This is a genomic window from Nocardioides pyridinolyticus (genome assembly GCF_054653575.1).
In genome coordinates this window covers 1-57,203 of record NZ_BAAIFY010000005.1, presented here as the reverse complement: position 1 = coordinate 57,203, position 57,203 = coordinate 1, and the positions used below count along the sequence as shown (strand labels likewise).

At 71.9% G+C, this 57,203-nt stretch carries 51 protein-coding genes and 1 tRNA gene (1 of these 52 running past the window's edge); 38 read left to right on the top strand and 14 right to left on the bottom strand.

From position 1 onward, the window contains the following. The 7 genes from hisF to ACYQ0U_RS06125 form a co-directional block, all read left to right on the top strand. On the top strand, positions 1-12 hold the end of the coding sequence (gene hisF / locus ACYQ0U_RS06155; RefSeq protein ID WP_459970572.1) for an imidazole glycerol phosphate synthase subunit HisF. 750 nt of this gene lie to the left of the window's left edge; 12 of the gene's 762 nt are visible here — the last part of the coding sequence; the start codon falls outside the window, past its left edge; its stop codon occupies positions 10-12. A 181-nt stretch (positions 13-193) separates the two neighbouring features. Continuing rightward, on the top strand, positions 194-1,996 hold the full coding sequence (locus ACYQ0U_RS06150) for an ABC transporter ATP-binding protein (RefSeq protein ID WP_459970570.1): 1,803 nt from the start codon (positions 194-196) through the stop codon (positions 1,994-1,996). A 70-nt stretch (positions 1,997-2,066) separates the two neighbouring features. Next, positions 2,067-3,851, top strand: a complete 1,785-nt coding sequence (locus tag ACYQ0U_RS06145) for an ABC transporter ATP-binding protein (protein WP_459970568.1) — start codon at positions 2,067-2,069, stop codon at positions 3,849-3,851. A gap of 4 nt (positions 3,852-3,855) precedes the next feature. Then, on the top strand, positions 3,856-4,203 hold the full coding sequence (hisI, locus tag ACYQ0U_RS06140; protein WP_459970566.1) for a phosphoribosyl-AMP cyclohydrolase: 348 nt from the start codon (positions 3,856-3,858) through the stop codon (positions 4,201-4,203). Next, positions 4,196-4,777: a Trp biosynthesis-associated membrane protein gene (locus ACYQ0U_RS06135; protein ID WP_459970564.1), complete on the top strand. Its 582-nt coding sequence runs from the start codon at positions 4,196-4,198 to the stop codon at positions 4,775-4,777. Before hisI ends, ACYQ0U_RS06135 begins: the two co-directional genes overlap by 8 nt. A gap of 53 nt (positions 4,778-4,830) precedes the next feature. Continuing rightward, positions 4,831-5,031: an HGxxPAAW family protein gene (locus tag ACYQ0U_RS06130; protein WP_459970562.1), complete on the top strand. Its 201-nt coding sequence runs from the start codon at positions 4,831-4,833 to the stop codon at positions 5,029-5,031. Between the two features lie 4 nt (positions 5,032-5,035). Continuing rightward, complete coding sequence (locus tag ACYQ0U_RS06125) at positions 5,036-5,476, top strand: DUF2752 domain-containing protein (protein ID WP_459970560.1); 441 nt, start codon at positions 5,036-5,038, stop codon at positions 5,474-5,476. 86 nt (positions 5,477-5,562) lie between these two features. Here the strand turns inward: ACYQ0U_RS06125 and ACYQ0U_RS06120 are convergent, their stop codons facing one another. Then, a complete protein-coding gene (locus ACYQ0U_RS06120; RefSeq protein WP_459970558.1) occupies positions 5,563-5,913 on the bottom strand; it encodes a DUF4190 domain-containing protein in 351 nt (116 codons plus the stop codon). Between the two features lie 96 nt (positions 5,914-6,009). On the opposite strand from ACYQ0U_RS06120, the gene trpC reads away from it, so the two are divergent. The 8 genes from trpC to pyk all read left to right on the top strand — a co-directional run bounded on the left by trpC (position 6,010) and on the right by pyk (position 18,049). Then, the gene (trpC, locus tag ACYQ0U_RS06115) at positions 6,010-6,792 is read left to right on the top strand and encodes an indole-3-glycerol phosphate synthase TrpC (RefSeq protein WP_459970556.1); all 783 of its coding nucleotides are present in this window, start codon (positions 6,010-6,012) and stop codon (positions 6,790-6,792) included. Continuing rightward, positions 6,789-8,027 carry a tryptophan synthase subunit beta gene (gene trpB / locus ACYQ0U_RS06110; RefSeq protein WP_459970553.1) on the top strand — a complete coding sequence of 413 codons (1,239 nt, stop codon included), beginning with the start codon at positions 6,789-6,791 and terminating at the stop codon, positions 8,025-8,027. Before trpC ends, trpB begins: the two co-directional genes overlap by 4 nt. Beyond that, a complete protein-coding gene (gene trpA, locus ACYQ0U_RS06105; RefSeq protein WP_459970551.1) occupies positions 8,024-8,821 on the top strand; it encodes a tryptophan synthase subunit alpha in 798 nt (265 codons plus the stop codon). Before trpB ends, trpA begins: the two co-directional genes overlap by 4 nt. Further along, entirely contained in the window at positions 8,814-9,413 is a 600-nt protein-coding gene (locus tag ACYQ0U_RS06100) for an SCO family protein (protein WP_459970549.1), read from the top strand. Before trpA ends, ACYQ0U_RS06100 begins: the two co-directional genes overlap by 8 nt. Before the next feature lie 9 nt (positions 9,414-9,422). Further along, positions 9,423-10,343 carry a prolipoprotein diacylglyceryl transferase gene (gene lgt, locus ACYQ0U_RS06095; RefSeq protein WP_459970546.1) on the top strand — a complete coding sequence of 307 codons (921 nt, stop codon included), beginning with the start codon at positions 9,423-9,425 and terminating at the stop codon, positions 10,341-10,343. Positions 10,344-10,481: 138 nt separating this feature from the next. After that, positions 10,482-15,053 carry a glutamate synthase large subunit gene (gene gltB, locus ACYQ0U_RS06090; protein ID WP_459970544.1) on the top strand — a complete coding sequence of 1,524 codons (4,572 nt, stop codon included), beginning with the start codon at positions 10,482-10,484 and terminating at the stop codon, positions 15,051-15,053. Further along, on the top strand, positions 15,046-16,524 hold the full coding sequence (locus tag ACYQ0U_RS06085) for a glutamate synthase subunit beta (RefSeq protein WP_459970541.1): 1,479 nt from the start codon (positions 15,046-15,048) through the stop codon (positions 16,522-16,524). Before gltB ends, ACYQ0U_RS06085 begins: the two co-directional genes overlap by 8 nt. Before the next feature lie 64 nt (positions 16,525-16,588). Then, a complete protein-coding gene (pyk, locus tag ACYQ0U_RS06080; protein WP_459970538.1) occupies positions 16,589-18,049 on the top strand; it encodes a pyruvate kinase in 1,461 nt (486 codons plus the stop codon). 11 nt (positions 18,050-18,060) lie between these two features. Here pyk and ACYQ0U_RS06075 read toward each other — a convergent pair. After that, positions 18,061-18,133, bottom strand: a tRNA-Leu gene (locus ACYQ0U_RS06075). 100 nt (positions 18,134-18,233) lie between these two features. On the opposite strand from ACYQ0U_RS06075, the gene ACYQ0U_RS06070 reads away from it, so the two are divergent. The 6 genes from ACYQ0U_RS06070 to ACYQ0U_RS06045 all read left to right on the top strand — a co-directional run bounded on the left by ACYQ0U_RS06070 (position 18,234) and on the right by ACYQ0U_RS06045 (position 23,531). Then, the gene (locus ACYQ0U_RS06070; protein ID WP_459970536.1) at positions 18,234-18,398 is read left to right on the top strand and encodes a hypothetical protein; all 165 of its coding nucleotides are present in this window, start codon (positions 18,234-18,236) and stop codon (positions 18,396-18,398) included. Between the two features lie 10 nt (positions 18,399-18,408). Beyond that, positions 18,409-19,029: an ANTAR domain-containing response regulator gene (locus tag ACYQ0U_RS06065; protein ID WP_459970533.1), complete on the top strand. Its 621-nt coding sequence runs from the start codon at positions 18,409-18,411 to the stop codon at positions 19,027-19,029. A 160-nt stretch (positions 19,030-19,189) separates the two neighbouring features. Continuing rightward, positions 19,190-20,560: a branched-chain amino acid ABC transporter permease gene (locus tag ACYQ0U_RS06060; protein WP_459970531.1), complete on the top strand. Its 1,371-nt coding sequence runs from the start codon at positions 19,190-19,192 to the stop codon at positions 20,558-20,560. 13 nt (positions 20,561-20,573) lie between these two features. Further along, positions 20,574-21,782 carry a branched-chain amino acid ABC transporter permease gene (locus tag ACYQ0U_RS06055; RefSeq protein ID WP_459970529.1) on the top strand — a complete coding sequence of 403 codons (1,209 nt, stop codon included), beginning with the start codon at positions 20,574-20,576 and terminating at the stop codon, positions 21,780-21,782. Between the two features lie 52 nt (positions 21,783-21,834). After that, on the top strand, positions 21,835-22,761 hold the full coding sequence (locus ACYQ0U_RS06050; RefSeq protein WP_459970527.1) for an ABC transporter ATP-binding protein: 927 nt from the start codon (positions 21,835-21,837) through the stop codon (positions 22,759-22,761). Next, positions 22,758-23,531 (top strand): ABC transporter ATP-binding protein, encoded by a 774-nt coding sequence (locus ACYQ0U_RS06045; RefSeq protein WP_459970525.1) that lies wholly within the window; start codon positions 22,758-22,760, stop codon positions 23,529-23,531. The genes ACYQ0U_RS06050 and ACYQ0U_RS06045 overlap by 4 nt, the downstream gene beginning before the upstream one ends. A gap of 95 nt (positions 23,532-23,626) precedes the next feature. Here ACYQ0U_RS06045 and ACYQ0U_RS06040 read toward each other — a convergent pair whose 3' ends face one another. Beyond that, positions 23,627-24,970 (bottom strand): ABC transporter substrate-binding protein, encoded by a 1,344-nt coding sequence (locus ACYQ0U_RS06040; protein ID WP_459970522.1) that lies wholly within the window; start codon positions 24,968-24,970, stop codon positions 23,627-23,629. Positions 24,971-25,132: 162 nt separating this feature from the next. Next, complete coding sequence (locus tag ACYQ0U_RS06035) at positions 25,133-25,876, bottom strand: DUF554 domain-containing protein (RefSeq protein ID WP_459970520.1); 744 nt, start codon at positions 25,874-25,876, stop codon at positions 25,133-25,135. A 111-nt stretch (positions 25,877-25,987) separates the two neighbouring features. Between ACYQ0U_RS06035 and ACYQ0U_RS06030 the strand changes: the two genes are divergently transcribed. Then, positions 25,988-26,563 (top strand): GNAT family N-acetyltransferase, encoded by a 576-nt coding sequence (locus tag ACYQ0U_RS06030; RefSeq protein ID WP_459970518.1) that lies wholly within the window; start codon positions 25,988-25,990, stop codon positions 26,561-26,563. Here ACYQ0U_RS06030 and ACYQ0U_RS06025 read toward each other — a convergent pair. Beyond that, positions 26,560-27,003, bottom strand: coding sequence for a PaaI family thioesterase (locus tag ACYQ0U_RS06025; protein ID WP_459970516.1), 444 nt, complete (start codon positions 27,001-27,003; stop codon positions 26,560-26,562). The genes ACYQ0U_RS06030 and ACYQ0U_RS06025 overlap by 4 nt on opposite strands. A 42-nt stretch (positions 27,004-27,045) precedes the next feature. Here ACYQ0U_RS06025 and polA point away from each other — a divergent pair, with 42 nt between their 5' ends. Then, the gene (gene polA, locus ACYQ0U_RS06020) at positions 27,046-29,730 is read left to right on the top strand and encodes a DNA polymerase I (RefSeq protein WP_459970513.1); all 2,685 of its coding nucleotides are present in this window, start codon (positions 27,046-27,048) and stop codon (positions 29,728-29,730) included. Between the two features lie 16 nt (positions 29,731-29,746). Here polA and ACYQ0U_RS06015 read toward each other — a convergent pair whose 3' ends face one another. Beyond that, positions 29,747-30,985 (bottom strand): lipopolysaccharide biosynthesis protein, encoded by a 1,239-nt coding sequence (locus ACYQ0U_RS06015; RefSeq protein WP_459970510.1) that lies wholly within the window; start codon positions 30,983-30,985, stop codon positions 29,747-29,749. A 231-nt stretch (positions 30,986-31,216) separates the two neighbouring features. Here ACYQ0U_RS06015 and ACYQ0U_RS06010 point away from each other — a divergent pair, with 231 nt between their 5' ends. After that, on the top strand, positions 31,217-31,768 hold the full coding sequence (locus ACYQ0U_RS06010; RefSeq protein WP_459970508.1) for a hypothetical protein: 552 nt from the start codon (positions 31,217-31,219) through the stop codon (positions 31,766-31,768). Further along, entirely contained in the window at positions 31,765-34,281 is a 2,517-nt protein-coding gene (locus ACYQ0U_RS06005) for a hypothetical protein (protein ID WP_459970507.1), read from the top strand. The genes ACYQ0U_RS06010 and ACYQ0U_RS06005 overlap by 4 nt, the downstream gene beginning before the upstream one ends. 63 nt (positions 34,282-34,344) lie before the next feature. On the opposite strand, the gene ACYQ0U_RS06000 is transcribed toward ACYQ0U_RS06005, so the two are convergent. Together ACYQ0U_RS06000 and ACYQ0U_RS05995 are read right to left on the bottom strand one after the other, a co-directional pair. Next, complete coding sequence (locus ACYQ0U_RS06000; protein ID WP_459970505.1) at positions 34,345-35,154, bottom strand: class I SAM-dependent methyltransferase; 810 nt, start codon at positions 35,152-35,154, stop codon at positions 34,345-34,347. Between the two features lie 103 nt (positions 35,155-35,257). Beyond that, positions 35,258-37,423, bottom strand: coding sequence for a hypothetical protein (locus ACYQ0U_RS05995; protein WP_459970503.1), 2,166 nt, complete (start codon positions 37,421-37,423; stop codon positions 35,258-35,260). A 355-nt stretch (positions 37,424-37,778) separates the two neighbouring features. Here ACYQ0U_RS05995 and rpsA point away from each other — a divergent pair, with 355 nt between their 5' ends. Next, a complete protein-coding gene (rpsA, locus tag ACYQ0U_RS05990; protein WP_459970501.1) occupies positions 37,779-39,251 on the top strand; it encodes a 30S ribosomal protein S1 in 1,473 nt (490 codons plus the stop codon). Positions 39,252-39,351: 100 nt separating this feature from the next. Here the strand turns inward: rpsA and ACYQ0U_RS05985 are convergent, their stop codons facing one another. Next, positions 39,352-39,504 (bottom strand): hypothetical protein, encoded by a 153-nt coding sequence (locus ACYQ0U_RS05985; RefSeq protein WP_459970499.1) that lies wholly within the window; start codon positions 39,502-39,504, stop codon positions 39,352-39,354. Between the two features lie 93 nt (positions 39,505-39,597). Between ACYQ0U_RS05985 and ACYQ0U_RS05980 the strand changes: the two genes are divergently transcribed. Both ACYQ0U_RS05980 and ACYQ0U_RS05975 read left to right on the top strand, forming a co-directional pair. After that, complete coding sequence (locus ACYQ0U_RS05980) at positions 39,598-40,542, top strand: GlxA family transcriptional regulator (protein WP_459970496.1); 945 nt, start codon at positions 39,598-39,600, stop codon at positions 40,540-40,542. A 19-nt stretch (positions 40,543-40,561) separates the two neighbouring features. Then, positions 40,562-40,684, top strand: a complete 123-nt coding sequence (locus ACYQ0U_RS05975) for a hypothetical protein (RefSeq protein ID WP_459970494.1) — start codon at positions 40,562-40,564, stop codon at positions 40,682-40,684. On the opposite strand, the gene ACYQ0U_RS05970 is transcribed toward ACYQ0U_RS05975, so the two are convergent. Continuing rightward, complete coding sequence (locus tag ACYQ0U_RS05970; protein WP_459970492.1) at positions 40,668-41,903, bottom strand: class I adenylate-forming enzyme family protein; 1,236 nt, start codon at positions 41,901-41,903, stop codon at positions 40,668-40,670. The two genes, ACYQ0U_RS05975 and ACYQ0U_RS05970, sit on opposite strands and share 17 nt — an antisense overlap. Before the next feature lie 43 nt (positions 41,904-41,946). Between ACYQ0U_RS05970 and coaE the strand changes: the two genes are divergently transcribed. Further along, entirely contained in the window at positions 41,947-42,534 is a 588-nt protein-coding gene (gene coaE, locus ACYQ0U_RS05965; RefSeq protein WP_459970490.1) for a dephospho-CoA kinase, read from the top strand. A gap of 73 nt (positions 42,535-42,607) precedes the next feature. On the opposite strand, the gene ACYQ0U_RS05960 is transcribed toward coaE, so the two are convergent. Then, positions 42,608-43,564, bottom strand: coding sequence for a sigma-70 family RNA polymerase sigma factor (locus tag ACYQ0U_RS05960; RefSeq protein ID WP_459970488.1), 957 nt, complete (start codon positions 43,562-43,564; stop codon positions 42,608-42,610). A gap of 431 nt (positions 43,565-43,995) precedes the next feature. Here ACYQ0U_RS05960 and ACYQ0U_RS05955 point away from each other — a divergent pair, with 431 nt between their 5' ends. Next, a complete protein-coding gene (locus tag ACYQ0U_RS05955) occupies positions 43,996-46,047 on the top strand; it encodes a trypsin-like serine peptidase (RefSeq protein WP_459970486.1) in 2,052 nt (683 codons plus the stop codon). Between the two features lie 3 nt (positions 46,048-46,050). Here the strand turns inward: ACYQ0U_RS05955 and ACYQ0U_RS05950 are convergent, their stop codons facing one another. After that, on the bottom strand, positions 46,051-48,183 hold the full coding sequence (locus ACYQ0U_RS05950; RefSeq protein WP_459970483.1) for a S9 family peptidase: 2,133 nt from the start codon (positions 48,181-48,183) through the stop codon (positions 46,051-46,053). A 24-nt stretch (positions 48,184-48,207) separates the two neighbouring features. Here ACYQ0U_RS05950 and ACYQ0U_RS05945 point away from each other — a divergent pair, with 24 nt between their 5' ends. From ACYQ0U_RS05945 to ACYQ0U_RS05935, 3 genes are all read left to right on the top strand, one after another. Next, the gene (locus ACYQ0U_RS05945) at positions 48,208-48,888 is read left to right on the top strand and encodes a LamB/YcsF family protein (protein WP_459970481.1); all 681 of its coding nucleotides are present in this window, start codon (positions 48,208-48,210) and stop codon (positions 48,886-48,888) included. 364 nt (positions 48,889-49,252) lie between these two features. Then, a complete protein-coding gene (locus ACYQ0U_RS05940; protein ID WP_459970478.1) occupies positions 49,253-49,831 on the top strand; it encodes a 5-oxoprolinase subunit B family protein in 579 nt (192 codons plus the stop codon). Beyond that, positions 49,828-50,667 (top strand): 5-oxoprolinase subunit C family protein, encoded by an 840-nt coding sequence (locus tag ACYQ0U_RS05935; protein ID WP_459970476.1) that lies wholly within the window; start codon positions 49,828-49,830, stop codon positions 50,665-50,667. Before ACYQ0U_RS05940 ends, ACYQ0U_RS05935 begins: the two co-directional genes overlap by 4 nt. Here the strand turns inward: ACYQ0U_RS05935 and ACYQ0U_RS05930 are convergent. Beyond that, entirely contained in the window at positions 50,636-51,949 is a 1,314-nt protein-coding gene (locus ACYQ0U_RS05930; RefSeq protein ID WP_459970474.1) for a DNA polymerase IV, read from the bottom strand. The genes ACYQ0U_RS05935 and ACYQ0U_RS05930 overlap by 32 nt on opposite strands. Before the next feature lie 127 nt (positions 51,950-52,076). Between ACYQ0U_RS05930 and ACYQ0U_RS05925 the strand changes: the two genes are divergently transcribed. Genes ACYQ0U_RS05925 through ACYQ0U_RS05915 form a run of 3 tightly spaced genes read left to right on the top strand, consistent with a single transcriptional unit; the run spans position 52,077 to position 55,649 of the window. Further along, on the top strand, positions 52,077-52,988 hold the full coding sequence (locus ACYQ0U_RS05925) for a DUF4192 domain-containing protein (RefSeq protein ID WP_459970472.1): 912 nt from the start codon (positions 52,077-52,079) through the stop codon (positions 52,986-52,988). Next, the gene (locus ACYQ0U_RS05920; protein ID WP_459970469.1) at positions 52,989-54,173 is read left to right on the top strand and encodes a carboxylate-amine ligase; all 1,185 of its coding nucleotides are present in this window, start codon (positions 52,989-52,991) and stop codon (positions 54,171-54,173) included. Positions 54,174-54,182: 9 nt separating this feature from the next. Continuing rightward, positions 54,183-55,649: a glutamate-cysteine ligase family protein gene (locus tag ACYQ0U_RS05915; RefSeq protein WP_459970467.1), complete on the top strand. Its 1,467-nt coding sequence runs from the start codon at positions 54,183-54,185 to the stop codon at positions 55,647-55,649. On the opposite strand, the gene ACYQ0U_RS05910 is transcribed toward ACYQ0U_RS05915, so the two are convergent. Then, a complete protein-coding gene (locus tag ACYQ0U_RS05910) occupies positions 55,634-56,086 on the bottom strand; it encodes a hypothetical protein (RefSeq protein ID WP_459970465.1) in 453 nt (150 codons plus the stop codon). The two genes, ACYQ0U_RS05915 and ACYQ0U_RS05910, sit on opposite strands and share 16 nt — an antisense overlap. A gap of 154 nt (positions 56,087-56,240) precedes the next feature. On the opposite strand from ACYQ0U_RS05910, the gene ACYQ0U_RS05905 reads away from it, so the two are divergent. Further along, complete coding sequence (locus tag ACYQ0U_RS05905; RefSeq protein WP_459970462.1) at positions 56,241-56,642, top strand: universal stress protein; 402 nt, start codon at positions 56,241-56,243, stop codon at positions 56,640-56,642. Further along, positions 56,643-57,203 (top strand): HhH-GPD-type base excision DNA repair protein (locus ACYQ0U_RS05900; RefSeq protein ID WP_459970460.1); only part of this gene is annotated, 561 nt, incomplete at its 3' end.

Sequence of the window (57,203 nt, the reverse complement as noted above, 5' to 3'; positions counted from 1 at the left end):
CCCGTTCGCTGACGGCGCCGGTTGTGCCGATGCGCCACCACCTCGCGACCGCGGCCGGACGCTTCGAGACCTGGCTCGCGGCTCGGCAGGTTCGCGGCCAGGGGTGAAGCCGGCTCAGGCGCCGCGATCGGCTCTCACCCGCTCGGAATAGGGTGGCCGTCTCGCGGGTTCCTGCGGGGCGAGAGGGGTGCAGGTGACGGACGAGCGGGAGCGCCGCGGCACGACGGGTGCCGGGTTCCGCGTACTCGGGGTCGCCATCCGGCGCGAGCCGATGATCTTCGCGCTCTCGACCGTCGGCAGCCTCATCTTCGGCGCGCTGACCGTCGCCGACGCCTGGGTGCTCGGCTGGGCCACCGACCACGTCGTGCTGCCCGCCTTCGAGGAGGGCGAGATCGACGCGAGCCTGCTGATCGCCGTGGTCGCGCTGTTCCTCGGCGTCGCGCTGCTGCGTGCGGTCGGCATCGTCGCCCGCCGCCTCGGCGCCGGCATCATGCAGTACCGCATGCAGGCCCACACCCGCCGCGCCGTCACCCGCCAGTACCTCCGCCTGCCGATGGAGTGGCACCAGCGCCACCCGACCGGCCAGCTGCTCTCCAACGCCAACTCCGACGTCGAGGCGGCGTGGGGACCGATCGCGCCGCTGCCGATGGCCGTCGGGGTGCTCGCGATGATGGCGATCGCCATCGTCCAGATGTTCCTCGCCGACGTGGTGATGGCCGTCGTCGGCCTGCTGGTGTTCCCGGCGGTCGTGCTCGCGAACCTCGCCTACCAGCGCCGCGCGTCGCCGCTGATGACCAAGGCGCAGCAGCTGCGGGCCGAGCTCAGCGAGGTCGCGCACGAGTCCTTCGACGGCGCCATGGTCGTCAAGACGCTCGGCCGTGAGGGCGAGGAGACCGAACGGTTCGCCGACATGGCCCACCGGCTGCGCGACGTGAACATCCGCGCCGGCCGGGTCCGCGCGGCCTTCGACCCGACGCTCGCCGCGCTCCCCAACATCGGCGTGCTCGTCGTCCTCGCGGTCGGCGTCAGCCGCGTGGTCAGCGGAGCCACCGCCCCCGGCGACGTGGTCACGATCGCCTACCTCCTCACGGTCGTCTCGTTCCCGATCCGGGCGATCGGCTGGCTGCTGGGCGAGTTCCCCCGCAGCGTCGTCGGCTACCACCGGGTCCGCACCGTGCTCCGGGCGACCGGCGAGATGCCGTACGGCGACCGCACGGTCGCCGACGCGGACCAGGGCGCCCGGCTCGAGGTCGAGCACCTCGGCTACCGCTACGACCCCGAGCAGCGGCTCCTCGACGACGTCTCGTTCACGGTCGAGCCGGGCCGTACCGTCGCGCTCGTCGGCGCGACCGCCTCCGGGAAGAGCACGCTCACCCACTTGATGACCCGGCTGGTGGACCCCGACGAAGGGCTGATCCGGCTCGACGGCACCGACCTGCGCGACCTGGCCAGGGGCGAGCTCGCCCGGGCGGTCGCCGTCGTCCCGCAGACCGCGTTCCTCTTCGACGACACCGTCCGCGGCAACGTCACGCTCGGCGCCGACGTCTCCGACGAGGAGGTCTGGGCGGCCCTGCGAGTGGCCCAGGCCGACGGGTTCGTGGCGGCGCTGCCCGACGGCCTCGACACCCGGCTGGGCGAGCGCGGCGCCTCCCTGTCCGGTGGGCAGCGGCAGCGGATCTCGCTCGCCCGGGCCCTCGTCCGCGAGCCTCGCCTGCTGGTGCTCGACGACGCCACCTCGGCCGTCGACCCCGAGGTCGAGGGCCGGATCCTCGAGGCGCTGCGCTCCGGGAGCAAGGAAGCCACGCTGGTCGTCGTCGCCTACCGCAAGGCCACGATCGCGCTCGCCGACGAGGTCGTGCACCTCCAGGACGGCCGGATCGCCGACCGCGGCACCCACGCCGAGCTGCTCGAGCGGAGCCCCGCCTACGCCCGGCTGGTGAACGCCTACGAGCACCAGCCGGAGCTCGGGGCCGAGCTCGTGGGGGAGGCCGAATGAATACCCCACGAAATCGCGGCCTTCCCCCGCTCCGCTCCTCCAGACCACGATTCCGCGGGGACCCCAACAGATGAGCACCGTCATGGACAGCGGCGAGGACATCGGCGCGATCGAGACCCTCCGGCGCGGCGTGCACTTCTCACCCGAGCTCAAGGAAGGCCTCGGTCTCACGCTCCTGCTCGCGCTGATCGCGTCCGTCGGCCAGGTGGTCGTGCCGGTCGCGGTCCAGCGCACGATCGACCACGGACTCAACGGGCCGCAGGGTCCGGACGTCTCGTACGCCGTCTGGATGGGTCTGGCCGCGGCGGCCGCGATCGTGGTCGCGGGCTGGGCGTCGTACCTCATGACCGCCCGGCTGTTCACCGCCTCCGAGCGCGGCCTGGCGACGCTGCGGATCAAGGCGTTCCGCCACGTCCACGACCTGCCGCTGCTCACCCAGAACACCGAGCGCCGCGGCGCCCTGGTCTCCCGGGTCACCAGCGACGTCGACCAGATCAGCCTGTTCCTGGTCTTCGGCGGCCTGCTGTTCATCGTCAGCGTCGGGCAGGTGCTGGTCGCCACCGTCGTGATGCTCGTCTACAGCTGGCAGCTCGCGATCGTCGTCTGGGTCTGCTTCCTGCCGCTGTTCCTGTCGCTGCGCTACTTCCAGCGCAAGCTGTCGGACGCCTACGGAACGGTCCGCCAGCAGGTCGGGGTGATGCTCTCGGCGATCTCCGAGCCCGTCGTCGGCGCGGCGGTCGTCCGGTCGTACGCCGTCGAGGACCGCACCCAGGAGCGCATCGACCACGCGATCGACTCCTACAAGGCGGCCAGCACCCGCGCCCAGGGCTTCACCGCCGTCTCGTTCTCGCTCGGCGGCGTCTCGGCCGGCCTCGCGAACGCCGGCGTGATCGTCGCGGGCGTGTGGCTCGGCTTCGCCGACGAGATCACCGCGGGCGAGGTGCTCGCGTTCGCGTTCCTCGTCTCGCTGTTCGTCGGCCCGGTGCAGATGGGCACCCAGATCCTCACCGACGCCCAGAACGCCGTCGCCAGCTGGCGCCGCGTCATCGGCATCCTCGACACCCCGGCCGACCTGGTCGACCCCGGTCCGGACGGGCAGGCGCTGCCCCGCGGGCCGGTGGACGTGCGCTTCGAGGACGTCACCTTCGCCTATCCGGGCGGGCCGCCGGTGCTCCGCGACATCCGCCTCGACCTGGCCGCCGGCACGCGCGTGGCCGTCGTCGGCGAGACCGGCTCCGGCAAGTCGACGATCGCCAAGCTGCTCACCCGGCTGATGGACCCCAGCGAGGGCGCGGTGCTGCTCGACGGCATCGACGTCCGCCGGATCCCCGCCGCCTCGATGCGGCGCAGCGTCGTGCTCGTGCCGCAGGAGGGCTTCCTCTTCGACGACACCATCGCCGCCAACGTCCGCTACGGCCGCCTCGACGCGACCGACGAGGAGATCCTCGCCGCGGCCGAGGACCTCGGCCTCGGCGACTGGCTGGCCGGGCTCCCGGCCGGCATCGCGACCCGGGTCGGCCAGCGCGGCGAGTCGATGTCCGCGGGAGAGCGGCAGCTGGTCGCGCTCTGGCGGGCCCAGCTCGCCGACCCCGACCTGCTCGTCCTCGACGAGGCCACCAGCGCCGTCGACCCCGCGCTGGAGATGAGGATCGGCTGGGCCCTCGAGCGGCTGATGCGCGGCCGGACCTCGGTCACCATCGCCCACCGGCTGACCACCGCCGAGAACGCCGACGAGGTGGTCGTCGTCGACAAGGGCCGGATCGTGCAGCGCGGGCCCCACGCCGCGCTCGTCCGGGAGGACGGCTCGGTCTACGCCGGCCTGCACGCCAGCTGGGTCGCCCAGCAGGGACAATGAGCGCATGACCACCCTCGACCCCGCGATCGCGGACCGGCTCACACGCACCGCCGAGGGCCTCGTGCCCGCCATCGTGCAGCAGCACGACACCGGTGAGGTGCTCATGCTGGCGTGGATGGACGACGAGGCGCTGGCCCGGACCATCGAGACGGGCCGCGCGACGTACTGGAGCCGCAGCCGCCGGCAGTACTGGGTCAAGGGCGACACCTCGGGCCACGTGCAGTCGGTCAAGGAGGTCCGGCTCGACTGCGATGGCGACACCCTCCTGCTCAAGGTCGACCAGGTCGGCGCCGCGTGCCACACCGGCGACCGGACCTGCTTCGACGCGGACCTGGTCCACACGCATGGCTGACCGGCCGGCTGACCGGCGCCGGACCTTCGGCCCGGTCGTCCTCCTCGGCCTGCTGGGCGGCGGCCTCCTGGCGATCGCGGGCAACAACCCGGCCGCCGAGTCCGACGCGACCAGCGGGTTCGTCACCTACGACGGCCACATGCCGTTGGCGACCGCCCTCGGCCTGGTCGTGCTCGCCTGCTGGGGCGTGGTGCTGGTGACGCGCGGGCGGGTACGCCGCGCGGTGGCCGCGCTCGGCGTCGTGGCCTCGGGCGGGGCGCTGGCCGCGACGCTCGTCGGGTGGTCCCAGGTGCCCGACCAGCTCCGCGACGAGCTGGGCAGTGTCGGCCTGACGGACGCGGCCGTGACGCACACCGCGTGGTGGTGGCTGGCGCTGCTCGGCGCGGTGCTCTCGCTGGCGACGACCGTGCTCGCCGTGCTGCTCACGCCGTCGTGGCCGGAGATGGGGAGCCGCTACGACGCCCCGGTCGCGGCCGCCGCCGAGCCCGAGCAGGCACCCGAGGAGCAGTCCAGCCTGGATCTGTGGAAGGCCATGGACGAGGGTCGTGACCCGACGGCCCGCGATGCTGAATAGACTGTCCGGCGTACCGCCCCGCAGCACCGACCGGCAACACCGAGGAGCCCCGCATGTCTGACAGCCACGGCAACACTCCCGCAGCCTGGACGGCCGTCACGGTCGCCATGCTCGGCTTCGTGGTGGGCGCCGTCGGTCTGCTCCTCGACCCGATCAGCATGACGATCTTCTGGGTGGGCGTGGCTCTCGGCGTCGCCTCGCTCGTGATCTTCGCCGTGATGGTCAAGCTCGGCTACCACGAGTCCGGCCACTGAGCCCATGGCCCAGGTGACTGCGACGGAGCCGTCGGCGGTCACCCCAGCACGCCGCCGGCGCGTGCTCGCCCCGACCCTGGTGATCGGCGGCCTCGCCGCCGCCTCGCTCGCGCTGCACCTGCGCGACCCGCACGAGAGCGGCACGTGGGGCTACTGCCCGTCGGCCGCGATGGGCTTCTGGTGCCCCGGCTGTGGTGGCCTGCGCGCGGTCAACGACCTGACGAACGGCGACGTCGCCGCGGCCGCGTCCAGCAACCTGCTGTTCATCGCGGTGCTGCCGGTGGTGGTGTTCCTGCTGGGCCGCTGGTTCGTCGACCGTTGGGTCGGCCGTGAGCGTGAGCCGAACGCGCGGCTGATCACGATCGCGACCGTCGCGTTCTGCGTGCTCGGCGTCGTCTTCGCCGTCGTCCGCAACCTGCCGGCCGGGTCCTGGCTGGCTCCCTAGCCGCCAGCAGACACCCTCAGCAGACACCCTCAGCAGACACGAAGGGCCGGCCCCGCAGGGCCGGCCCGACGTCTCGCGTGCAGCGGTCAGGAGCCGCTGTACTCGAAGTTGGTCTCGATGGCACCGGTGGCGATCAGGATGATCGAGACGATCACCATGATGATGCCGACGACGCCGGTGATGATGCCGGTCAGCGCCATGCCGTCGCCCTTGAGCGCGCCGTTGGACTTCTGGATGTCCTTGCGCGCCAGGATGCCGAGGACCAGCGCCACGATGCTGGAGACCACCAGGAATCCGCAGCAGATCGTCAGCAGGCCCACGAGGCCGGTGACGAGCGAGGCGATCGCCTTGCCGGACGTCTTCGGCTCGGCGCCGCTGGCCGGCGGGACCGGGGCACCGTACTGCGGGGGCGGGGGAGGCGGTTCGGAATAGCTCACGGGTTGAACCCTTCGTCGTGGCCGTCCGTCTGCCGGCCGTTGGGCCGGACAGTACCGGTCTGAGACGCCGGCCACGCGCGTGAAACACTAGGTGTCATGTCCGTGCTCGACGAGATCGTGGCCGGCGTGCGTGCCGACCTCGCCGAGCGGGAGTCCACGACGCCGCTGGCCGACCTCCGCGCCGCCCTCGCCGACGTCGACCCGCCGCGCGACCCGATGCCGCGCTTCCGCGCCCCCGGGTCGAGCGTGATCGCCGAGGTCAAGCGCCGCAGCCCGAGCAAGGGCGACCTGGCCGACATCCCGGACCCCGCCGAGCTCGCGCAGCGGTACGCCGCCGGCGGCGCCGCGGCGATCAGCGTGCTCACCGAGCAGCGCCGCTTCGGCGGCAGCCTCGCCGACCTGCGCGCGGTCCGGGCGGCGGTCGACACCCCGATCCTGCGCAAGGACTTCATCGTCACCAGCTACCAGCTCGTCGAGGCCCGCGCCGCCGGTGCCGACCTGGCGCTGCTGATCGTGGCCGCGCTCGACGACGACACGCTGCGCCGGCTCCACGACGAGGCACGCGAGCTCGGGCTGACCGTCCTCGTCGAGGTGCACGACGCGGCCGAGACCGAGCGGGCGGTGGCGCTCGGCGCGGAGCTGGTCGGCGTGAACGCCCGCAACCTGAAGACCCTCGAGATCCACGACGACACGTTCGGCCGGCTCGCGCCGCTGGTGCCCGACGATCGCGTGAAGATCGCCGAGAGCGGCATCTTCGGCCCCGCCGACGTGAAGCGGTTCGTGAGCGAGGGGGCGCGCGCCGTACTCGTCGGCGAGGCGCTGGTGAAGGACGGCGACCCCGAGGCGGCGGTCGCTGCGATGACAGGAGTGGAAGCATGAGTTTCGACGCCGACGAGCGGGGGTGGTTCGGCGGCTCCGAGAAGGGGTTCGGCGGGCGGTTCATGCCCGAGGCCCTGGTCGCCGCGCTGGACGAGCTCACGCAGGCGTGGCAGGAGGCGATGGCCGACCCCGAGTTCGTGGCGAGCTTCGAGGCGATCCTGCGCGAGTACGCCGGCATCCCCAGCCCGCTCTACCACGCCGAGCGGCTCAGCCGGTCGGTCGGCGCCCGCGTCCTGCTCAAGCGCGAGGATCTCAACCACACCGGCGCGCACAAGATCCGCAACGTGCTCGGCCAGGCGCTGCTCACCAAGCGCATGGGCAAGACCCGCGTGATCGCCGAGACCGGTGCCGGCCAGCACGGCGTCGCGAGCGCCACCGCGGCGGCGTACTTCGGCCTCGACTGCACGGTCTACATGGGCTCGGTCGACACCAAGCGCCAGGCGCTCAACGTCGCCCGGATGAACCTGCTCGGCGCCAAGGTGGTGGCGGTCGACTCCGGCAGCGCGACCCTCAAGGACGCGATCAACGAGGCGCTGCGCGACTGGGTCGCGAGCGTCGACCACACGGCGTACCTCTTCGGCACCGCAGCCGGACCGCATCCCTTCCCGACGATGGTCCGCGACTTCTGCCGCGGCATCGGCGACGAGGCGCGGGCCCAGTGTCTCGAGCAGTACGGCGTGCTGCCGGACGCGATCGCGGCCTGCGTCGGCGGCGGCTCCAACGCCATCGGGCTCTTCACCGCGTTCCTCGACGACGAGGGCGTCGACATCTTCGGCTTCGAGCCGGGCGGCGAGGGCTTCGAGACCGGACGCCACGCCGCGACCATCCACGCCGGCGACCGCGGCGTGCTGCACGGCGCGCGCACGTTCGTGCTCCAGGACGAGGACGGGCAGACCCTCGAGTCCCACTCGATCTCCGCGGGCCTGGACTACCCGGGGGTCGGCCCGCAGCACGCGCACCTCGCGGACGTCGGGCGGGCGACGTACCAGCCGGTGACCGACGCCGAGGCGATGGACGCGATGGCGCTGCTGGCGCGCACGGAGGGGATCATCCCGGCGATCGAGTCGGCGCACGCGCTCGCGGGGGCTCTCCGCATCGCGCGGGAGCGGCCGGGTCAGACGCTGCTGGTGAACCTGAGCGGCCGCGGCGACAAGGACATGGAGACCGCGATGACCTGGTTCGGCCTGGGCGACGCGGACGCCGAGACGGGAGACCCGGAGGTGAGCGGACAGTGAGTGTCAGCGTCGCGTTCGCGAAGGCGAAGGCCGACGGCCGCGCCGCCCTGGTGGGCTACCTGCCGTCCGGCTTCCCCGACGCCGCCGGCGGCGACGCCGCGCTGCTCGCGATGGTCGAGGCCGGCTGCGACGTGATCGAGGTCGGCCTGCCCTACAGCGACCCGGTCATGGACGGCCCGACCGTGCAGGCCGCCGCCCAGCAGGCGCTCGACAACGGCTTCCGCACCCGGGACGTGCTGCGCACGGTCGAGGCCGTCGCCGCGACCGGCACCCCCGCGCTCGTGATGACCTACTGGAACCCGGTGGAGCGGTACGGCGTCGAGCGGTTCGCCACCGACCTCGCCAACGCCGGGGGAGCGGGCCTCATCACGCCCGACATCACCCCCGACGCCGACCCGGCGTGGGGCCTGGCCGCCGACGCGCACGACCTGGACAAGGTCTACCTCGTCGCGCCGAGCTCGACCGACGAGCGCATCGCGATGACGGTCTCGCACTGCCGCGGGTTCGTGTACGCGACCGCGGTCATGGGCGTCACCGGCACCCGCACGACCACCTCCGAGCTGGCCGAGCCGCTGGTCGCGCGCACGAAGCAGGCCACCGACCTCCCCGTCGGCGTCGGGCTGGGCATCAGCAACGGCGACCAGGCCGCCGAGGTCGCGTCGTACGCCGACGGCGTGATCGTCGGCTCCGCGTTCGTGCGTGCGCTGCTGGACCACCCCGACGACCGGGCCGCCGGCCTGCGGGCCCTGACGGCGCTGACCGAGGACCTCGCGGAGGGCGTGCGGCGTGGGTAGGGCGGCTGCAGCACTGGTCGCCCTCCTCCTCGCGCTCACCGCCTGCGGCGGCGGTGCGGACGCAGGCGAAGGGGAGCTGCACGGCACGGTCCTCGACCCGCCGTTCGAGGTGCTCGCGACGCCGCTGACCGACACCGACGGCGACCCGTACTCGCTCACCGAGGACACCGACCGCGACCTCACGCTGGTGTTCTTCGGCTACATCAGCTGTCCCGACATCTGCCAGACGGTCCTGGCCAACCTCGCGTCGGCGCTGACCCGCCTCGACGACGCCGATCGCGAGCGGGTCGACGTCGTCTACGTGACGACCGACCCCGCGCGCGACACCGAGCAGGCGATCGCCGACTACCTCCCGCACTTCGACCCCGACTTCATCGGCCTCACCGGCGACCTCCGGACGATCATCGACGTCGCGGAGCCGCTCGGCGTCGGCATCACCAAGGGCGAGAAGATGCCCTCGGGCGGCTACGACATCACCCACGGCACCACGATCACCGGGATCGACGCCGACGACGAGGGCTTCGTCTACTGGGGCCAGGACACCTCGTCCTCGGACTTCGCCGAGGACATCCACACCCTGCTGAACGACTGAGGGCGCGCCATGCTGACCACCGTGCTGACCACCGTGCTGTCGATCCCGAGCCCGTCCGAGGGCGTGTGGTACCTCGGGCCGCTTCCGCTGCGCGGCTACGCCCTCGCGATCATCCTTGGCATCGTCGCCGCGATCTGGATCGGTGAGCGACGCTGGGTGGCCCGCGGCGGCCAGGCGGGCGAGATCCAGGACCTGGCGATCTGGGCGGTGCCCTTCGGGCTGGTCGGCGGCCGGCTCTACCACGTGCTCACCGACAGCCAGCTCTACTTCGGTGACGGCGGCAACCCGGTCGAGGCGCTCTACGTGTGGCGCGGCGGGCTGGGGGTCTGGGGCGCGATCGCGCTCGGCGCGCTCGGCCTGGTCATCGGCGCGAGGCGCAAGGGGATCAGGCTGCTCCCCGTGCTCGACGCCTGCGCCCCCGGCGTCCTCGTCGCCCAGGCGTTCGGCCGCTGGGGCAACTGGTTCAACCAGGAGCTGTTCGGCAAGCCCACGGACCTGCCCTGGGCGCTCGAGGTCAGCGACGGCACCGCGGCGAACGCCGGCTTCCCGCCCGGCACGACCTTCCACCCGACGTTCCTCTACGAGAGCCTGTGGTGCCTGGCCGGCTTCGCGCTGCTCGTGTGGGCCGACCGTCGCTTCCGCCTCGGCCACGGCCGCGTGGTGGCGCTCTACATCATGGTCTACACGGTCGGCCGCGCCTGGATCGAGTACCTCCGCATCGACGACGTCGAGCTCGACGACGTCCTCGGCCTGCGCTTCAACGTCTGGACGTCCCTCGTCCTGTTCCTCGCGGGGCTGGTGTGGTTCCTGTGGAGCGCCCGCCGCCATCCCGGCCGCGAGGAGCGCGTGTACACCGGCCACCCCGGGGGCACCGTCCACGACGACGTCGAGGACGTCCACGACCGGGACGACGGTGCGTCGCCGGTCTGACCGGGTGGTAGCCTGAACCCTCCGCTAGGGCCAATGTCGTCCCCCGCACCACCGTTTCATCGCATTGCCGATCCGCCAGTGCAGGCCCGACAGAGTCGTGGGGCCCTGCGCGGCGCAGAGACGACGGGAGAATGCCCGGTGCCGTACTCGCACGCATTCCCGCCGCCACAGGGGCTGTACGACCCTCGCCACGAGCACGACGCGTGCGGCGTGGCCTTCGTCGCCACCCTGAACGGCGTCGCCAGCCACGACATCGTGAAGCAGGGCATCCAGGCCCTGCGGAACCTCGACCACCGCGGGGCCGCGGGCGCCGAGCAGAACACCGGCGACGGCGCCGGCATCCTGCTGCAGGTCCCCGACCGGTTCTTCCGCGAGGAGGCGGTGAAGTCGGGCTTCGAGCTCCCGCCGCAGCACGCCTACGCCGTGGGCACGGCCTTCCTTCCCGGCGACGAGGAGCAGGTCGCGAAGACCCGCGCCCGGATCGAGGAGATCGCGGCCGAGGAGAACCTCATGGTGCTCGGCTGGCGCGAGGTGCCGACCGACGACTCCGAGCTCGGGAGCATGGCGCTCGGCGTGAAGCCGGCCTTCGCCCAGCTGTTCGTCGCGGGCTCCGGCTCGCGGGTGACCGGCATGGCCCTGGAGCGCCTGGCGTTCTGCCTGCGCAAGCGCGCGGAGCACGAGACCGACGTCTACTTCCCGTCGCTGTCCTCGCGCACCATCGCCTACAAGGGCATGCTCACGACCGACCAGCTCGACAAGTTCTTCCCGGACCTGCTCGACGAGCGGGTGACCTCGGCGCTGGCCGTCGTGCACTCCCGCTTCTCGACCAACACCTTCCCGAGCTGGCCGCTGGCCCACCCCTTCCGGTTCATCGCCCACAACGGCGAGATCAACACGGTCATGGGCAACCGCAACTGGATGCGGGCCCGCGAGGCACTGCTCGCCTCCGACGTGATCCCGGGCGACCTGGAGCGGCTCTACCCGATCTGCACCCCGGGCGCGTCCGACTCCGCGTCGTTCGACGAGGTGCTCGAGCTGCTGCACATGGGCGGCCGGTCGCTGCCGCACAGCGTGCTGATGATGATCCCCGAGGCGTGGGAGAACCACAGCGAGATGGACGCCCAGCGGCGTGCCTTCTACGAGTTCCACTCCACGATGATGGAGCCCTGGGACGGCCCGGCCTGTGTGGTCTTCACCGACGGCTCGCAGATCGGCGCGGTCCTCGACCGCAACGGCCTGCGCCCCTCGCGCTACTGGGTCACCGACGACGGCCTCGTCGTCCTGGCCTCCGAGGTCGGCGTCCTGGACATCGACCCCGCGAAGGTGGTCCGCAAGGGCCGCCTCCAGCCGGGCCGGATGTTCCTCGTCGACACCGACGAGCACCGGATCATCGAGGACGAGGAGATCAAGGCCCAGCTCGCCGCGGAGCACCCGTACGACGAGTGGCTGCACGCCGGCCTGATCCACCTCGACGACGTGCCGGAGCGCGAGCACATCGTCCACACGCACGCCTCGGTCACCCGGCGCCAGCAGGTGTTCGGCTACACCGAGGAGGAGCTGCGCGTCCTGCTCACCCCGATGGCGAACACCGGGGCCGAGCCGATCGGCTCGATGGGCACCGACACCCCCATCGCGGCGCTGAGCGAGAAGCCGCGGCTGCTGTTCGACTACTTCAGCCAGTTGTTCGCGCAGGTCACCAACCCGCCGCTGGACGCCATCCGCGAGGAGCTCGTCACCTCCCTGGCCGGCACCATCGGCCCGGAGGCCAACCTGCTCGAGCCGGCGCCGGCGTCCTGTCGCATGGTCGTGCTGCCGTTCCCGGTCATCTCCAACGACGACCTGGCCAAGATCCGCCACATCAACCGTGACGGCGACATGCCGGGGTTCATCACGCACGTCGCCCGGGGTCTCTACCCGGTCGACGGCGGGGGAGCGGCGATGGCGGAGCGGATCGAGGAGATCTGCGTGGAGGTGTCCGCGGCGATCGCCGACGGTGCCCGCGTCATCGTGCTGTCCGACCGGCACTCCACCGCCGAGCTCGCGCCGATCCCGTCGCTGCTGCTCACCGGTGCCGTGCACCACCACCTGGTCCGTGAGAAGACCCGCACCCAGGTCGGCCTGCTGGTCGAGGCCGGCGACGTCCGCGAGGTCCACCACGTCGCGACGCTCGTCGGGTACGGCGCCGCGGCGGTCAACCCCTACCTCGCCATGGAGTCCGTGGAGGACCTCGCTCGCGAGGGCTTCTACGTCAAGGTCGACGGCGAGAAGGCCGTCACCAACCTCGTGAAGGCGCTCGGCAAGGGCGTCTTGAAGGTGATGTCGAAGATGGGCGTCTCGACGGTCGCGTCCTACACCGGCGCCCAGATCTTCGAGGCGGTCGGCCTCTCGCAGGCCGTCGTCGACAAGTACTTCACCGGCACCACCTCCAAGCTCGGCGGCATCGAGCTGGACGCCATCGCGGAGGAGGTCGCGCGCCGGCACGCCACGGCGTACCCGCGCGGCGGCATCTCCCCGGCGCACCGGGAGCTGGAGGTCGGCGGCGAGTACCAGTGGCGCCGCAGCGTCGCGGGGGAGGCCGAGCCGCACCTGTTCGACCCCGAGACCGTCTTCCGCCTCCAGCACGCCACGCGCAGCGGCCGCTACGACGTCTTCAAGCAGTACACCTCGCGAGTCGACGAGCAGTCGCAGCGGCTGATGACGCTGCGCGGCCTGTTCCGCCTCAAGGACGCCGAGGAGGCCGGCCGCCAGCCGATCTCCATCGACGAGGTCGAGCCCGTCTCGGAGATCGTCAAGCGGTTCTCGACCGGCGCGATGTCCTACGGCTCGATCTCGATGGAGGCGCACGAGACCCTCGCGATCGCCATGAACCGGCTGGGCGGCAAGTCCAACACCGGCGAGGGCGGCGAGGACCCGGAGCGGCTCTACGACCCCGAGCGGCGCAGCGCGATCAAGCAGGTCGCGTCGGGCCGGTTCGGCGTCACCGCGGAGTACCTCACGAACTCCGACGACATCCAGATCAAGATGGCGCAGGGCGCGAAGCCCGGCGAGGGCGGCCAGCTGCCCGGCAACAAGGTCTACCCGTGGGTGGCCAAGACTCGGCACTCGACGCCGGGCGTGGGCCTGATCAGCCCGCCGCCGCACCACGACATCTACTCGATCGAGGATCTCGCGCAGCTGATCCACGACCTGAAGAACGCCAACCCGCAGGCCCGCATCCACGTGAAGCTGGTCTCCGAGGTCGGCGTCGGCACGGTCGCGGCGGGTGTCTCCAAGGCGCACGCCGACGTGGTGCTCATCTCCGGCCACGACGGCGGCACCGGCGCGGCGCCGCTGACCTCGCTCAAGCACGCGGGCGGACCCTGGGAGCTCGGCCTGGCCGAGACCCAGCAGACGCTGCTGCTCAACGGCCTGCGCGACCGGATCGTCGTGCAGACCGACGGCCAGCTCAAGACCGGTCGCGACGTCGTCGTCGCCGCGCTGCTCGGCGCGGAGGAGTACGGCTTCGCGTCGGCGCCGCTGGTGGTCTCCGGCTGCATCATGATGCGGGTCTGCCACCTCGACACCTGCCCCGTGGGCGTCGCCACGCAGAACCCGGTGCTCCGCGAGCGCTACTCCGGCAAGGCCGAGTACGTCGTCAACTTCTTCGAGTACGTCGCCCAGGAGGTCCGCGAGCTGCTCGCGGAGCTCGGCTTCCGCTCCCTGGAGGAGGCGATCGGCCAGGTCGGCAGCCTCGACGCCACGCAGGCGGTCGACCACTGGAAGGCCGCCGGCCTCGACCTGACGCCGATCCTGCACCAGCCGGACCGCGACTCCTTCCCGGAGCAGGACCTGTACTGCACCAAGTCGCAGGAGCACGGCTTGTCGAAGGCGTTGGACGTGACGGACTTGGTGCCGCTGGCGAAGGACGCGATCGAGAACGGCGAGTCGGTCCGCGCCCAGCTCCAGATCCGCAACGTCAACCGCACGGTCGGCACGATCCTCGGCCACGAGGTCACCAAGAAGCACGGCGGCGCGGGGCTTCCCGACGGCACCATCGACCTGACCTTCACCGGGTCGGCGGGCCAGTCCTTCGGCGCGTTCGTGCCGAAGGGCATGACGATGCGGCTCGAGGGCGACGCGAACGACTACCTCGGCAAGGGCCTCTCCGGTGGCCGGATCGTCGTGCGCCCCGACCGGGCCGCGACGTTCGAGGCGAGCGAGCAGATCATCGCCGGCAACGTCATCGGCTACGGCGCGACCTCGGGCGAGATCTTCATCCGCGGGGGCGTCGGCGAGCGGTTCTGCGTCCGCAACTCCGGCGTGAGGGCCGTGACCGAGGGCGTGGGCGACCACGGCTGCGAGTACATGACCGGCGGCCGGGTGGCCGTCCTGGGCAAGACCGGCCGCAACTTCGCGGCGGGCATGTCGGGCGGTGTCGCCTGGGTGCTCGACCTGATGGAGCAGCGGGTCAACAAGGAGCTGGTCGAGCTCGGCCCCGTCACCGGTGACGCGGCCGCCGAGCTCGAGCAGATGGTGCGCGCGCACCTCGAGGAGACCGGTTCGACGGTCGCCGAGGCGCTGCTCGCCGACTGGGAGACCTCACTGACGCGGTTCACCCAGGTCATGCCCACCGACTACCGCAAGTCGCTCGAGGCGAAGGCCAAGGCGGAAGCCGACGGCCTCGACGAGACCGCGACTGCCCACGCCATGATGGAGGCGCTCCATGGCTGACCCGCGCGGATTCCTCAAGGAGGGTCGCGAGGTCGCGACCCGTCGTCCTGTCGAGGAGCGAGTGAACGACTGGAACGAGGTCTACCCGGGCAGTGCCGGCCGGGCCCTCCTCCCGATCATCACCCAGCAGGCGGGACGCTGCATGGACTGCGGCATCCCGTTCTGCCACCAGGGCTGCCCGCTCGGGAACATCATCCCGGAGTGGAACGACCTGGTCTGGCGTGACGACTGGGAGGGCGCGATCGAGCGCCTCCACGCGACCAACAACTTCCCGGAGTTCACCGGTCGCCTCTGCCCGGCCCCCTGCGAAGCTGCCTGCGTGCTGGGCATCAACCAGGACCCGGTGACGATCAAGAACGTCGAGGTCTCGATCATCGACAAGGCATGGGAGTCCGGCCTGGTCCGGCCCCAGCCGCCGGAGTGGCTCTCGGGCCGCACGGTCGCCGTCGTCGGGTCCGGCCCCGCGGGCCTGGCCGCCGCCCAGCAGCTCACCCGCGCCGGCCACACGGTCGCGGTCTACGAGCGCGCCGACAAGATCGGCGGCCTGCTGCGCTACGGCATCCCCGAGTTCAAGATGGAGAAGCAGCACCTCGACAAGCGCCTCGAGCAGATGCGCCGCGAGGGCACGGTCTTCCGGGCCGGCGTCGACGTGGGCGGCGAGCTCACCGGTGACCAGCTCAAGGACCGGTACGACGCCGTGGTGCTCGCGATGGGCGCCACCGCGGCGCGCGACCTGCCGGCGACCGGGCGCGAGCTCGGCGGCATCCACCAGGCGATGGAGTTCCTGCCGCAGGCGAACCGGGTCGCGCTCGGCGAGGCTCCGACTCAGGATGGCTCGGCCCAGATCACGGCCACCGGCAAGAACGTCGTGATCATCGGCGGCGGCGACACCGGCGCGGACTGCCTCGGCACGTCCACCCGTCAGGGTGCCGCGTCGATCACGCAGCTCGAGATCATGCCGGAGCCGCCGGAGTCGCGTCCCGCGGGCCAGCCGTGGCCGACGTACCCGATGATCTTCCGGGTCTCCTCGGCGCACGAGGAGGCCGGCGAGCGGGTCTACGGCGTCTCCACGAAGGAGTTCCTGGCCGACGAGCACGGCAACGTCCGTGCGCTGCGGCTGGTCGACGTGGTCTTCGAGTCGGGGAAGTTCACCGAGGTCGAGGGCACCGAGCGGGAGATCCCGGCGGAGCTGGTGCTGCTCGCGATGGGCTTCACCGGTCCCGAGAAGGACGGCCTCGTCGAGCAGCTCGGCGTGGACCTCGACGAGCGCGGCAACGTCGCGCGGGACGGGTCCTACATGTCCTCGGTCGACGGGGTCTTCGTGGCCGGTGACGCCGGCCGGGGCCAGTCGCTGATCGTGTGGGCGATCGCCGAGGGCCGGGCCGCCGCCGCCGCGGTGGACCGCTACCTCACCGGGTCGACGACGCTCCCGGCGCCGATCCCGCCCACGGAGCGACCGCTCGTCGTGTGAACATCAGGTGGCCGAGCCGGTGGTGCGGGCTTGGAACGATCAAAGTCACGGTAGGGTGAAGCCCGTGCGTAGAGCCAAGATCGTCTGCACCCTCGGCCCGGCCACCTCCTCCCCGCGGCGCATCCGCGAGCTCGTGTATGCCGGGATGGACGTCGCCCGGCTGAACATGAGCCATGGCAGTCAGGAGGACCACGCCGAGGCCTACCGCCTCGTGCGCGAGGCCTCGGACGCCAGCGGGCACGGGGTCGGCATCTTCGCCGACCTCCAGGGGCCGAAGATCCGCCTGGAGACCTTCGCCGACGGGCCGGTCGTGCTGCACCGCGGCCAGGAGTGGACGATCACCACCCGCGACGTGCCCGGCGACGACAAGATCTGCGGCACGACGTACAAGGGGCTCCCCGGCGACGTGAAGCCCGGCGACCCCCTGCTCATCGACGACGGCAAGGTCCGGCTGCGCGTGATCTCGGTGGACGAGACCGACGTGGTGACCGAGGTCCTGGTGGGCGGCAAGGTCAGCAACCACAAGGGCATCAACCTGCCCGGCGTCGCGGTCTCCGTGCCGGCGCTGTCGGACAAGGACGAGAAGGACCTGCGGTTCGCCCTCGGCCTGTCGGTCGACTTCATCGCGCTGAGCTTCGTCCGCGACGCCAAGGACGTCGAGGACGTCCGCAAGGTCATGGACGAGGTGGGCGTCCGCGTGCCCGTGATCGCCAAGATCGAGAAGCCGCAGGCGATCGAGAACCTCGACGAGATCATCGCGGCGTTCGACGGCTTCATGGTCGCCCGCGGCGACCTCGGCGTCGAGTGCCCGCTCGAGGACGTGCCGTTCCTCCAGAAGCGGATCATCGAGAAGGCCCGCCTCAACGCCAAGCCGGTCATCGTCGCGACCCAGATGCTCGAGTCGATGATCAGCAACCCCGCGCCGACCCGGGCCGAGGCCTCCGACGTCGCCAACGCGGTGCTCGACGGCGCCGACGCCGTGATGCTCTCGGGCGAGACCAGCGTGGGGGAGTACCCCGTGCACACGGTCGAGACGATGGCCCGGATCATCGCCGCGACCGAGCAGCACGCGCTGACCGAGGACTCCCGGAGGATCGCCGAGATCGACTGGGACCCGCACACCAAGGGCGGCGTGATCGCCAAGGCGGCCGCCGAGGTGGCCGAGCGCGTCGGCGCCAAGTACGTCGTCGCCTTCACCCAGTCCGGTGACTCCGCCAAGCGGATGTCCCGCCTGCGCCGCCCGATCCCGGTGCTGGCGTTCACCCCGGTCGCCCAGGTGCGCTCCCAGCTCGCGCTGAGCTGGGGCGTGGAGACGTTCCTGACCGCGACCGTCGAGCACACCGACGAGATGGTGCGCCAGGTCGACGAGCAGCTGCTCCAGATCGGCCGGGTCCGCGAGGGCGACCTGGTCGTGATCATCGCCGGTGCCCCTCCGGGCATCCCCGGCTCCACCAACGCCCTGCGGATCCACCGTATGGGCGACGCGATCAACCGGGTGGCGCCGGCGTACCGCCGCTCCACCTGACGACCGTCGGGTGCCCCGGGTGGGATTCGAACCCACACTGGACGGTGTTTGAGACCGCTTCCTCTGCCGTTGGGATACCGGGGCCGACGGCGCCAAACCTTAACCGACCACGCCTCGACCAAAGTCGAGTGATCAAGTAGTGTTTCGCGCGGATCGTCCGTCTCGGGAAGCTGTGGAGGTCGTCATGGGGAAGCCGTGGGAGTGGGCCAGCGCCAGCCAGGCCGTCGCGCTCGCGAATGCGCGGACCGCGTCGACCGAGCTGAGCCGGCTGCGGCTCGAGCGCGAGGACGTGGAGCTGTTCCTCGCCGACGCGCGGGCCGAGATCGTGCGACGCGTGGGAGCCGGATAGCCTTCTGCCCGTGAGCCAGACCTCGAGCCCCGGGTCGACCCGACGCGTCGTCATCGCCGAGGACGAGGTGCTGATCCGGATGGACCTCGCCGAGATGCTCGCCGAGGAGGGCTACGAGGTCGTCGGGCAGGCCGGGGACGGCGCCACCGCCGTCTCGATGGCCGAGGAGCTACGGCCCGACCTGGTCATCCTCGACGTCAAGATGCCCGTCCTGGACGGCATCGCCGCTGCCGAGCGGATCGCCGGGCAGCGGATCGCCCCGGTGGTCATCCTCACGGCGTTCTCCCAGCGCGACCTGGTCGAGCGGGCGCGGGACGCCGGTGCGATGGCCTACCTCGTCAAGCCGTTCTCGCAGTCGGACCTGGTGCCCGCGATCGAGATGGCGGTGAGCCGGTTCGCCGAGCTCGCGATGCTCGAGGCCGAGGTCGCCGACCTCACCGAGCGACTCGAGACCCGCAAGGCGGTCGAGCGGGCCAAGAACGTGCTCCAGGAGCAGCTGAGCCTGTCCGAGCCCGACGCGTTCCGGTGGATCCAGAAGACGGCGATGGACCTGCGCCTCTCGATGCGGCAGGTCGCCGAGGGCGTGGTCGCGCACGGCGTGTCCCCGTCCCCGCCGCCGTCGTCGTCGTGAGGCTGCCGGCCGAACGGGCGTCGCGTTACGCCGTGGTGACACCAACATCACGATTTCGCTCAGGCTCCGATTCGCCGACATCGGTGCAGCCACCGAGGACCTCCAGCCCCTAGACTCCCCCCACGCCGTCGAAGTGATCGGTGGCGGGAGGAGGATCTGCGTGAGCCTGAAGCGGCGACGATCGACGGGCGAAGTGCTCGCTCGGCTGCTGGTGGTGGCCGCTGCGTTGCTGGGGGTCGTGGTCTTCGGCGGAGCCGCTGCGACCGCGGCCGAGGAGCCGTGTCGCGCCAGTGCGGAGCAGGGGTGCCTCACCGGGACCCTGGACACGGGTGAGGAGCGGCTCGACGGGGTCGAGGTCCTCATCACCCCCGTGAACGAGCAGGGCGACCCGCTTCCCGGCGTGGAGCCCACGACCGTCACGACCGACGAGAACGGAACCTGGCGGTTCGCCTTCACCGAGCAGGGCCGGTTCCAGGTCGAGATCGTCGAGGACACCCTCCCCGACGGCATCGCCGCGCGCGCCTCGGACAACGCGCTGCTCAAGGGCCCCGGCAAGTCCGTCTTCGTGAACGGCAGGCTCGGCGGGCTCGCCAGCGGCCAGCCGGTCATCCTCGGCGTCCGCAGCACGGACTACGTCGCCGGCAGCAGCGACCTCGACTACTTCCTCCAGAGCTCGGTGAACGGCCTTCGGCTGGGCCTGCTCCTCGCGCTCGCCTCGATCGGCCTGTCCCTGATCTACGGTACGACCGGACTCTCGAACTTCGCCCATGCCGAGCTGTTGACGCTCGGCGGCTTCCTGGGCTACCTCCTGGTGTCCTCCGGCGGCATCCCGCTGTGGCCGGCCGTCGCGCTGGTCACGCTCATCTGCGGAGCCTTCGGCTGGGCCCAGGACCGCGCCCTGTGGCAGCCCCTGCGCCGGCGCGGCCTGGGGCTGATCCAGATGATGATCGTGACGATCGGCCTGTCCCTCGCGATGCAGTACGTCTTCCAGCTCATCAACACCGAGACGGTCCGCATCGTCACCGGCATCCCGAAGAGCGTCTCCCTCGGCCCCGTCAGCATCAGCTACCAGTCGCTGATCGCGATGGGGGTCGCGGTCCTGCTGCTGCTGGCGGTCGGGTTCGTGCTCGTGCGCACCCGGATCGGGCAGGCCACCCGGGCGGTCGCAGACAACCCGGCACTCGCCGCCGCGTCGGGCATCGACGTCGACCGGGTGATCCGTCTGGTCTGGACGGTCTCCGCCGCGCTCGCCGGACTGGCCGGCGTCATGTACGCCCTGGTGACCAACGGCGTCAAGTGGGACTCCGGCATGCAGATCCTCCTGCTGCTGTTCGCCGCCGTCACCCTCGGAGGACTCGGCACCGCGTTCGGCGCGCTCGTCGGCTCGCTGATCATCGGCTACGTCGTCGAGGTCTCGCCCGTCTTCGGGGTGCCGTCCGACTTCAAGTACGCCATCGCACTGGTGATCCTGATCGCCTTGCTGCTGGTCCGACCGCAGGGCCTGCTGGGCCGCCCCGAGCGGATCGGCTAGGAGGGACTGAGACATGGACGAGAAGAAGCACGACGCCCAGCCGGACGCCGAGGACCTGACCACCATCGACACCGGCAACGTCAGCGAGACGGCCAGCGCGGTCACGGCCGCCGCCGGTGGCGAGGCCGGCGGACCGGTGCTGGGCGAGCGAGGCAAGCGAGCCGCCGCCTACGTGTCGTGGGGCATCGGCGGGTTGGTGGCGCTGCTGATGCTGTTGGCCCTGGTCGGCGTCGACCTCGGCTGGCCGACCAGCCTCGGCTACAGCATGCTCGACATCGCCCTGGACCCCCAGACGGCGGCGGTCGCGATCGCCGTCATCGGGCTCAACATCCACTTCGGCTTCACCGGCCTGCTCAACATGGGCCAGGCGGGCTTCATGCTGCTGGGCGCCTACGGGTTCGCGATCTCGATCGTGGAAGGGGTGCCGCTCTTCTTCGCCGTGCTGATCGGCCTGGCCGCCGCGGGCCTGTTCGCGCTGATCCTCGGCATCCCGACGCTGACCCTGCGCGGGGACTACCTCGCGATCGTGACGATCTCCGCAGCCGAGATCGTGCGGTACCTCGGCCGCGCGAGCACGTTCGTCGACTACACCGGTGGCCCGCAGGGGATCGAGGGCCAGGCCTTCCGGGGCCCGGTCAGCGACGCCTCGTTCTTCGGGACGGGCTCCTTCGGGGTCGGCTCCCTCGACTACCTGCTCACCGGCGCCAACAGCTGGTGGATGCGGGCGGTCGCGTGGACCGCGGTCGGCGTGTGCCTCCTGATCGTCTGGTCGCTGGTCCGCAGCCCCTGGGGGCGGTTGCTGCGCGGCATCCGCGAGGACGAGGACGCGATCCGCAGCCTCGGCAAGAACGTCTTCGCCATCAAGATGCAGGCGCTCGTCCTGGGCGGGCTCTTCGGAGCTCTGGCCGGCATGCTGTTCGTGCTGCCCGCCTCGCTGGTGCCGGACTCCATGGGCCGAACGCTGACGTTCTACTGCTGGACGGCGCTGCTGCTCGGTGGCGCCGCGACGGTCTTCGGTCCGGTGCTCGGCTCGATCCTGTTCTTCGTCGTCCGGATCCTGGTCTCCGGGGTCGCCGACAACGTCGTGCCCGACTCGGTGCTGAACACCCAGCAGGCAAGCCAGTTCGGCTGGATCGTGATCGGCGTCGCCCTGATGCTGCTGGTGATCTTCCGACCACAAGGAATCCTGGGCGACAAGAGGGAGTTGCGCTTCAATGTCTGAGTCGTCTGTGTCGTCCGGGCCGTCCGGGACGTCCGCCCCCACCGCGGGAGCGGTGGACCTGTCCGCCAAGGAGGCACGCGTCGCGCTGATGGGCGGGGTACGCCCCGAGCCGGGCGTCGCCAAACCGGACCCGATCCTCAGGGTCGAGAACGTCGTCCGCCGGTTCGGCGGCATGACCGCCGTCGACGTCAAGCACCTCGAGGTGCAGCGCGGGATCATCACGGCGCTGATCGGTCCGAACGGCGCGGGCAAGACCACGTTCTTCAACCTGATCACGGGCTTCGACAAGCCGAGCAAGGGCGCGTCGTGGACCTTCGACGACCGGACCATGCGCGGGACGTCGGCCTCGAAGGTCGCCCGGGCCGGGATGGTCCGGACCTTCCAGCTCACCAAGTCGCTGAACCGGATGACGGTGCTCGACAACATGATGCTCGGCGCTCCCGGACAGGCGGGGGAGCGGGTGACGACCTGTTGGATCAAGCCGACCTGGTCGCGCCAGGAGAGGGCCATCGAGGAGAAGGCCCTCAACCTGCTCGAGCGGTTCAAGCTGCTGGAGAAGAAGGACGACTTCGCCGGCAGTCTGTCCGGTGGTCAGCGCAAGCTGCTCGAGATGGCCCGGGCGCTGATGACCGACCCGACGATGATCATGCTCGACGAGCCGATGGCCGGCGTGAACCCGGCCCTGACGCAGTCCCTGCTCGGCCACGTCGAGTCCCTGCGCGACGAGGGCATGACCGTGCTCTTCGTCGAGCACGACATGCACGTCGTCCGCCACATCTCCGACTGGGTCGTCGTCATGGCCGAGGGCCGGATCGTGGCCGAGGGCACCGCGGACAGCGTGATGTCCCAGGACGCGGTGATCGACGCCTACCTCGGCGCCCACCACGAGACCGACCTCGGCGACGACTCGCTCCTCGAGGACCATCACTTCGCGGCGATCGAGGCAGAGGCGCAGCGGGAGAGCGAGGACCGGGCATGACGACCACGACCACCGAGACCGCTGTCATCGAGGCGAGGGACGTCGTCGCCGGCTACCTGCCCGGGGTCAACATCCTCAACGGGTGCAGCGTGGTGGCCCATCTCGGCGAGATCGTCGGGATCATCGGTCCGAACGGCGCCGGCAAGTCCACGCTCCTCAAGGCCATGTTCGGCCTGGTGCGGGTGCACGCCGGGACGGTGACGCTGCGCGACGACGACATCACCAACACCCGGGCCAACCGCCTGGTCGAGCTCGGCGTGGGCTTCGTCCCGCAGACCAACAACGTCTTCCCCACGCTGACCATCGAGGAGAACCTCCGGATGGGCCTGTTCCTGCGGCCCCGCCAGCTCGGCGCTCAGCTCGACAAGACCTACGAGCTGTTCCCCGTGCTGAAGGAGCGGCGGGCCCAGCGCGCAGGCGCCCTCTCCGGCGGAGAGCGTCAATCGCTGGCGATGGCCCGAGCGCTGATGATGGACCCGTCGGTGCTGCTGCTCGACGAGCCCTCGGCCGGCCTGTCCCCGGTCCGGCAGGACGAGACCTTCATCCGGATCCGCCGGATCAACAAGCTGTCCGGGGTCAGCGTGGTGATGGTCGAGCAGAACGCCCGGCGCTGCCTGCAGATCTGTGACCGCGGATACGTCCTGGACCAGGGCCGCGACGCCTACACCGGCACCGGTCGCGAGCTCGCGAACGACCCGAAGGTGATCGAGCTCTACCTCGGCACGCTCGCCCAGGACGTCGACGACGAGCGCAGGACCGAGACGAGCTGACCAGCGACCGACGCGGAAGCGAGTCGAGCCGACCGGAAATGAACGGTGCCCCGGGCCTGGAGGCCCGGGGCACCGTCGTCGTGCAGTGCTGCTGATCAGCCGCCGCTGACGCCCTCGACCGAGTCGGTGAGCTCCGGCGCGTTCTCGGCGTTGTACTGGTAGATGCCGATGAACGCCGAGCTCGGGTCGTGGCTCTCGTTCAGCGGACCGATGCCCGAGGGACCCTGGTAGGCGATCTCCTCACCGGCGTCGATCAGCTCGAGGCACTCCGCGTACGTCGCGCACGCCGTGCCCTCGGTGGCGCCGGACACGGCCAGCAGGTTCTCCTGGACGGTGACCGAGTCGTTCGAGCCACCCTTGGCCGCAGCGAGGGCCGCGAGGATGACGGCGTCATAGGACTCGGCGGCGTAGGAGTAGTCGCTGAGCGCCTCGCCCTCGAACTGCTCGTGCCACGAGCTGATCGCGGACTTGAACTCGGCGGAGGCGTCGGCACCGGGGATGGTGCCCTTCGCGCCCTCGAGCGTGCCCGGGTCGAACTCCCCGCCCCAGTCGGAGGTGTTGCCGTCGGTCATGTAGACCTTCGACATGTCCCAGCCCTGCGTGGCGAGCTCGGGCACGATGGCCGCCGTCTCGTCGAAGGCGAGGATCACGATCGCGTCCGGGTTCGCCGCCAGCGCGGAGGTGACCTCGGAGGAGAACGTGGTCTGTCCGGGCGGGAACTCCTGGCCCTCGCCCTTGCCGCCGTAGACGACCTGGCCGCCGGCGCCCTCGTAGCTCTCCTGGATGAAGTCACGCAGGCCGGTGCCGTAGGCGTCGTTGAAGACCAGGAAGGCGATGCTCTGGTGGCCGTCCTGGGCGATCAGCGACCCGAGCGCGGCACCCTGGACGCTGTCCTCGGGGGCGGTGCGGAAGTAGAAGTCGCTGTAGCCGCTCAGCTCCGCCGCGGTGTTCGCGGGGGAGATCTGGGTGATCTGCGCCTCGGTCAGCGTGTCCACGAAGCCGAGGGAGACGCTGGAGGACGCGGCGCCGACGACGACCGACGGCTGGGACTTGCTGAACTGCCGTGCGCTGCCCCGGGCGACCGAGAGGTCGTTGGAGTCGCCGGAGTCCAGGATGTTGTGGCACGCGTCCACGCCGTTGACGCCACCGGCCGCGTTGATGTCGGAGACGGCGTAGCCGACGCCGGCGATCTCCGGCGGGCCGAGGAAGGCCAGCGAGCCGGTCAGCGGCAGGATGCCGCCGGCCACGAACGCGTCGTCGGTGCTCGCGTTGCCCGCGCACTCGGAGTTGGTGAGCTCCGCCACCGTCTCCGTCGCGCTGGGGCTCTCGGCACCGGCGTCCGGGTCGGTGCCTTCGTCGTCGCTGCCGCATGCCGTGAGCGCGAGCACGCTCGCAGCGGCAACGGCGGCGAGACGGAAGGCGGTCTTCTTGCGCTTCATCTGTCCTCCGATCTGACGGGTCGCCGCGTCGGGCGGCTCAAGAGGCAAGGTAGTGCCTCGACCGCGCTATGTCGGCTGTTGGCGGACACCTGTGACCTTTGTGGCCGATTCGTGACCAAGTCGCGTCCTCGCGACCGGCCGGCGCAGGGGAGGGGCGCGGGGTCAGAACGCCGCCGCCAGGCTCACCAGCAGCGGGGCCACCAGCAGCGCCGGCAGGAGGTCGGCGACCGGGATCTCCCGGATCCGGAGCAGGCGCAGGGCGACCCCCACCAGCAGCAGGCCGCCCGTGGCCGTGATCGCCGCCAGGTGCGGGTCGGGGAGCACGTCCCCGATGCCCAGCCCGAGGAGGGTCAGCGAGCCCTGGACGGCCACGACGGTGATCGCGCTCGCCGCCACGCCCCAGCCGAACGAGGCAGCGAACGCGATCGCCGCGAACCCGTCGAGCGCCGACTTCAGGATGAGCTGCTCGGCGCCGTTCCCGAGGCCGTCGTTCAGCGACCCGAGGATCGTGAGGGGACCGGTGCAGAAGACGAGCGAGGCGACGACGAAGCCCTCGACGAACCGGTGCCGGTCGGCGCTGCTGACGTCGCCCGCGAGCCGGCCCTGGAGCCAGCCGCCGAAGCCCTCCACTCGGGACTCCAGCCGCAGCAGCGAGCCGACGATCCCGCCCACGAGCAGAGCGCCGAGCACGATGAGCATCGGGGCGCTCGAGCCCACCTCGCCGGCCAGGTCGTCGTCGAGCACCGCCATCGCCGATGTACCGGCGATGAGCAGCGTGACCAGGCCCAGCGCGTCGGTCACGACGTCGCGCGTGCGGGTGGGCAGCCGGTTCCCGAGGAGGACCCCGATGGTGCTGCCGGCGAGGACGGCGATGACGTTGACGACGGTACCGATACCGATGATCACCGGGACTCCTCTGACAGATCAGCGGGCCTGAGCGTAGTCTCCTTCTTTGGTGCCGCGTTCGGGGGACGGGATGCGTGGCACGACACGCAAGACTTGGAAGGCCTGGACCCCATGACCCGTTCGCTGGTGTCGCTGCGCGCTGCTGAGCAGAAGGACGCTCCGCAGCTGGCGGAGCTGTGGACCGACGTCCTGCGCCGGTCGGCCCCCGAGGACCAGGCCGCCGACCTCGAGGCGGTGATCGCCCGCGTCGAGGAGTCGACCACTGAGCGGATCGTGGTGGCGGAGTACGACGGCGAGTTCGCCGGCGCCGTCCACCTCGAGGCCACGACGGTGACCCCGTTGAACAGCGAGCCGATCGTGCGCGCGCTCGCGCCGCACGTGCTGCCGCGGTTCCAGCGCCACGGCGTCGGCAGCGCGCTGATGGAGGTCGCGGTCTCGTGGGCCGAGGAGCTCGGCATCGGGCACGTCGCCGCCGTCGCCGCCGCCGGCTCCCGCGACGCCAACCGGTTCATGGCGCGGATCGCGCTCGGGCCGTACGCCGTGCTCCGCGTCGCCACGACCCACGCGGTGCGCTCCCGGCTCACCTCGCACCGCCGCCCGGTCCAGTCGACCGGCGGCCGGCAGCTCACCCAGGTGCTCGCGGCGCGGCGCTCGCTGCGCCGCTCCCGCGCCTCCGCGGAGGGCTAGCCGGCGTACCGCTCCCGCGGCATCAGCGCGCAGGTGATGCGGCTGGTGCAGACCCGCTTGCCGCGCTCGTCGGTGATCACGACCTCGTAGGTCGCCGTGGTGCGGCCGAGGTGGACGGCGGTCGCCGTGCCGGTGACGGTGCCCGACGTCGCGGACCGGTGGTGGGTCGCGTTGATCTCGATGCCGACCGACAGCTTGTCGGGGTGGGCGTGGACCGCGGAGCCGACCGAGCCGAGGGTCTCGGCGAGCACCACCGAGGCGCCGCCGTGGAGGAGACCGTAGGGCTGGGTGTTGCCCGCGACCGGCATGGTGCCGACGACCCGGTCCGCGGAGATCTCGGTGAGCTGGATCCCGAGCTTCTCGTTCAGCGCGCCCATGCCCTCGGGCACGGAGGAGAGGTAGTCGTCGATCGAGATCTCGGATCGGTCGGTGGAGCTCATGGGGCCATCCTGCCTGTCGGCGCCGACTACTAGAGTCGGAGGGTGGCTCGCCTCCTCCTGCTCGACGGACACTCCCTCGCCTACCGCGCGTTCTTCGCGCTCCCGGTCGAGAACTTCTCGACGACGACCGGGCAGCACACCAACGCGGTCTACGGGTTCACCTCGATGCTCATCAACGTGCTGCGTGACGAGCAGCCGACGCACGTGGGCGTGGCCTTCGACGTGTCGCGCCAGACGTTCCGGCTCGAGCAGTACTCCGAGTACAAGGCGAAGCGCAACAAGACGCCCACGGAGTTCAGCAGCCAGCTGCCGCTGATCGAGGAGGTGCTCGGCGCGCTCAACATCCCGTTCCTGAAGAAGGACGGCTACGAGGCCGACGACATCATCGCCACCCTCGTCACCCAGGCGCTCGAGGACGAGGACATGGAGGTGCTGATCCTCACCGGCGACCGCGACTCGCTCCAGCTGGTGACCGACCGCGCCACCGTGCTCTACCCGATGCGCGGCGTCTCCGACCTGGCCCGGATGACCCCGGCCGCCGTCGAGGAGAAGTACGGCGTCCCGCCGGCCCGCTACCCCGAGCTGGCGGCGATCGTGGGGGAGACCTCCGACAACCTCCCGGGCGTGCCCGGGGTGGGGCAGGGCTTCGCCGCGAAGTGGATCAACCAGTACGACGGCCTCGACAACGTCATCACCCGCGCCGACGAGATCACCGGCAAGAAGGGCGAGGCGCTGCGCGAGCACCTCGGCGACGTGATCCGCAACCGCCAGCTCAACGCGCTCGTCCGCGACCTGCCCCTCGACCTCGGCCCCGCCGACCTGGCGCTGCGGCCGTGGGACCGGCAGGAGGTCCACACGCTCTTCGACGGCCTGGAGTTCCGCGTGTTGCGCGACCGGCTCTTCGAGACGCTCTCGAGCGAGGAGGACATCGACGACTCGGGGTTCGACGTCGCGATGACCGTGCTCAGCGGCGGTCAGCTCGCCGGGTGGCTCGAGCAGAACGCCGGCGCGGGCGAACGCGTCGGCGTCCACGTGGTCGGGCGCTGGGGCGCGGGCACCGGCGACGTCACCAGCCTGGCGCTGGCCACGACCGACGGCACCGCCGCCTGGATCGCCGCCGACCAGCTCGACCCGGCCGACCAGGAGGCCCTCGCCGCCTGGCTGGCCGACCCGAAGCAGCCCAAGGTGCTGCACGACGCGAAGGGGCCGCTGCTGGCGCTCGCCGCCTGGGACCTGCCGCTGACCGGCCTCGACCGCGACACCGCGCTGTCGGCGTACCTCGCGCGGCCGGACCAGCGCTCCTACGACCTGGCCGACCTCACCGTCCGCTACCTCAAGCGCGAGCTCAAGCAGGGCGGCGGCGACGACGGCCAGCTCAGCCTCGACGGCCTCGACGACGAGAACGCCGGCGAGGTGGAGATGCTGCACGCGCGGGCCGTCCTCGACCTGGCCGCCGCGCTGGACGAGGAGCTCGAGGAGCGCGGCGGCACCCGCCTGCTCAACGACATCGAGCTGCCGCTGGTCGACCTGCTGGCCCGGATGGAGCAGACCGGCATCGCGGTCGACACCGACCACCTCGAGGCCCTGGAGGGGCACTTCGCGACCGAGGTGCGCAACGCCGCCGAGGAGGCGTACGCGGTGATCGGCAAGGAGATCAACCTCGGCTCGCCCAAGCAGCTCCAGGTGGTGCTCTTCGACGAGCTCGACATGCCGAAGACCAAGCGCACCAAGACCGGCTACACGACCGACGCCGACGCGCTCCAGGCGCTCTACGCCAAGACCGAGCATCCGTTCCTCCTGCACCTGCTGCGCCACCGCGACGTGATCCGGCTGCGGCAGACCATCGAGGGGCTGCTCAAGACGGTCGCCGGTGACGGCCGCATCCACACGACGTTCAACCAGACGATCGCGGCGACCGGCCGGCTCTCGAGCACCGACCCGAACCTCCAGAACATCCCGATCCGCACCGAGGAGGGCCGCCGCATCCGCGAGGCCTTCGTGGTCGGACAGACCGTGGCGGGCGAGGGCTTCGAGTCCTTGATGACCGCCGACTACAGCCAGATCGAGATGCGGATCATGGCGCACCTGTCCGAGGACGACCTGCTCATCGAGGCGTTCCGGTCCGGCCGCGACTTCCACTCGATCACCGCCGCGCGGGTCTTCGACGTCCCCGCCGACGACGTCACCGTCGAGATGCGGGCCAAGATCAAGGCGATGAACTACGGCCTCGCCTACGGCCTGTCCGCGTTCGGCCTGAGCCAGCAGCTCGGCATCGAGCCCGCCGAGGCGCGCGGGCTGATGGACGAGTACTTCCAGACCTTCGGCGGCATCCGCGACTACCTCGGCGGCGTCGTCGAGGAGGCCCGCAAGACCGGCTTCACCGAGACCATCATGGGTCGCCGCCGCTACCTCCCCGACCTGACCAGCGACAACCGGCAGCGTCGCGAGATGGCCGAGCGGATGGCGCTCAACGCCCCGATCCAGGGCTCGGCCGCGGACATCATCAAGATCGCGATGCTCAACGTCGATCGCGAGATCGCCGCCGCCGGGCTGAGGTCGCGGATGCTGCTCCAGGTCCACGACGAGCTCGTGTTCGAGGTCGCGACGGGGGAGCAGGAGGCGCTGGAGGCCCTGGTGCGTGAGCACATGGGCAACGCCGCCGACCTCGCGGTGCCGCTCGACGTCTCGGTCGGCTTCGGCCGCAGCTGGCACGACGCCGCGCACTGACGCCGGTCCGCTGCGACTAGACCCGCTCCTCGGCCCGCACCGGCCGGATCACGTACAGGCTGATCGCCAGCAGCGCGGCCAGCAGCACCGTGTCGACGCTGATCACCACCGTCAGCAGGCCGCGCAGCGTGGCGGTGGTGAGGCCGAGCACGACGAGGGTCGCGAACGCCGCCCAGACGAAGTAGACCGAGCGCTGCCCGCGGCGGGCCAGCACGGAGTAGACGAGCAACTGGAGCATCGAGAGAACCGTGCCGAGGATCGCGAAGATCCAGAGGTGGTCGCCGATCTCCGCGAACTGCTCGCCGCCGACGAAGACCAGCGCGAGGTCCGGGAGCACGAGCGCGCCGGCGGTGACGGCGGCGCCGAGCACGGCGATCAGCGACAGGCTCGCGGTGAGGGCGCGGCGCCGCTCCTCGATCGTGGACATCGACGGGAACGCGACGACCACGACGAACTGCGGCAGGAACAGCACCGCCTTGGTGAGGATGAGGCCACCGGCGTACAGGCCGGCGTCGTGCTCGTCGAGCACGTTGCGGGCGATCACGATGTCGGCGTTGGACAGCGCGAAGAACGCCAGCAGCACCTGGGAGTTGTGGAACGACTCCTTGATCACCCGGCGGAAGCCGTGCTCCTCGCTGGAGAGACCGGGGTCGCGCGGGCGGCGCAGGAACCACCAGCCGGCGATCACCGGTGCGCAGGCGCCGATGCCGGTGCCGAGCAGCGCGACCGACGAGCTCGGGTGCCAGACGATCAGCAGCGTGCCGATCACCAGCCGCGGGACGCCGCTGAGCACGTAGAGCACCGACAGCGCCTTCCAGCGGCGCTCGCCCTGCAGGATGCCGGCCTGGCCGCCCATCACCGTGAACGGGACCGACACGAAGGCCAGCAGGAGGGCGGTGGGCAGGCTGTCGAGCCGGAGGATCAGGTTCACGACCGGTGCCAGCACGACGAGCAGGACGCCCAGCGCGAACGCCGCGCGGTAGGTGACGCCGAGGATGGTCCGCTCGATCTGCCCGACGTGGCCCGGCTCGGCCGCGATCCGCCGCGCCGCCGTGGCCTGGAGGCCGAGCTGGAGCACGGTGATGACCAGCAGCGTCGCCATCAGGCTCGCGAAGGCGCCGTACGCCTGGGGCCCGAGCAGCCGCGCGGCGATCATCGTGAAGCCGTAGGTCGCGATGCTCATGACCGCCATCGCGAGGGCGATGGACCCACCACCGTCGAGCAGTTGCGTCAGTCGAGGCATACGTGGGGCCACCGCCGAAGTCTGGCACGCACGGGCCGGCCGTCATGCCGCTCTCCAGCGGCGGTCGCGCTGTGGATCCTCGCGTGTCGTGCGAAAAACCACTGGCGTACCGAAAAGTAACGTATTGTCCGGCGAAGATCTTGCACCGTTGGGAGGGGCAAGCAGGACGGCGGCCCTCAGTCGGGCCCCGGCCCGACATGCTGGAGGGATGGCGTTCGCATGCGCAGAACACTCGCAGCGGGCGTGGTGCTGGCGGTGGCGGCGGTTCTCGTCGTGGTGGTCAGCTCGGCGTTCGATCTCGAACTCGAATCGGTGGCGCTCCTGGGCGCTGCACTGGGCGCCGTGGTCGCGCTGGTCCCCGACCGCAGCCCGCTGCTGCGTGTCGCGGGCTTCACGGCGGGCTTCGTCGTCGGATGGCTGGGGTACGTCTTCCGCGCGTCGCTCATGCCCGACACCGCGAGTGGTCGTGCCGTTGCCGTGGGTCTCGTCGTCCTGCTCTGCGTTGCCGTGACTGCCGCCACGCTGGACAGGCTTCCGCTGTGGAGCGTCCTGCTGGGCGCTGCGGCCGTGGCGGGCGCCTACGAATTCACCTACGCCGCCGCCCCGCCGGAGCTGCCGTCGACGTCGATCAGCACGGCGACGACCCTGCTCTTCAACGTGGCCGTCGGCTTCCTTGCCGCGGCCGTCGTCGCTCCGGTGCAGGCACCCTCGCCGGGGAATGCTCTGCGGACCCGCACCGGCGACGACGACGCACCCACGAACAACCTCGACGAGATGATGGAGACCGCTCGGTGAACCCCTCTGTGAAGCGACGACTGCGCATCGCGGCGACGCTCGGTGCGACGGCCGCCCTGACGGCCGTCGCCGCAGGCCCCGCCTCCGCCGACGACGTCGACGTGATCAACACCGAGACGGTGCAGATCTACATGTCCGCGACCGGCGAAGTCGACACCCAACGGGTCTACGAGCAGCTGACGCTCATGGGCAAGGGCAAGGTGGACCTGACGAACCCGGTCTCGCCCGAGAGCCTGCGCAACCTCGACGGCTTCTCCGGCTTCGACATCGCCGACGGCGAGCAGGTCATCTCCACCGAGGTCGACGGCAAGGACACCTACCGCTCCGTCAGCGACTTCGAGGGCGAGCTGCCGCTGGACATCCAGGTCGAGTACAAGCTCGACGGCAAGACCGTCGAGCCGGGCGACGTGGTCGGCGCCGACGGGGAGCTCGAGGTCATCTACACCGTCGAGAACGTCACCTCGGCTCCACAGAAGGTCACGTTCGCCGACGGCCAGGGCGGGACCGTGACCAAGACCGTCGAGGTGCCGATCCCGCTGGTCGGCTCGCTGACCACGAACCCGCCCTCGAGCTTCAGCAACGTGCGGTCCGGGCAGGCAAACCTGGCCGGTGATGGCAAGGGCGGGACCAAGCTGTCCTTCACGATGACGCTCTTCCCGCCGATCGGCTCCACCACCGCGGTCTTCGGGTACACCGCGGACATCGCGGACGGCGTCGTCCCGCGCACGGACGTGACCGTCCTTCCGGTCAACCCGCTGGAGAGCCCGACCTTCAAGTCGGCTGCCGCGAGTTACCAGGGCGGCGCCGACACCGGTGCCGCGCTGGCCTCCGGTGCCACGGAGATCGACAGCAACCTGCTGAAGCTCCGCGATGGAGCGGCGGAGCTGCTCGCCGGCCTCATCCAGCTCAATGACGGTGCGATCCAGCTGAGCGACGGTCTCTCGAACGACGCCGCCCCCGGTGCACGCAAGCTCGCGGACGGTGCCGGACGGCTCGACGCCGGCCTCGGCGAGCTCGCAAGCGGCGCGAACCAGCTCGCGGACGGCACCGACGCCGCCCGCCGCGGCGGCACCAGACTCGCCGACGGTGCCGAGCGACTGAGCGGCGGCGTCACCGAGCTCGACGGGGGTGTCGGGGACCTCAGTGACGGAGCCGGTCGGCTCGCGGAGGGCCAGCGGAAGCTCGCCGCGGGACTCGCCGCGCTCTACTCCGGAGTCGATCAGCTCCCGCAGGACCTCCGGACTCAGATCAAGGCGAACCCTGAGTACAACCGACTGCTGGGAGCCCTGAGCGGGATGGCGGCGGGCATCGGGAGCCGGAACGACTCGCCGGCCACGAAGACACTGCTGGGCGGACTGAACAAGCTCCAGCTCGGCCTGAACAATCCAGGCTCGACCCTGGCTGGCTGCGAGGCGAAGGACCCGACTCGTTGCGGTGCTGCCAATGCCCTGGACTTCATCGCTGGCGCATTGAGCCAGGCGCTCGCCGAGGGCGGCTCCGTCGCGACTCTCCGGCAGAACATCCTGAACATCGGTCAGGTGCCGGACTGTGGTCCGGTGTGCAGGGGAACGGTGACCGCTACCGCGAACGGGGTCGTCGCTGCGCAGACCGCCTCGTTGACAGAGCTCCGGACCAAGGTCCAGGACGTGGCCAGCGGTATCCGTGCCGGCATCACGGCGCCTGGCGCGGGCCTGGACCAGATCCGGGCGGGGCTCTCGACCGGTGTGGACCCGGTGACGTGCTCGACGGCCCCGTCGGGTTGCGGGATCAAGGAAGCCGCGGACTTCCTTCGCCTGTACGGCATCCCGATGCTCGTCGACGGCATCGCGCAGCAGATCAGCGACACCTTGCTCGAGAACATCGGTGAGCCCACGCCGGGCTGCGACCCGGAGAAGACGTTGCGTTGCGCCGCGGCCGCCCTGGCTGACGGTGGCAAAGAGCTCACTGACGGGGTCGCCAAGCTCGTCGCAGGTGTGTCGAAGCTGCAGGCTGGTGGTGCAGACCTGGCCGCAGGTGCGGGAACCCTGTCCTCCGGCCTCGGCCAGCTCGACGAGGGCGCCAGCAAGCTGGCAGCCGGTGCTGGTGACGCCGAGGACGGCTCCGGTCAGATCGCTGACGGCGCCGACGAGCTCGCCGACGGTCTGGGTACGGCGGCAGACGGTTCTCAGCGCCTCGCCGACGGCCTTGGTCAGGCGGCCCAGGGCGCGCCCCAGTTGGTCGACGGGGCGCAGCGCCTGTCGGACGAGGGCACGAAGAAGCTGGTCGCCGCGGGTCAGGACACCACCCAGAGCTACGGCGAGATGGTTGCGGTCATGAACGCCGGTGCCGAACGAGCGCAGGCGGAGGACATGGCCCTCGGTGCTCCGGAGGACGCGATCGGGCTGACCGCCTACAGCTTCATCCTCCAGGGCGACGACGGCGAGAGCGGCCGCAACGTGACGCGGGGACTGCTCGGCCTGGCCCTGCTCGGGGCCGGCGCCGGGGTGTTCGCCTTGCGTCGTCGCATCGTCTGATCCACTGCACGACAGAGCGGGAGGCGTCCACGGGATGCCTCCCGCTGTGCGTCTGCCGGCGGCTCAGCCGAGCCTCGCCCCGAAGATCGCGGTCCCGGGGGTGAACTGTCCCCGCGTCCCGGACCAGCCGCCCCAGACGCGGTCGTGGTCCGCGGGCCACTCTGGCTCGAGCAGGTCGGTGATGACGAACCCGTGGCCGGCCAGCACGGCGACCCAGTCGCCGAGCGTGCGGTGGTGCTCGACGTACGACACGACGCCGGTGGCGTCGTCCACCTCGACGTACGGCGTGCGGTCCCAGTAGGACTGGCTCGCCACCAGGCCGGCCTCGGAGGGGTCGTCGGGGAACATCCACCGGGTCGGGTGGGTGATGGAGAAGGCGTAGCGGCCGCCGGCGCGCAGCACCCGGGCGGTCTCCGCGACGGCCAGGTCGAGCTCGCTGACGAACTGGAGCGCGCCGAAGGACGAGAAGACGATGTCGAAGCTGTCGTCGGCGAACGGCAGGGCGGTCGCCGTGCCCAGGACCGACGGAACGGCGACGCCGGAGTCGGCGTCGATGCGCAGCGAGTGCTGGAGCTGGCGGTGGGAGAGGTCGAGGCCGTAGGCGCGACCGCCCTGCGAGCGGATCCACCGCGAGCACTGCCCCGCGCCGGAGCCGACCTCGAGCACGTCCTTCCCGGCGAGGTCCCCGAGGACGCCCGCCTCAGCCTCGGTCAGGCCCTCGGGGCCCCAGACGAAGCCGATGTCGCCGAGGAACTCACCGTGGGTGGCCTGGTACTCGTCGGCGTAGCGGTCCCAGTCGGGGCCGTTGGCCCGGCGGGACTCCTCCTCGGTCACCGGCCGGCGCTCGACCCGCACCGGGGGATGGTTCTCCACGGGCGGGACTTTATCCCCCGACCGGACAGCTGGGGCGTCGCGAGAGCGGCCCGGACGGGATGTCCGTCCGGGCCGCTCCTGCGCTACGGCGTCCGCCGGGGCGTCAGCCGGTCATCGTGCGGCCGGCCTGGCCGCCGTTGCCGCCCTTGCCGCCCTTCGGCTTGCTGCCGTTGGGGTGCTTGGGCGAGGACCACGGGTCGAGCGGGTCGCTGCCCGCGCGCACCTCGGCGCCGTCGCTGACGCCGCCGCGGTCGGTGTCCCACTTGCACGGGTTGGAGTGGATCCGCTTGACCTCGCGGCCGTCGCGGAGCCCGTCCTTGTCGCTGTCCTTGCGGATCGGGCTGGTCTCGCAGCGCGGGTAGCGCTTCTTCGCCGGCCCGAAGACCTCCATGCCGTCGTTGAGCCCGTCCCCGTCGGTGTCCTTCTTGTTGGGGTCGGACTTGGTGCTCTTGACCTCCCGGCCGTCCTTCAACCCGTCGTTGTCGGAGTCGGGGTCGTTCGGGTCGGTGGCCGTGCCCGTGACCTCCCGCCCGTCGGTGAGGTGGTCACCGTCGGTGTCGGCGTCGCTCGGGTCGGTCTGGTACTGGTTCACCTCGTCGCCGTCGTTGAGCCCGTCGCCGTCGGTGTCCGCGACGACCGGGTTCGAGCCCACCTCGAGCTCCTCGGGAGTCCCGAGCCCGTCACCGTCGGGGTCCTGCACGGTCGGGTCGCCGCCGCTGTCACCGGGGGAGTCGTCCGCCGGGTCGTTCGGGTCCGTGCCGCGGTCGACCTCGTCGCCGTCGGAGACGCCGCCGTTGTCGGTGTCGGGGTTGGTCGGGTCGGTGTCGTACTGGTTGACCTCCTCGCCGTCGTCGAGGCCGTCGGCGTCGGAGTCCGCCACCAGCGGCAGGGTTCCGGCCTCGGCCTCCTCGGCGTTGGTCAGGCCGTCGCCGTCCGGGTCGTCCGCGTCGGTCCCGCCGGCGTCGTCGGCCGGGTCGTTCGGGTCGGAGCCACGCGTGACCTCCTCGCCGTCGGGCACTCCACCGCCGTCGGTGTCGGCCGCGTTCGGGTTGGAGGGCTGGGTGCCGAACGACACGTTGCGCGACCCGCTGACCTCCTCGCCGTCGCTCAGGCCGTCGCCATCGCTGTCGGGGTCGTTCGGGTCGGTCGGACGGTGGCCGAACGCGCCGTTCGCCGAGCCCGAGGTCTCCTCGGCGTCGGTGAGGCCGTCGCCGTCGGCGTCGCCCGTGCCGGCGCCGCAGGACACCCCGCCGGCCGGAGCCGTCGCGGACGCCTCGAGCGGGAACAGGTCGGTGTCGAGCAGGGTGGCGCCGAGCGCGCCCGTGCCGAGCGTGACGTTCACGTGCAGCACGGAGGCCGAGCCGGAGGCCTGGGTGCCGTTCGGCGCCTCGCGGACGTCGGTCAGCTGGCCGACGCTGAGCTCGACGTGCAGCAGCGGGTTGTCCGGCGAGGTGAACTCGACCGGGCTGCCGTCAACCGGCAGGTCCTGCGACTCGCCGTTGGCGGTGACCCGCACGAGCGGGGCGTTCCACTCGACCCGGGCGCCGCCGTCGGTTCCGATGGCCACCGCACGGAGCGTCGGGGCGTCGGCGACCGAGACCTGCAGCTGGCCACCCAGCAGGCCGAGGTCGACGGCACTGCCGCGCGCGGTCGTGACGACCCGGCGCACGTCGCCGCCGGCGAGCACGGTGTCCTGGCTGGTGGACGCCGTGCCGGGCAGCGTGAGCAGGGCACCCGCTCCCGGCACGGCGTCGGTGGCCAGGTCCGCGGTCGAGACCGAGGACTGCGTCAGCGGTGCGCCCGGTGCCAGGCAGGAGTCGTCGGCCGCCCAGCGAGCCTGGGCCGAGGCGGTCGAGACGCCCAGCGACAGGAGTCCCGGGACCTGGCCGTCGATCGAGCGGGCGGTCGCGGGGGAGAGGTGGTCGGGCGGCGCCTGCTGCGACGCGGTCGCGAGCAGGTCCGGCAGCGCCTGGTCGGCGAGCGCCGCCGACAGGTTCGACGCCGACGCCTTCGACCGCGGCGAGCCGGTGCCGTCGACGGCGCCGGTCGAGACCCCCACGGCGGCGTCGGCGAGCGTGCCGGCACCGGGGACCGCGAGCGTGGAGAGGTGCAGGATCTCGGCCGACGTGCCCGCCGCGACCTGGGTCGGAGGTGCCGCGGCGGCGGCCAGGGGCGGTGCGCCCTGCGCCGGCACCGAGGCGGCGCCGTACAGCGCCAGGGACAAGGTGGTCACACCCGCGCCGAGCGCGAGCGAAGATGGAAATCGCATGGAGGGAGCCCTCCTGGACGTGCTGACCGGAGCCCCATGTGCCCGAACCTCGACAGAGGCCCTGGGCTCGAGCACACTCACGGAGTTCGGGAAAACTCCGGCGTGGTGCCCTGCTTCGGCACCACTCGCGGCCCCCGGTACCCGGGCGGTCCGGACGGAAACGCCCGCCGGTTGGACGCGGCTCGCGGACCCCGCGTAGTCTTTAGGTTGCGCCGGAGGTCTGCCCAGGTCCCAGACAGAGCGGATCCGTGCTCGCTATCTCGCCACCACCAGCAGAACGGGTGAGTATCGGTAGTGAACCAAGGACTTCCGTCGTGCCCGCACGACTCCATCCATCCAAGGACAACACTTCCTTATGACGAGCACCATCTCCACTCTTCCCGATTACGACGCCCCCCAGGTGGCCGTCAACGACATCGGATCCGAAGAGGACTTCCTCGCCGCGATCGACGCGACCATCAAGTACTTCAACGACGGTGACATCGTCGATGGCACCATCGTCAAGGTCGACCGGGACGAGGTCCTGCTCGACATCGGCTACAAGACCGAGGGCGTCATCCCCTCGCGTGAGCTGTCGATCAAGCACGACGTCGACCCCAACGAGGTCGTCGAGGTCGGCGACAAGGTCGAGGCCCTGGTCCTCCAGAAGGAGGACAAGGAAGGCCGCCTGATCCTGTCCAAGAAGCGCGCCCAGTACGAGCGCGCCTGGGGCACCATCGAGCAGGTCAAGGAGGAGGACGGCGTCGTCGAGGGCACCGTCATCGAGGTCGTCAAGGGCGGCCTGATCCTGGACATCGGCCTGCGCGGCTTCCTGCCGGCCTCCCTCGTGGAGATGCGTCGCGTCCGCGACCTGCAGCCCTACGTCGGCCAGACGCTCGAGGCGAAGATCATCGAGCTCGACAAGAACCGCAACAACGTCGTCCTGTCGCGTCGCGCGTGGCTCGAGCAGACCCAGTCCGAGGTGCGCCACGGCTTCCTGACCCAGCTCCAGAAGGGCCAGATCCGCAAGGGTGTCGTCTCCTCGATCGTCAACTTCGGTGCGTTCGTGGACCTCGGCGGCGTCGACGGTCTCGTCCACGTCTCGGAGCTGTCCTGGAAGCACATCGACCACCCGTCCGAGGTCGTCGCCGTCGGTGACGAGGTCACCGTCGAGGTGCTCGACGTGGACATGGACCGCGAGCGTGTCTCCCTGTCGCTGAAGGCGACGCAGGAGGACCCGTGGCAGCACTTCGCCCGCACCCACCAGATCGGTCAGATCGTCCCGGGCAAGGTCACCAAGCTGGTGCCGTTCGGTGCGTTCGTCCGCGTCGAGGAGGGCATCGAGGGCCTGGTGCACATCTCCGAGCTCGCCGAGCGTCACGTCGAGATCCCCGAGCAGGTCGTCCAGGTCAACGACGACGTCATGGTCAAGATCATCGACATCGACCTCGAGCGTCGCCGGATCTCGCTGTCGCTCAAGCAGGCCAACGAGACCGCGACCGCGGCGGACGTCGAGGACTTCGACCCGACGCTGTACGGCATGACGGCCACCTACGACGAGCAGGGCAACTACGTCTACCCCGAGGGCTTCGACCCGGAGACCGGCGAGTGGCTCGAGGGCTTCGACGAGCAGCGCGCGATCTGGGAGGACCAGTACGCCAAGGCGCACGCCCGCTGGGAGGCGCACGTCAAGCAGCAGGCCGAGGCCGCCAAGGCCGAGGTCGAGGCCGGCGAGGCCACCTCGTACTCCAGCGGTGGTGCGGACGAGGCCGAGGCCTCGACCGGCGGCTCGCTGGCGTCCGACGAGGCGCTCCAGGCGCTCCGCGAGAAGCTGACCGGCGGCAACTGATCGCCCGGCTGATCCCCGGCTGATCGCCTGAACGATCCGACGGCCCGTCCGAACCTGGTTCGGACGGGCCGTCGGCATTCGGGAGACGGATCTCCAACGGTCAGCGGACGGACGGCGGCAGGAACCGCGCGTCCTCGACGTGGGAGACGGGCGGGCGCTGCGGCCCGGAGCCGTCGTGGAGGACCCGACGGAGCGTCTCGATGCTCAGGGCCGTGACGGTCACGATCAGGAGGAGGATCAGCAGCTCGTTCATGGCAGTAATCCTGCGCCTGATGGGATCCTGCCACGAGTGGCAGAAAAGTCAGTGTTCGTTGATTTTCCGCCACTCGTGGGGCACGCTGTCCCCATGCAGACCGTGGCGGTGATCGTCCAGGCCGGGGCGGAGCCCTTCGGGCTCGGCTCGCTGGTCGAGGTGTGGGGGGAGTCCTACCACCCCGAGGACGACAATCCGGTCTTCGACTTCCGGGTGTGCACCCCCCGTCCCGGCCGCGTGCAGGGCCGCTCCGACTACGACCTGCACGTCGACCGCGACCTCGACGCCACCCTCGACGCCGACCTGGTCTGCCTGAGCCCCAAGCACAGCTTCCTCGACCACGACCCGGCCGTGCTGGAGGCCGTGCGGGCGGCGTACGAGCGCGGTGCCATCGTCTACGCCCACTGCTCGGGCGTCTTCGAGCTGGGCGCGGCCGGCCTGCTCGACGGCCGCGAGTGCACGACCCACTGGCGCTACACCGACCTGCTCGCCCAGACCTACCCCGAGGCCCGGGTGTGCCCGGACGTCCTCTACTGCCAGGACGGCACGGTCCTCACCGGCGCCGGCTCGGCCGCCGGCATCGACGCGTCGCTGCACCTGATGCGCCAGCAGTTCGGCGCCCGGGTCGCCGCGACCACCGCCCGCCGGATCGTCGTGCCGCCGCACCGCGACGGCGGCCAGGCCCAGTTCATCGCCCGGGCCGTGCCCGACTGCGACGCCGAGACGCTCGGGCCGCTGCTCCAGTGGGTCGTCGAGAACCTCACCGAGGACCTCAGCGTCGAGGCGCTGGCCCGGCGCAGCCACATGTCCGACCGCACGTTCGCGCGGCGCTTCCGCGACGAGACCGGGACGACGCCGCACGCCTGGGTCACCAAGCAGCGCGTCCAGGCGGCCGAGGAGCTGCTCGAGCGCACCGACCACCCGATCGACTGGATCGCCGACGAGGTGGGCTTCGGCAACGCGGCCACGCTCCGCCACCACTTCGCGCGCGTGCGTGGTCTGAGCCCCCAGCAGTATCGGCGGCGCTTCGCCGGCTGAGCCCCTAGGGTTCTGGATCGTGCGCAGCCATCTGGTGACGTTCTCCGGGACGCCGACGACCTTCGAGCTCCAGATGGCCGAGGGCTCCGGGACCGCCTGCGTCACCGCCGTCTCCGTGGGCACGGTCAGCCCGGTGGAGTAGCCAGCCGGTCGCGCCGGACCTTGCCGGTCAGCGTGCGCGGCAGGTCGTCGAGGTGGTGGTACTCCTTGGGCCGCTTCGGCGGCGCCAGCCGCTCGCGCGCGAACGCGTCCAGGTCGGCGGCGCTCGCGCTGCCGACCACCGCCGCGCACACCCGCTGGCCCCAGCGCTCGTCCGGGACGGCGTACACCGCGACGTCCTCGACGCCCGGATGCTCGCGCAGTGCGTGCTCGACCTCGAGCGGGTAGACGTTCACGCCGCCGGTGATGATCAGGTCGTGGCGTCGGCCGTCGAGGTAGAGGTAGCCGTCGTCGTCGAGACGGCCCACGTCGCCGACGCTGAACGCGTCGCCGCGCCAGGCCGCCGCGGTCTTCTCCGGGTCGCCGTAGTACTCCCACCGGGCGTACGCCGGCACCCGGCACCAGACCGTGCCGTCCGGGTCGAGCGCCAGCGACCGCCCGGGGCGGGCGCGCCCGACGGTTCCGGGCCGCTCCAGCCACTCCTCGCTGCGGCAGGCGGTGAACTGGCCCTCGGTCGCGCCGTAGAACTCCCACGTCGTGCCGTCCGGGAAGGCGTCGACCAGCCGCCGCTTGGTGGCGTCCGGGCAGGGCGCGCCCGCGTGGGCGACCAGCCGGAAGCTCCTCAGGTCGGGTGCGCCGTGCTCGTCCCAGTACGCGAACAGCCGCTGGAGGTGCGCGGGCACGCAGAACACCGTCGTCGGCAGCTCCGCCTCGATCGCCGCGGTCACCCGCGCCGGGTCGAAGGCCCCCGGGACCACGACGCGGCCGCCGGCGAGCACGGTCCCGGTCGCGAACCGCAGCGGCGCGGAGTGGTACAGCGGGCTCAGCACGAGGTGCACGTCGTCCGCGCGGAAGCCCCACATCTCGCGCTCCTCGGCCACCAGGGCCTCCGCGCCCGCACGGTCGAGCACGCCGCTCCAGACCCCCTTGGGGGTGCCGGTGGTGCCACTGGTCACGTGCATCGGGCGGGCGCGCGGCAGACCGGCGTCGCCGGCGTACCTCTCGAGGTCGGCGGGGTCCTCCACGACCACCGTGGGCGAGAGGCCGGCGAGGACCCGCTCCCGCTCGTACGCCGTCAGCCGCGGGTCGAGCGGGATCGGCACGACCCCGCGGGCGAGGAGGGCCAGCACGGTCGCCAGGTAGGACTCGGAGCCGGGAACCAGCAGCGCGACGCGGTCGCCCTCGTGTAGTCCGTCTCCCACGGGGCAGAGGTTAGTCGGGAGCCCGGCCCTCTAGCCTGTCCGCATGCGCGTCGGACTGACCGGGGGCATCGCCTCGGGCAAGAGCACCGTGTCCGCGATCCTCGCCGAGCTCGGCGCGACGATCATCGACGGCGATCTGCTCGCCCGCGAGGTGGTCGAGAAGGGCACACCGGGGCTGGCCCGGGTGGTGGAGGCCTTCGGGCCCGAGATCCTGACGGAGTCGGGTGACCTGGACCGGCCGAGGCTCGGGCAGATCGTCTTCAACGACGAGGCCAAGCGCAAGCAGCTCGAGGCCATCGTGCACCCGCTGGTCTTCGAGCGGTACGCCGAGCTCGAGGCCTCGGCCCCGGAGGACGGCCTCGTCGTCCACGACATCCCGCTGCTCGCCGAGACCGGCCGGGCCGACACCTTCGACGCCGTCATCGTCGTCGAGACCCCGGCCGAGGTGCAGGTCGAGCGGATGCTCCGCGACCGCGGCTGGGCCCGCGCCGACGCCGAGTCCCGCATCGCCGCCCAGGCGACCCCCGAGCAGCGCCGCGCGATCGCCACCCACCTGATCGTCAACACCGGCACCCGCGACGAGCTGCGCGCTCGCGTGGAGGAGGTCTACGCCGAGCTCACCGGGTCCTGACCACCCCCGAAATGGTCTCGACCCGCTCGCTGAGAGGGCGAGCGGGTCGAGCGGTCCGGAAGGACGCGAGGGGTCAGGCAGCCAGGTCCGGGTCACCCAGGCGACGCAGCTTCTGCAGCGCCTCGCGCTCGAGCTGGCGGACCCGCTCGGCGGAGATGCCGTGCTTCTGGCCGATGTCGGCGAGCTTGTGCTGCCGGCCGTCGACCAGGCCGTAGCGCGAGCGGATGATGTCCGCGGCGCGCTCGTCGAGCTGGCCGACCAGGTTGTTGAGCCGTTCCCGCGCCTCGACGTCGAGGACCGTGAGATCCGGGCCCGGCGAGGACTCCTGGGCCATCAGGTCGCCCAGCGAGGTGTCGCCGTCCTCGTCGACGGGGGTGTCGAGCGAGACGTGCTCGCGGCCCCATGACATCAGGTCGAGGACCCGGTCGACGTCCATGCCGAGCTCCGTCGCGATCTCCTGCGGCTCCGGGTCGCGACCCAGCTGCCGCTCGAGGGTACGGCGCGCGCCGCCGACCTGGTTGAGCTCCTCGACCACGTGCACGGGGAGACGCACGACGCGGGCCTGCTGCGCGATGCCGCGGGTGATCGCCTGGCGCACCCACCACGTCGCGTAGGTCGAGAACTTGTAGCCCTTGGTGTAGTCGAACTTCTCGACCGCCCGGATCAGGCCGGTGTTGCCCTCCTGGATCAGGTCGAGCATCGGCATCTGCGCCCGCCCGTACTTCCGCGCGATCGAGACGACCAGGCGCAGGTTGGCGGTGATGAACGTGTCGACGGCCTTGCGGCCCTCCTCGGCCAGCCACTCGAGCTCCTCCTGCGTGGCCGTCATCGGGGCTCCGCCCTTCTTCCGGCCCACGCGGCCCTCCGCGAGGAGGTGCTCGGCCATCAGGCCCGCCTCGATCGCCTTGGAGAGCTCCACCTCGGCGGCGGCGTCGAGGAGGGGGTTCCGGGCGATCTCGTCGAGGTACAGGCCGACGCTGTCGCGGCCCTCGATCTCGCGGGTCCGGCTCGGTGCAGTACGTGTTGCCATGGGACGCCCTCCTCTTCTACCGGTGGACGACGCCGCTGCGCCCCCACACGTGCTGTACAACGTCCTCGGTGACCAGCGGATTCCCTGGCCAAACCTTCGGACCATGTACCCGGAACGACGTGCGGGACCCCTGCGGAGTTGCCTCGCCGCGCAACTCTCAGAAAACTCTCAGGGCCGACCGACCGCGCTCGAGTGCCCAAGACTGGTGAAGTCGCGTCCTCGCCGGCGTCGCGGCCAGCCGGGCGCCCCTACGTTCGGCGGCCACGGAGGTCGCCATGTCACTGCGCACACGAATCGTCCCTCTCGGTGTCCTCGCAGCGGTCCTGGCCGGTGCGGCAGTTCCGGCGAGCGTTCCGGCGGGTGCGAGCCCCCCGCCGACTGCACCGTCTGCCGCCACGGCGGATCCTTTCACCCCGGAGGTGGGGGACGGGGTGAGTGGCTACACCCCGCTCGTCGGCGCTCGCGTCGTCCGGCTGACACTTCGGGCCGGCCTGCCCCAGCAGGTCAGGGTCACCGGGAGAGCGGGCGTGCCCGCGTCAGGGGTGCTCGCCGTCGCCCTCGAGGTGACGGCGTCCGGTGCCGCGAGGCCGGGAAGCCTGCGGGTCCAGTCGCCCGAGACCGGCGAACCACGCGCAGCCGCCGTGCGTTACCCGCGCCGCTCGGCGGCCACGGCGCTCGCCACTGCGAAGCTCGACGACCGGGGACGGGTCGTGCTGACCTCGACCCGGACCGTCACGGTCCGGGTCGACGCGGTCGGCTGGTACGAGGAGTTCGCGTTCCTGGCCGGCAGCCCGGCTACCGGGTCCCAGTTCCACGCCATCGACCCGGCCCTCCTCGCCAGCACGGCCGGCGGCCGCCGGCTGGGCGCAGGAGCGGGTCTGACGGTCCAGGCGACGGGTCGCGCCGGGATCCCGCGTACCGACGTCACCGCGGTCGCCGTGTCGATCACCGCTTCCCGGCCGACGGGACCGGGCAGCCTGCTGGCCCGACCGGCAGGCGCCGCGGCCGGTACGCAGGTCCTGTCCTACGCCGCCGGGAACGAGACGCAGCTCGCCCTCGTCAAGCTGGGCACCGGTGGAAGGTTCACGCTCCGAGCAGGTCGGGCCACGCACGTCCGGGTGGTCGCGGTCGGCTACTTCCAGCGACCGGGCGACGACATCGTCACCGGCCAGAGCTCGTTGATCCCGGCCGAGAGCCTCTTCTCGGGACGTCTCAGCGACGGCGACGTCCAGGTCGTCGGTACGGCGGGAGCGGGCAGGATCCCCGACGTGGGCGTCCAGTCACTGCTGGTGAACGTCACGGTCACCGGTGCGTCGCGTCCCGGCCGGGTCGCGCTCTACCGCGCGGGCGACCCTGCCACGACCGTCGGCGCCATCAGCTACCGCGCCGGGGAGACGTCGAACGCGATGGCGGTCGCACCCGTCGCCTTCGAGGACGGCCGGTTCGTCGTCAGGAACCTCGGTGGGGACGCGCGGGTCACGGTGACCGCTGTGGGCTGGCACGCATGGGTGATCCCCCCGCCACCGACTCCGCCGGGCCCTCCTCCCGGCGACCGGACCGGGAAGGTGGCGCCGCCGCCCGGCCACGACAAGCAGGTCGTGCACCTGACGCAGAACCCGTCGAAGGTCCGCGAGTTCTGGACCCGGGCCCGGTTGGCGCGAGCCCGTGCTCACCCGGTGCCGCTCCCCGGCCTCCCCGGCCTCCCCGGCGCCACGCGCGACGACCCATCGCTCGTCTATCCCGCCTACGACTCCTACCAGTCCGACTACCTGCCGGCCGGCAGCTACGACGCGCGGGTGGGGCGCCTCTACATGAGCAACGCGCAGTCGGTCGGCTCCTGCAGTGCCACGCTCGTCGCCCGGAACCTCCTCATCACCGCCGCGCACTGCGTCTCCGGGATGACGAACTTCGTGTGGGAGGCCGGTCAGGTCGGCGGCCAGACCTCCGGTACCTGGGTCGCGTCCGGTGCCGACTACTACGTCGCCTACGACCAGGGCTGGGCGCCCCTCGACTACGCCGTGGTCGTGCTTCCGCCGACCAGCCAGGGCTACTACGCGGGTGACTACCACGGCTGGTTCGCGATCTACGCGGGCACGGCGAACGCGCCAGTGCTCCAGGAGGGCTACCCGGCCGAGGGATGGTTCACGGGCAACTGTCCCAGCTACGGCGCCGCGGGCTACCCGTCCTGCTACGCGTACTACAACTACTCGGCCATCTTCAACTACTACGACCACCAGGGCTCGGGCTGGTACGAGTACGCCATCGGGGGCTACACGAACGGGGGTGCCAGTGGGGGTCCGTTCTTCCAGTACATCAACGGCCAGTGGTACGTGACCGGGGTGGTGAGCCACGGCGACAACACGATCGTGAGCTGCGCCGATGCCGGCGTCTTCGGCTGCACGCGCTGGTTCGGCCGCAACACCTGGTCGCCGTACTTCAACCAGTGGGTCATCGACCTCTGGAGGACGTACGCGGTCGTGTGACGGTCAGGCCAGGCCCATCCGATCGAGGATCCACGCGAGCGAGAACGCCCGGTCGTGCCAGGCCTTGTACCGGCCCGACACGCCGCCGTGCCCGGCCGCCATCTCGGTGCGCAGCAGGAAGTCCCGGCGCCCGGCCGCGGTCGCGCGCAGCCGCGCCACCCACTTGGCCGGCTCGACGTAGAGCACCCGGGTGTCGTTGAGGGAGGTCTCCGCCAGGATCGGCGGGTAGTCGACGGCGGCGACGTTGTCGTACGGCGCGTACGACGCCATGTACTCGTAGACCTCGGGGTCGGCCTCGGGGTTGCCCCACTCGTCGTACTCGGTCACGGTCAGCGGCAGCGTCGCGTCCAGCATGGTCGTGAGCGCGTCCACGAACGGCACGCCCGCGACCACGCCCGCGAACAGCTCGGGCGCCTGGTTCACGACCGCGCCCATGAGGAGCCCGCCGGCGCTGGCTCCCTCGGCGACCAGCACGTCCGGCGTCGTCCAGCCCCGGTCGACGAGGTGGCGGGCGCAGGCGACGAAGTCGGAGAAGGAGTTCTGCTTGGCGAACAGCTTGCCGCCGTCGTACCACCGCCGGCCCATCTCGCCGCCGCCGCGCACGTGCGCGATCGCGAAGGCACCGCCGCGGTCGAGCAGCGAGAGCCGCGCGATCGAGAAGTAGGGGTCGATCGAGGTCTCGTAGGCGCCGTACCCGTAGAGCAGGACGGGCACCGGGCCGGTGCCGCCGCCGACGCCCTCGCGCGCGCCGCGCTTCGCGACGATCGAGATCGGCACCTGCTCGCCGTCGGGGGCGGTCGCCCAGAGCCGGTGCTCCTCGTAGTCGGCGGGGTCGTAGCCGCCGAGCACCGGCGCGCGCCGCAGCAGCGTCAGCTCGCGGGTGCGGACGTCGTAGTCGTAGACCGACGACGGCACCGCCATCGTCGTGTAGCCCAGCCGGACCACGGGCTGGTGGAAGCCGGGGTTGCCCGCCGAGCCGACGGTGTAGACGGCGTGGTCGAACTCGACGAGATAGTCCTCGCCGACGCCGTCCGGCCCGAGCTCGAGGATCCGGAGCTGGGTGAGGCCGTCGCTGCGCTGGTGCACGACCAGGTGGCCGGCGAAGGCGTCCACGTCCTCGAGGCGTACGGCGGGGTCGTGGGCGATCAGCGGCGCCCAGTCCTCCGGCCGGGTCGGTGCGATCGGAGCGGTCGCGAGCTCGAAGTCGGCGCCGGTGTGGTTGTGCATCACCAGGAAGACGTCCTGGCCGGCGATGACCGCGTGGTCGAGGGAGTACTCGACGCCCTCGCGCCGCTCGGAGAAGACCCGGAAGCCGTCGTCGGGGGAGTCGGCGTCGAGGAAGCGGTACTCCGAGGTGGTCTTCGAGCCGCTGGCCACGACGATGAAGCGGTCGCTGCGCGTGCGTCCGACCCCGACCCAGAACCGGCCGTCCTCCTCGTGGTGCACCAGCTCGTCCTCGGCCTGCGCGGTGCCGAGCCGGTGCCGCCAGATCTTGTCGGCGCGCCAGGACTCGTCGGTGGTCGTGTAGTAGAACGCCGTGCCGTCGCGCTCCCACGTGGCGCCGCCGAGCACGCCGGTGATCTCGTCGTCGAGCAGCTCGCCGGTGCCGAGGTCCTTGATGCGGATCGTGTACCGCTCGTCCCCGACCACGTCGGTGGAGTAGGCGAGCAGGTTCGCGTCCGGGCTGACCGACGAGCCGCCGAGCGAGAAGAACTCGTGGCCGTCGGCGAGCTGGTCGAGGTCGAGCAGCACCTGCTCGCCGGGCAGCGCGGGCTGGTCGGGCGCGGTGTCCTCCGCGGGCTGGGGCGGCGTCCAGTCGTCCGGGTCGGCCACGGGGACGCGGCAGGAGGCGCCGTACTCCCTGCCCTCGAAGGAGCGCCCGTAGTACCAGTAGCCGCGGTTGCGGGTCGGCACCGACAGGTCGGTCTCGCGGGTGCGGGCCTTGATCTCGCCGAAGACCGCCTGCCGCAGGTCGGCGAGGTGGGCGGTCCGCTCCTGGGTGTAGGCGTTCTCGGCCTCGAGGTACGCCAGCACCTCGGGCGACTCCTTCTCGCGCAGCCACTCGTAGTCGTCGGTGCGGGTGTGGCCGTGGATCTCCGTGCTGGTCGGTCGCTTCTCCGCGACGGGGGGCTGCATGGCCGCGACGATAGCGTCGGGACCATGGTCGACCTGAACGCGGACCTCGGTGAGGAGGTCACCGACGACGCGGCGCTGCTCGCGGTCGTGACCAGCGCGAACGTCGCGTGCGGCTACCACGCCGGGACGCCGGCGATCATGCGCGCGGTGTGCGCCGAGGCCGCCGCGCGGGGCGTCGCGGTCGGCGCGCAGGTCTCCTACGCCGACCGGGAGAGCTTCGGCCGCGTGGCCCGGGACGTTCCCTACGAGGTGCTGCGCGAGCAGGTCGCCGACCAGGTCGGGACCCTCGCGGCGATCGCCGGGGAGGCGGGGACGTGGGTCCGCTACCTCAAGCCGCACGGCGCCCTCTACCACCGGGTGCTCGACGACGAGGAGCAGGCGGCGGCGGTCCTGGCGGGCTCGGACGAGCTGCCCGTGCTCGGCATGCCGGGCGTGCTGCTGACCCGCGCGGTCGCGGCCGGCCGGGCGGTGTTCCACGAGGGGTTCCCGGACCGGGGCTACACCGCCGAGGGCCGGCTGGTCCCGCGCTCGGAGCCCGGCGCGCTGGTCACCGACGAGGCCGCGATCGTCGCCCAGGCCCTGGTGCTGGCCGAGACCGTCGACTCGCTCTGCCTGCACGGCGACTCGCCCGGGGCGGTCGAGCACGCCACCGCCGTACGCCGCGCGCTGCGGGAGGCCGGCGTGGAGGTGCGCCCCTTCGGATGAGTCCACAGGTCTGGACCGGATCTTGTGGACTGTGCACTCGTGTTGTGGATGACCGGCCCGTTCTTGTGGAGAAGCCTGTGAGTTCGCCCGATCCCCTTGCGGGGTGTGAGCCGGGCCACGTAGAACTCTCCCTACCGAAACCGCCGCAAGGCGGGAGCGGGGATCGGACAGGAGCGAGGATCCGCTCCGCGAGGCAACTCGCGGCGTCGGCCCGGTGACGGGGTCGGCGGGGTCGGAGCGAACGTCGGATCGATCGGGCGTCACCGTTTCCGGTCAAAGCCGAAGGCCCCCTGGTGCTCATACCACCGGGGGGCCTTCACCCATTTCGCACGCCTTCGTCTCCCGATCGCCCCAGACTGACGCCATGGAGCTCCGTCCGGTCGGCTCGCGCGCGGTCCTCGCGGAGGTGGGCGACGCCGCGACCGCCCTCGCGCTGGCCACCTGGGCCCGCGGGCGGGTGGTCGCCGACGAGATCGTGCCGGCCGCCACGACCGTGCTCTTCGACGGCGTCTCCGACCTGGCGGCGCTCGACGGCTGGACGCCGGGTCAGTCGCTCCCGGCCGGCGAGCTGATCGAGGTCCCGGTCGTCTACGACGGCCCCGACCTGGCCTTCCTCGCGGACGCCTGGGGCACCGACATCGACGGTGTCGTGCGCCGCCACATCGAGCTCGAGTACGTCGCCGAGTTCTGCGGCTTCGCCCCCGGGTTCTCCTACCTGGCGGGGCTGCCCGGCGAGCTCGCCGTACCCCGGCTGGAGTCGCCGCGGCCGCGGGTCGAGGCGGGCTCCGTGGGGCTCGCGGGCACCTGGTGCGGCGTCTACCCGACGCCGTCCCCGGGCGGGTGGCGGCTGCTCGGCCGCACCGACGCGGTGCTGTGGGACCAGGACCGGGAGCAGCCGGCGCTGCTGGCGCCCGGCACGCGCGTCAGGTTCGTGGCGCGATGAGCCTCGAGATCCTCGAGGTGGGGCCGCTGGTGACGGTCCAGGACCGCGGGCGCCGCGGGTTCGCGCACCTCGGCGTGCCGCGCGCGGGCGCCCTGGACGCACCCGCGGCGGCGCTCGCCAACCGGCTCGTCGGCAACGACCCCGACGCCGCCGTGCTCGAGGTGCTGCTCGGCGGGCTCGTGCTCCGGAGCGACACGGGCTGCTGGGTCGCGGTGACCGGCGCATCCGGCGCCCACCGCACCGCCTGGCTGGCTCGCGGCGCGGAGCTGCGGGTCGACCCGCCGGCGACCGGGCTGCGCTCGTACGTCGCCGTCGCCGGCGGGATCGCGGTCGAGCCGGTGCTCGGCTCGCGGTCGACGGACACGCTCGCCTGGGTCGGCCCGCCGCGCGTCGAGGCCGGGACCGTGCTGCCGGTCGGCCCCTCGGGGGCGGAGCCGCGGCCGCTCGACACCGCGCGCCCGCCGCGACCCGGCGCCCTGCGGGTGGTGCCGGGACCGCGCGACGACTGGTTCGCCGCCGACGCGCTCGACGTGCTCTGCCGGACCGCCTGGTCCGTCGGCCCCGACTCCAACCGGGTCGGGCTCCGGCTCGAGGGCCCGGCGCTCCGGCGTACCCGGGACGGCGAGCTGGCCTCCGAGGGCATGGTGCTCGGCGCGGTGCAGGTGCCGCCGGACGGGCAGCCGGTGGTGTTCCTGGCCGACCACCCGACGACGGGCGGCTACCCGGTGATCGGGGTGGTCCAGGCCGACGACCTCTGGCAGTGCGCGCAGGTGCGGCCGGGGGAGACGGTGCGGTTCAGGCGCGTCACTCGGGCTCCGGAGGCCGCCAGGGCGTGAGGTCGGGGTCGTCCTCCCGGAACGACCGCACCGGTCCGGCCGGCGACTCGGCCGTCTCGAAGCGGACCGTCACCACCCCACGTCCGGCACCCCACACCCAGCCGCGGCCGTGCTCGCTGTGCTCGACGTCCATCCCGGGCGCCCACGTGCGCCGCGAGTGGTGCGGCACCTCGACCTCGGGCAGCGGCTCGGCCTCCGCCTCCTCGCCCGACTCGCCGAAGAGGTCCTCCTGCACCCAGTCCGCGAGCCCGGAGACCCCCACGCCGAGCAGGCGTACGCCGCCGGAGGTGTCGAGGTCGGTGAGCAGGGCGCGCGCCAGCCGCGCGATGGTGGCGGCGCTGTCGGTGGGGGAGCCGAGCGTCGAGGAGCGGCTGATCGTGGTGAAGTCGTGCAGGCGCACCTTGATCGACACCGTCCGGCCGGACAGCCCGTGCTTGCGCAGGCGGCCGGCGACGTCGTTCGCCTGCCGGGTCAGCAGGCCCTCCATCAGCAACCGGTCGGTGAGGTCGGTGTCGTAGGTGCCCTCGACGCTCACGGACTTGGCCTCGCGCTCGGGCTCGACCGGGCGGTCGTCCTCGGCGCGGGCCAGGTGGTAGAGCCAGGTGCCGTTGGCGTTGCCGAGCAGGCGGACCATCTCCTCGACGCTGACCTTCTCCAGGTCGGCGACGGTGTGGATGCCGACCCGGCGCAGCCGCTCGGAGGTCGCGGGGCCGACGCCCGGGATCACGCGTACATCCATGGGGCGGAGCAGGTCGCGCTCGGAGCCGGGGGCGACCACGACGAGGCCGTCCGGCTTGTCCAGGTCGCTCGCGACCTTGGCGACGAACTTCGACGTGCCGACGCCGACGGACGCGGTCAGGCCCCCGGTCACCTCGGTCACCCGGGCCCGCAGGGTCTCCGCGAACGCGGTCACGGTGGCGACCTCGAGGTCGGGCAGATCGGCGGCCGCGAGGTCGACGAAGGCCTCGTCCAGCGACAGCGGCTCGACCAGCGGGGACGCCGCCCGGAGCAGGTCCATCACCGCCTTGCTGGTCGCGCGGTAGGCGTGGAACCGGCCGCTCAGGAACGCCGCGTGCGGGCACCGCGAGCGCGCCTCCCGCGTCGACATCGCCGAGCGGACGCCGAAGACCCGCGCCTCGTACGACGCCGTCGACACCACCCCGCGGCCGCCGACGCCGCCGACGATGACCGGCTTGCCCCGCAGGGACGGCTTGTCGCGCTGCTCGACCGCCGCGAAGAAGGCGTCGAGGTCCAGGTGGAGGACCGACGCTTCCGCTCGCACGCCGCGCACGCTACCTCCCGGCGCCGACGGCCCACCCATCGTCCACAGGCAGTCCCGCCCGCAGGCCCCTGCACAGCCGTCGTCACGGGACCGGCCGGATGTCGGGCCGCCCGGAGACCGTCGTCCCATGACCGTTCCTGCCTCGTCCGTCCTGAACTTCACCGCCCGCACGCCCGAGGACGTGCTGGCGGTGGTGCCGGTGGTCCTGGGGTTCGTCCCGACCGACTCGGTGGCGATGCTGACCTTCGGCGCCGGCCACCCGTTCCACGCCCGGGTCGACCTGCCCCCCGGGCCGTCGGAGCTGCCCGAGATGATCGACTGTCTGCTCGATCCCGTCCTGCGCCACCGGGCGCCGCAGGTGCTGTTCGTCGTCTACACGACCGACGTGCGGCTGGCCCGTCGCACCGCGCGGTCCGTGACCCGCTGCTTCGAGCGGGCCGGCGTCGAGGTCGTCGAGGTGCTCCGCGCCGACGGCGAGCGCTGGGCCCCGGCGGGGCGGGCGGGTCCCGAGGTGCCCTACGACCTGACCACCCACCCCTTCAGCGCGCAGGCGGTGCTCGACGGCCGGGTGCTGCACGGCTCGCGCGACGAGCTCCGCGCCGAGCTCGCCCGGCAGCCCGACCAGGTGGCCCGGGTCGTCGGCGAGCTCGCCGACCTCTGCGGCGACCCGCCCGGGCCGGAGTGGATCGCCGCGCTGGTCCACGCCGGCGTGCCGGCGTCCGACGCCGACCTGGCCCTCCTGCTGCGGGCCTTGCTCGACCCGCACCTGCGCGACGCGGCCTGGTGCGGGCTCGGTCGGGCGACGGCGCGTGAGCACGTGGCGTTCTGGACCGACGTCGTGCGCCGTACGCCGGACCCGCTCGTGGCGGCACCGGCCGCGCTGCTCGCGCTGGCGGCGTGGCAGGCCGGAGACGGCGCGCTCGCCTGGTGCGCCGTCGACCGGTGCACCGAGGTCGAGCCCGACCACCCGCTCGGGGGGCTCGTCGCGCGGGTGCTCATCGAGGCGGTGCCCCCGGACGCGTGGGAGGACGCCCGATGAATGGCGCTCCGAACCGCCGGGTACGGCCCGCGCATGGTGCGACAGCTCGGACTGGAGGAGGAGCTGCTGATCATCGACCCGCGCAGCCGAGAGGTGGTGTCGGCCGCGCAGCGGGTGCTCAAGGAGTTCCGCGAGCACGGGCGGGGCCGCACCGACAGCGGCGAGTCAGGAGCGGCCGGCGAGGTGGACCAGGAGCTGTTCCGCCACCAGCTCGAGACCCGCACCGACCCGACCCTCGACGTCGCCGACGCCCTCACCCAGCTCGTGGCGGCCCGCCGCACCGCGGGCGAGGCCGCCCGCGCGACGGACCTGGCCACCGTCGCATGCGGGATGGTCCCGCTCGGGGGCGAGCAGAACGCCGTGAGCCCCGACGACCGGTACCGCGACATGGTCGACACCTACGGTGACGTCGCCCGTGACGGCGGCACCTGCGGCATGCACGTCCACGTCGACATCGCCTCCGAGGAGGAGGGCGTCGCCGTGATCGACCGGATCGCGCCGTGGCTGCCGGTGCTGCTCGCTCTCAGTGCGAACTCGCCGTTCGCCAACGGCCGGGACACCGGCTACGCCTCCTGGCGTTCCCAGGTGTGGGCCCGCTGGCCGAGCGCCGGCCCGACGGAGGCGTTCGGGTCGGTCGACGGCTACCGCGAGGTCCGGCAGCTCCTGCTCGACAGCGGCGCCGCCCGGGACGACGGGATGCTCTACTTCGACGCCCGGCTCGCGGTACGCCAGCCGACCGTGGAGGTGCGGATCTGCGACACCTGCACCGACCCGGCCGAGGCGGTCCTGGTCGCCGCCCTGGCCCGCGGGCTGGTGGAGACGGCGGCGCGCGACTGGGAGGCGGGCCAGGAGCCGCCCCGCTGGCGCGTGGAGGCCCTCCGTGCCGCTCAGTGGCGGGCCGCCCGCTTCGGCCTGGCGGACTCGCTGGTGCACCCCGGAGACCGTGCGCTGCGCCCGGCCGGCGAGGTGCTCGCCGCGCTGGTCGACCACGTGCGCGCGGCGCTCGAGGAGGCGGGCGACCTGGACCTGGCCCGTGCCGGTCTGGAGCGCGCGGTGCGGGAGAGCGGTGCCGCCCGCCAGCGCGCCGCCTACGAGCGCTCCGGCGACGTCGTCGGCGTCGTCGACGACCTGATCGCGCGCACGGAAGCGTCCTGGACCGCCCGCGACCCGCACGGAAGGCTCTAAGGTCTCGTCATGGGCGAAGAGGTGGAAGCTCAGGAGTTCTCCCGCGCCGATCGCACGCGCCACCGCGAGAAGGTCCGGCGCAACCTCGACGTGTTCGCGCGGATGCTGCGGGAGGCCCGGTTCGACACCGACGACCCGATGACCGGGCTCGAGGTCGAGCTCAACCTCGTCGACGACAGAGGCGACCCGGCGCTGAAGAACGCCGAGGCGCTCGAGGCGATCGCCCACCCGGACTTCCAGACCGAGCTCGGCCAGTTCAACATCGAGATCAACGTGCCGCCCGCGAAGATCCGCGAGAGCGGGCTCACCACGTTCGAGGACACCCTGCGGCGCAGCCTCAACGACGCCGAGGCGAAGTCGGCGCAGGTCGGCGCCCACATGGTGATGATCGGCATCCTGCCGACGCTCGCCGAGGGCCACATGAGCCCGGACTCGCTGAGCGCCAACCCGCGCTACAAGCTGCTGAGCGAGCAGATCCTCAACGCCCGCGGCGAGGACATCACGATCGCCATCGACGGGACCGAGCGCCTGCGCACCACCGCGGACTCCATCGTCCCCGAGGCGGCCTGCACCAGCACGCAGTTCCACGTGCAGACCTCGCCCGACCAGTTCGCCGAGTACTGGAACGCCTCGCAGGCGATCGCCTCGATCCAGGTCGCGTTGGCCGCGAACGCGCCGTACCTCCTCGGCAAGGAGCTGTGGCGCGAGACCCGGATCCCGCTGTTCGAGCAGGCCACCGACACCCGCAGCGAGGAGCTGAAGGCGCAGGGCGTCCGCCCGCGGGTGTGGTTCGGGGAGCGGTGGATCACCTCGGTGTTCGACCTGTTCGAGGAGAACGTCCGGTTCTTCCCGGCGCTGCTGCCCGTCACCGACGACGAGGACCCGCTCGAGGTCCTCGAGCGCGGCGACACCCCGGCGCTGCCGGAGCTGCGGCTGCACAACGGCACGATCTACCGCTGGAACCGTCCGGTCTACGACATCGCCCACGGCACCCCGCACCTGCGCGTCGAGAACCGCATCCTCGCGGCCGGCCCGACGGTCGTCGACACGATCGCCAACGCGGCGTTCTACTTCGGCCTGGTCCGCGCGGTCGCCGAGAGCGAGCGCCCGCTGTGGTCGCAGATGTCCTTCAGCGCGGCCGAGGAGAACTTCCACGTCGCCGCCCGCCAGGGCATCGACGCGCAGGTCTACTGGCCCGGTGTCGGGCAGGTGCGTGCCACCGAGCTGGTGCTGCGCCGGCTGCTGCCGATGGCCCACGAGGGCCTGGCCGCGTGGGGCGCCTCGGCCGAGGAGCGGGACCGGCTGCTGGGCATCATCGAGCAGCGCTGCCTGACCGGGGTCAACGGCGCCGAGTGGTTCGTGCGGCGGATGCACTCCGCCCGCCGCGGCCAGCCCCGGTTCGACGCGCTGCGGGCGACGCTGCGCGACTACCGCGAGCGGATGCACACCAACGAGCCGGTTCACACCTGGGACTGAGACCGGTCCCGCAGCCGCTTCCACTCGCGGCGCACGCCGCTGCGCGGGTCGAACCAGCCGCGCCGGGTGACCACGACCATCGTGAGGGTGATGCCGGCCTCGCCCGCGGCGGTCCGGGCGGACGCGAGCCACGCGGCGTCGACGTCCTGCAGGTCGAGCGGGCCGGTGCGCGTCAGCCACACGAGGGGGACGGCGCCGGCGACCCGGCGCACCCGCTGCAGCATCGCGGCCAGCACGTCGGCGCGGACGGCGTGGTCGCGCGGGTCCTCGGGACGCAGCGCGAAGACCTCCTCATGGCCGCCGGGGAAGCCGACGTGGAGCAGCGGTGGGAAGCCGCGACGCCGCTCGGCCCGCGCGTGGTCGAGCGCGGCCCGGCGCAGCACCGCGGCGAGGGGGCGGGGGAGCGGCACGGCGATGCCCTCGACGGTCCCGTTCATGGACCCAGCGTTCATGGACCCAGCGTTCATGGACCCAGGGTTCCCGGATCGCCGGATCGGGGTAGGGACTGTCCACAGGCTGCCGTCGGCGCGCCGATCGGATAGCGTGCCGAGCATCCGCAGCACTTGTCTGAGATCGGACCGGGAGGCATCGATGGGAACCGTCGTCGTGGGGTACGTGCCCAAGCCGGAGGGTGAGGCTGCCCTGGCCACCGCCATCGACGAGGCCAGGCTGCGCGACGCCAAGCTCGTCGTCGTCAACTCCCACCGCGGCGGCAGCGAGTTCGACAGCAACGCCTCGACCCAGGCCGACCGCGAGATGGACGCCGTGCGCAAGAAGCTCGAGGGCGCCGGGGTGCCCTTCGACGTGCGTCAGCTGGTGCGCGGCTTCGAGCCCGCCGAGGACCTGATCAGCATCGCCGAGGCCAACGAGGCCGAGCTCATCGTGATCGGCCTGCGCCGCCGCTCGCCGGTCGGCAAGCTCATCCTGGGCAGCAACGCCCAGCGGGTGCTGCTCGACGCCCACTGCCCGGTCCTGGCGGTCAAGGCCGACTGAGTGACCATCCACATCACCGGCGACCCCGCCGCCGACCAGGTCCTCACCGACGACCCGTTCGCCCTGCTCGTCGGGATGATGCTCGACCAGCAGTACCCCATGGAGCACGCGTTCCGCGGGCCGGCGAAGGTCCTGGACCGCTTCGGCACGCTCGAGCCGGCGCGGATCGCCGCGGCGGACCCGGTCGAGTTCGCGGCGCTGTGCGGCACGCCGCCGGCGATCCACCGGTTCCCCGGCTCGATGGCGGCCCGGCTCCAGGAGCTGGCCGGGATCGTCGTCGACGAGTACGACGGCCACGCCGAGCGGATCTGGACCGAGGCGGCCGACGGCCGCGACCTGATGAAGCGGATGCAGGCACTGCCCGGGTTCGGCAAGCAGAAGGCGCAGATCTTCGTGGCGCTCCTGGCCAAGCAGCTCGGCGTACGTCCCGAAGGCTGGGAGGCCGCCGTGGGTGCCTACGCGGAGGACGGCTTCCGCTCGGTGGCCGACGTCGTGGACGAGGCGTCGCTGCAGAAGGTGCGCGACTACAAGAAGCAGCAGAAGGCCGCGGCGAAGGCGAAC

Coding starts and splice junctions, on each gene's coding strand:
- ACYQ0U_RS06145 (WP_459970568.1), top strand. CDS start 2,067: ATGAGCACCGTCATGGACAGCGGCGAGGACATCGGCGCGATCGAGACC.
- hisI (WP_459970566.1), top strand. CDS start 3,856: ATGACCACCCTCGACCCCGCGATCGCGGACCGGCTCACACGCACCGCC.
- ACYQ0U_RS06135 (WP_459970564.1), top strand. CDS start 4,196: ATGGCTGACCGGCCGGCTGACCGGCGCCGGACCTTCGGCCCGGTCGTC.
- ACYQ0U_RS06130 (WP_459970562.1), top strand. CDS start 4,831: ATGTCTGACAGCCACGGCAACACTCCCGCAGCCTGGACGGCCGTCACG.
- ACYQ0U_RS06125 (WP_459970560.1), top strand. CDS start 5,036: ATGGCCCAGGTGACTGCGACGGAGCCGTCGGCGGTCACCCCAGCACGC.
- trpC (WP_459970556.1), top strand. CDS start 6,010: ATGTCCGTGCTCGACGAGATCGTGGCCGGCGTGCGTGCCGACCTCGCC.
- trpB (WP_459970553.1), top strand. CDS start 6,789: ATGAGTTTCGACGCCGACGAGCGGGGGTGGTTCGGCGGCTCCGAGAAG.
- lgt (WP_459970546.1), top strand. CDS start 9,423: ATGCTGACCACCGTGCTGACCACCGTGCTGTCGATCCCGAGCCCGTCC.
- ACYQ0U_RS06085 (WP_459970541.1), top strand. CDS start 15,046: ATGGCTGACCCGCGCGGATTCCTCAAGGAGGGTCGCGAGGTCGCGACC.
- ACYQ0U_RS06070 (WP_459970536.1), top strand. CDS start 18,234: ATGGGGAAGCCGTGGGAGTGGGCCAGCGCCAGCCAGGCCGTCGCGCTC.
- ACYQ0U_RS06055 (WP_459970529.1), top strand. CDS start 20,574: ATGGACGAGAAGAAGCACGACGCCCAGCCGGACGCCGAGGACCTGACC.
- ACYQ0U_RS06045 (WP_459970525.1), top strand. CDS start 22,758: ATGACGACCACGACCACCGAGACCGCTGTCATCGAGGCGAGGGACGTC.
- ACYQ0U_RS06040 (WP_459970522.1), bottom strand. CDS start 24,970: ATGAAGCGCAAGAAGACCGCCTTCCGTCTCGCCGCCGTTGCCGCTGCG.
- ACYQ0U_RS06030 (WP_459970518.1), top strand. CDS start 25,988: ATGACCCGTTCGCTGGTGTCGCTGCGCGCTGCTGAGCAGAAGGACGCT.
- ACYQ0U_RS06025 (WP_459970516.1), bottom strand. CDS start 27,003: ATGAGCTCCACCGACCGATCCGAGATCTCGATCGACGACTACCTCTCC.
- ACYQ0U_RS05995 (WP_459970503.1), bottom strand. CDS start 37,423: ATGCGATTTCCATCTTCGCTCGCGCTCGGCGCGGGTGTGACCACCTTG.
- rpsA (WP_459970501.1), top strand. CDS start 37,779: ATGACGAGCACCATCTCCACTCTTCCCGATTACGACGCCCCCCAGGTG.
- ACYQ0U_RS05985 (WP_459970499.1), bottom strand. CDS start 39,504: ATGAACGAGCTGCTGATCCTCCTCCTGATCGTGACCGTCACGGCCCTG.
- ACYQ0U_RS05980 (WP_459970496.1), top strand. CDS start 39,598: ATGCAGACCGTGGCGGTGATCGTCCAGGCCGGGGCGGAGCCCTTCGGG.
- coaE (WP_459970490.1), top strand. CDS start 41,947: ATGCGCGTCGGACTGACCGGGGGCATCGCCTCGGGCAAGAGCACCGTG.
- ACYQ0U_RS05960 (WP_459970488.1), bottom strand. CDS start 43,564: ATGGCAACACGTACTGCACCGAGCCGGACCCGCGAGATCGAGGGCCGC.
- ACYQ0U_RS05950 (WP_459970483.1), bottom strand. CDS start 48,183: ATGCAGCCCCCCGTCGCGGAGAAGCGACCGACCAGCACGGAGATCCAC.
- ACYQ0U_RS05945 (WP_459970481.1), top strand. CDS start 48,208: ATGGTCGACCTGAACGCGGACCTCGGTGAGGAGGTCACCGACGACGCG.
- ACYQ0U_RS05940 (WP_459970478.1), top strand. CDS start 49,253: ATGGAGCTCCGTCCGGTCGGCTCGCGCGCGGTCCTCGCGGAGGTGGGC.
- ACYQ0U_RS05935 (WP_459970476.1), top strand. CDS start 49,828: ATGAGCCTCGAGATCCTCGAGGTGGGGCCGCTGGTGACGGTCCAGGAC.
- ACYQ0U_RS05925 (WP_459970472.1), top strand. CDS start 52,077: ATGACCGTTCCTGCCTCGTCCGTCCTGAACTTCACCGCCCGCACGCCC.
- ACYQ0U_RS05920 (WP_459970469.1), top strand. CDS start 52,989: ATGGCGCTCCGAACCGCCGGGTACGGCCCGCGCATGGTGCGACAGCTC.
- ACYQ0U_RS05915 (WP_459970467.1), top strand. CDS start 54,183: ATGGGCGAAGAGGTGGAAGCTCAGGAGTTCTCCCGCGCCGATCGCACG.
- ACYQ0U_RS05910 (WP_459970465.1), bottom strand. CDS start 56,086: ATGAACGGGACCGTCGAGGGCATCGCCGTGCCGCTCCCCCGCCCCCTC.
- ACYQ0U_RS05905 (WP_459970462.1), top strand. CDS start 56,241: ATGGGAACCGTCGTCGTGGGGTACGTGCCCAAGCCGGAGGGTGAGGCT.